Source organism: Streptomyces sp. NPDC002867, assembly GCF_053591895.1.
Window position 1 is genome coordinate 1 of sequence record NZ_JBSFUR010000031.1, and the last position, 57,355, is coordinate 57,355.

Genomic DNA, 57,355 nt, shown 5'->3' on the forward strand with positions numbered 1-57,355 from the left:
TTCCGCCGCGACGACCGGGACCGGGATCGTGACAGGGACCGCCAGGGCGGGGGGTTCCGTCGTGACGACCGGCGTGATGACCGTCGCGACGACCGTGGTGGTCGTCCCGGTGGCGGCGGCGGTTACGGCCGTCGTGACGACCGTCCCAGCGGTGGCTTCCGTCGCGACGACCGCGACCGCGATCGCCAGGGCGGCGGCTTCCGCGGTCCCCGCCGTGACGACCGCCGCGATGACCGGCGCGACGACCGTGGTGGCTACCGTGGCCGCGACGACCGCGGTGGCTACGGCCGGCGGGACGACCGGGACCGTTCGGACCGCGAGCCCATCAAGCGGCTGCCCATCCCCGAGGACGTCACGGGCGACGAGATCGACAAGGACGTGCGGCAGGAGCTGCAGAGCCTTCCGAAGGGTCTCGCCGAGGACGTCGCCAAGAACCTCGTCATGGTCGCGAACCTGATCGACGAGGACCCCGAGCGGGCTTATGCCTACTCCCGTGTGGCTCTGCGGCTCGCGTCCCGTGTCGCCGCCGTGCGCGAGGCCGCCGGCTTCGCCGCGTACGCGACGCAGAAGTACTCCGAGGCGCTGGCCGAGTTCCGGGCGGCGCGGCGGATGACCGGCACCGTGGAGCTGTGGCCCGTCATGGCCGACTGCGAGCGCGGTCTGGGCCGTCCGGAGCGGGCGCTGGCGATGGCCGGTGAGCCCGAGGTGCAGAAGCTGGACAAGGCCGGACAGGTCGAGATGCGGCTCGTCGCCGCCGGAGCCCGCAGGGACATGGGGCAGCTGGACGCCGCCATCGTGACCCTGCAGAGCCCCGAGCTGGCCTCGAACTCCGTGCAGCCCTGGACCGCGCGGCTGCGGTACGCGTACGCCGACGCGCTCCTGGCCGCCGGACGCGAGGGCGAGGCGCGCGAGTGGTTCGCCAAGGCGCTCGAGGCGGACAAGGACGGCGCCACCGACGCCTCCGACCGGCTCGCCGAGATCGACGGCGTCGAGTTCGTCGATGTGATGGACGACCTCGACGAGACCCCGGAGGACCTGGACCTCGACGACGAGGGCGGTGCCCCGGTGTCGGAGCGGGGGGCGGAGCCGGACGGCACCGGTGACGCCGCGCAGGCCGAGGCCGAGGGTGAGGACAAGTCCGCCGACTAGCGGACAGACGGTAGCGGCGAACAGGTGAGGGCGGTACCCCGGCCGGGTACCGCCCTCACCCGCGTGTGCGACCTCAGTCGAGTGCGAGGCTCCGCAGCACCAGGCCCGTCGCCGGCTTCGGGCCGAACGACGTCGACTTGCGCGGCATCGTGACGCCTTCGCGCGCGAGCTCGCGGACGACCTCTTCGGGTACCGGGTGCATCAACACGGCGGTGCCGCCGTCCCGTTCGGCCTGGGTGACCGCCGCCTGGGTGTCGTGGATATAGGTGATGTGGTCCGGGGTGTCGGGGATGCGCCAGATACGGTCCAGCATCGTCGCGTGGAGCACGGTCGCGTCCAGCGTGCGCCAGGCCTCCGGGCGGCCGCCGGGGACCGTGCCGGCGAGCAGCTCCGGATCGGGACGGTCGACGAGGTGGAAGCGGCCGTCACCGGCGAGCAGGAAGGCGTTGCCCTCGGCGGCCGCCTCGGCGAGCGTGCCGAGTGCCTGCTCCAGGGAGACGTCGAGGCCGCGGACGCGGAACGATCCGTCGAGTGCGGAAAGGGCGTCGGCGACCGGCAGCCGGCGCAGCAGCCGGTGGATCGCGCGGACCTGGAGCGGATAGCGGGCCGTGTCGATCAGCAGGACCAGGCCGTAGTTCCAGGGACCGGGCGAACCCGCGTGTTCGGCGCGCAGGCGCAGATACGTGGCCCAGCGGTGGTGTCCGTCGGCGATGAGGGCCTGATGGCGGCTCAGGTCGTTCCCGACCCGGGTGAGTTCCGCCGGGTCCGTGACCGACCACAGCCGGTGGCTGAAGCCGTCCTCGGTGGTGGTGGAGATGACCGGCGGGCCCAGTACGGTGCGCTCGATGACGGCACTGGTCCCGGAGCGTTCGCCGCCGCTGCGGTAGGCGAGGAGCAGGGGTTCCAGATTGGCCGCGGTGGTGCGCATCAGCGCGGCGCGGTCGGCGACGACCTCCGGCATCACGTCCTCGTGCGGCAGGACGACGCCGTCGGACGGTTCGGACAGGGCGAGCGCCCCGATGACGCCGCGCTGGAGGAGATCGCCCTTGCGCTGCTCGTACACGTACAGGGCGGGCTCCGGGTCGGCGGCCAGCACGCCCTCGGAGAGCCAGCGGGAAAGTGTCTCGGCGGCCTGCCGGTGACGGTCCTCGGGAGAGGCGGCCTGCGGCAGGATGAGGCGCACGATGTTGTGCGGATCCGCCGATTCGAGGTGGTGCAGGCCGTCGGGCCTGACGACCACGTCGTACGGCGGCGAGGTCACGGCGGCGAGGCTGCCCACCCGCTCGGGGACGTAGCGCAGTCCGCGGAACGGGATCAGGTGCAGGCCGCCATTGGCCGCAGGACCTTCGTTGTTCATCAGGGCATCGTATGCGTGCACGGGGGATGAGCGATGATCGGGGGAGCGGACCCGAGCGAGGAGCGAAACGGATGAGTCAGCAGGGCACGAACCGGCCGGACGGAAGCGCGGTCGCGCTGAGCGAGGCGTACGACACGGCCCTGCTCGACCTCGACGGGGTGGTGTACGCGGGCGGGGAGGCGATCGCCCACGCCGTCGAGTCGCTGGCGACGGCCCGCGCCGGCGGAATGCATCTCGCGTATGTGACGAACAATGCGCTGCGCACCCCGGACGCGGTGGCCGGGCATCTCACGGAGCTGGGCATCCCGACCGCCGCCGGGGACGTGATCACGTCCGCGCAGGCGGTGGCGCGGCTGATCTCCGAGCAGGTCCCCTCGGGTTCCCGGGTGCTGGTCGTCGGCGGCGAGGGGCTGCGGGTGGCGCTGCGTGAGCGCGGGCTCGAGCCGGTGGAGTCGGCGGAGGACGGGCCGGTGGCCGTTGTGCAGGGGTACGGCGGGCCGGATCTGGCGTGGGGGCGGTTCGCGGAGGCCTGTTACGCGATCGCGCGGAGCGTGCCGTGGTTCGCGTCCAACACCGACCTGACGATCCCCAGTGCCCGAGGCATCGCGCCGGGCAACGGTGCGGCGGTCGAGGTCGTGCGGATCGCGACGGGCGCCGAGCCGCAGATCGCGGGCAAGCCGCTGCCGCCGATGCACCGGGAGACGATTCTGCGGACCGGCGCCGAGCGGCCGCTGGTGGTCGGGGACCGTCTGGACACGGACATCGAGGGCGCGTTCAACGGCGGCGTGGACTCGCTGCTCGTCCTGACGGGGGTGACGGACGCGGCGCAGTTGCTGGCGGCCGTTCCGCAGCACCGGCCGACGTACGTGGACGCCGATCTGCGCGGGATGCTGACGCCGCAGCCCGAAGTGACCGAGGCGGACGGGGAGTTCCGCTGCGGGGGCTGGAGCGCGGCGGTGCGTGGCGACGAACTGGTGCTGGACGGCGAGGGGGCGCCGCTGGACGGCCTGCGGGCGCTGTGCGGGGCCGCGTGGACGTACGCGGGGGACGGCTCGTGCGCGCTGGACGCTGGGAAGGTGCTGGCCCGGCTGGAGTTGTAGCCCGGCGCCGGGCCGATCGAGGCGGGGCGACCGGCCTGGGGGCTCGGCGAGGAAGCCGCACGAACCGGTCGGAGTCCGCTATGCGAGGGTAGGCTAACCTAACCTGGTGTTGGTCGAGAGCCCCCCGAAACAGAGCGCGGAGCCGATACCCGCAGCCGAGAGCCCCAAGCGCCACGCCCTGCGTGCCGCCGGGCTGCTGGTGTCGGTCGTCATCCTGCTGCTGGTCTGCGTCGCGAGCATCGCCGTGGGCGCCAAGGCGATCCCGGTCGCCGACGTGTGGGACGGCCTGTTCCACAACACGGGCACCGGGAACGACGTCATCATCCGGGACGTACGCGTACCCCGGACGCTGCTCGGTCTGGCCGTCGGGGCCGCGCTCGGCCTGTCCGGCGCGGTCATGCAGGCCCTGACCCGCAACCCGCTGGCGGAACCGGGCCTGTTGGGCGTCAACGCGGGGGCGGCCGCCGCGGTCGTGTCGGCCATCAGCTTCCTCGGCGTCACTTCGCTCACGGGCTATGTCTGGTTCGCCTTCGCCGGGGCCGCGGTCGTCTCCGCCGCCGTGTACGTCCTCGGCGGCAGCCGCAGCGCCACCCCCGTACGGCTCGCGCTCGCCGGCACCGCGGCGACGGCCGCCCTGTACGGGTACATCAACGCCGTGCAACTGCTCGACTCGGCGGCGCTGGACCGGCTGCGGTTCTGGACCGTCGGCTCGCTGGCGTCGGCCGAGACGGGCACGGTCACGAAGGTCGTGCCGTTCGTCGCCGTGGGCGCGGTGCTGTCGCTGCTGATCGCCCGCCCGCTGAACGCCATGGAGATGGGCGACGACACCGCCCGGTCCCTGGGCGTCCGTCTGAACCGCACCCGCGTCCTCGCGATGCTCGCGGTCACCCTGCTGTGCGGGGCCGCGACGGCCGCGTGCGGGCCGATCATCTTCGTCGGGCTGATGATCCCGCACGTCGTACGGGCCGTCACCGGCCCCGACATGCGCTGGATCCTGCCGTACGCCGCGGTCCTCGCGCCCGTCCTGCTGCTGGGCGCGGACGTCGTCGGCCGGATCGCCGCGCGCCCCTCCGAGCTCCAGGTCGGCATCGTCACCGCGCTGATCGGCGGGCCCGTCTTCGTCCACCTGGTACGCCGCAAGAGGATGGCCCAGCTGTGAACAGCCCGGTGAAAGCGATACGCACACCTTCCGGAGGGTTCTCCGTCAGGGTGGATCCGCGGGCATCGGCCGTCGTCCTCGTGCTCGGGGCGGCCGCGGTGGCCTCGGCCGTCGTCCTCATCGGCAGCGGGGACTTCCCCATGTCGTTCCGCGACGTCGTCGACACCCTGCTCGGGAACGGCACCGCCGCGCAGGAGTTCATCGTCCGGGAGCTGCGGCTGCCGCGGGTGCTCGTCGCCGTCCTCGTCGGGGCGTCCCTCGCCCTCAGCGGCGCGATCTTCCAGTCGCTGTCCCGCAATCCGCTCGGCAGCCCCGATGTGATCGGTTTCGGCCAGGGGTCGACCGTCGGCGCGCTCGCCGTCATCGTGCTCTTCGGCGGGGAGTCGCTCGCCGTGTCCGGCGGAGCGGTCGCCGGCGGCCTCCTCACCGGCGTCCTCGTCTACCTCCTCGCGTGGAAGCGCGGCGTCCAGGGCTTCCGGCTGGTGCTCGTCGGCATCGGCGTCGCGGCCATGCTCACCGCGGTCATCCACTATCTGATCACCAAGGCCGACCTGGTCGACGCGACCCGCGCCACGCTCTGGATGACGGGCTCGCTCGACGGACGCGACTGGGCGCAGGTCCGGCCGCTGCTGATCATGTGCGCCGTGCTGCTGCCCGTGGTCCTGGCGTACGGGAGGCCGCTGCGGATGCTGGAGATGGGCGACGACGCGGCGTACGGGCTGGGCGTGCCCGTCGAGCGCACCCGGATCGTGCTGATGGGCTGCGGTGTGCTGTTCATCGCCGTGGCCACCGCTGCGGCGGGGCCGATCTCCTTCGTGGCGCTCAGCGCTCCCCAGCTGGCCCGCCGCCTGACCCGCTCGCCCGGCCCGAACCTCGCCGCGGCGGCCGTGACGGGCGCGGCGCTGCTGCTCGTGGCGGACTGGGCGGCCACGAACACCTTCACCGACCGCCAGTTGCCCGTGGGCGTGGTGACCGGTGTACTCGGCGGCTGCTACCTGCTCTGGCTGCTCGTCACCGAGCGCAGGGCCGACCGGATATGACGCCTGCTCTCGCCGCGCCGACCCCCATGTCCTCTCAGAAGTCCCCTCAGAACGCCGGGAGTACGACCACCATGCAGCGTCTCACCGCGGAATCGGTCACCCTCGCCTACGACCAGCGGGTCATCGCCGAGAACCTCTCGGTGGAGATTCCCGACCGGTCCTTCACGGTGATCGTCGGCCCGAACGCCTGCGGCAAGTCGACGCTGCTGCGTGCCCTGTCCCGGATGCTCAAGCCGTCCCAGGGCCGGGTGCTGCTGGACGGGCAGGCCATCCACTCCATGCCCGCCAAGAAGGTCGCCAAGACGCTCGGCCTGCTGCCACAGTCGTCGATCGCGCCCGACGGGATCACGGTCGCCGACCTCGTGGGCCGCGGGCGCTACCCGCACCAGGGCCTGCTGCGGCAGTGGTCGGCGGAGGACGAGCGGATCGTCCAGGAGTCGATGGCGGCGACGGGGGTCGGGGGGCTGGGCGACCGGTACGTCGACGAGCTGTCAGGCGGCCAGCGCCAGCGGGTGTGGATCGCGATGGCGCTGGCGCAGCAGACGCCGCTGCTGCTGCTCGACGAGCCGACGACGTACCTGGACATCCAGCACCAGCTGGAGGTGCTGGACCTGTGCGCGGAACTGCACGAGTCGCAGGGCCGCACGCTGGTCGCCGTGCTCCACGACCTGAACCAGGCGGCGCGCTACGCCACGCACCTGATCGCGCTGCGGGACGGGAAGGTGGTCGCGGAGGGGGCGCCGACGGAGGTGGTCACGGCGGAGCTGGTGGAGGAGGTCTTCCAGGTCAGGAGCCAGGTCATCGAGGACCCGGAGTCGGGGACGCCGCTGGTGGTACCGGTGGCGCGCAGGCGCGCGGCGACGGTGGCGTGAGGCGTCCGGGGTGGACCGCCGTGCGGGACGTCCCCCACCCCGCCTTCCCCCTACGGCCTGGCGGCCTGGGGAGGTTTCCCATCCCGAACCGGGGCTTCGCCCCGGGCCCCGGGCGCGCTCGGGCGGTTGCCCGACCCTGCGGCCTGCGGCCGTGGTTGCCGCCAGTTGCGGGGCTTCGCTCCGGACCCGTGCCGCTCTCGGGTGTGGCCCGAACCCACTGGGGCTTGGCGGCTGGGGGGCTTCGCCCCTACCCGTGCCGCTTTCGGCCGGTTGCCCGACCCTGCGGCCTGGCGGCCGTGGGGCTTCCCCAGACCCGTGCCGCCTCGGTCGGTGGTCTGTGAGTGCCCTGTGGCGGTGGGAGCCACTGACGGAGCCGGGCTGCGCCCCAGACCCCGTACCGCCTTCGGGTGGCGGCCCGAACCCGTCGTGGCTTGGCGCGCCGTGAGGCTTCGCCCCGGACCCGTGCCGCGCTTGGGCGGTGGCCTGACCCCCCGGCGGCCGTGGGAGACCCTGGTTCTGGAGCGGGGAACTTCCCGGCTCCCCTCGCACTCCGGGCGGTGGTCCGCACGCGTCTACGGCCTGGCGGCCTTGCGCCTGCCCCGCGTCCCCGCGGCCGGGGCGCAGCCCCTGGAGCGTGTCGCCCGGCGGAGCCCCCGGCCGTGGAGCAGTCCGGCTACAGCAGGGCGCGCAGGCGGAGGATGTCGCGGAAGCCCGCTTCCAGACGGACCCGGCCCGACGCCCATGCCCTCGCGAAGTTCAGGTCGCCGTCGACCATCGCCACCAGGTCGTCGCCCGCCATCGCCAGGCGGATCTGCGCCTTGTCCCGGGGCGGGCCCGTCAGCGTGTCCGTCACCTCGATCCGGCCGTCCCGCAGGCGGCCGGTGAACGTCGTGTCCAGGTCCGTGACGTGGCAGCTGAGGGAGCGGTCCAGCGCCGCCGCGCTGCGCACGTCGCCGTCCGCCGTCGCCAGGTTGTCCGAAAGCTTCTTGAGCGCGCCGAGGCACTCCTGCGTCGTGGCCATCGTGATCGACGGTACCGCAGGGCTTCGCGGTAGCGTCTGGGCATGAGCGACTCCATGCCCGCCCGGGAGGGGCCCGTACCCGGGCCGGAGCCGGCGCCCGACCCCGCCGCGCCCGCGCCGCTCGGCGTGCCGCGCGTGCCCACCGGCCACGCCGAGGTGGACGCCCTGCTGGAGAGACTGGCCGACGCCGACCACCTCGCTGCCGACGGACACCTGGAGGTGTACGAGGATGTACACCGGGGTCTGCGGGACGCGCTGACCGCGCTCGACACGCGCCCCCATGAACCGTCGCACAACCACAGGAGCTGAACCCACCGTGGCAGGAGTCGCCCGCCGCCGTCTCGACGCCGAGCTGGTACGCCGCAAGCTCGCGCGCTCGCGCGAGCACGCCGCCCAGCTGATCGCCGCCGGGCGGGTCAGCGTCGGCGGCAACACCGCGACCAAATCCGCCACCCAGGTCGAGACGAGCGCGGCGATCGTCGTCGCCGCCGACGACGACGACCCGGACTACGTGTCCCGTGGCGGCCACAAGCTGGCGGGAGCGCTGGCCGCCTTCGTACCGCTCGGCCTGAAGGTCGAGGGGCGGCGGGCGCTGGACGCGGGCGCGTCGACCGGCGGCTTCACCGACGTGCTGCTGCGCGCCGGCGCCGCGCACGTGGTCGCCGTGGACGTCGGCTACGGACAGCTCGCCTGGTCCCTGCAGAGCGATGAACGCGTGACCGTCAAGGACCGTACCAACGTCCGTGAAATGACGTTGGAGACGATCGACGGAGTGCCGGTGGACCTGGTGGTGGGCGATCTGTCCTTCATCCCGCTCGGGCTCGTGCTGCCGGCCATGGTCCGCTGCAGCGCGCCCGACGCGGATCTGGTCCTCATGGTCAAGCCCCAGTTCGAGGTGGGCAAGGAACGCCTCGGCAGCGGCGGCGTCGTGCGCAGCCCGGAACTGCGCGCCGAGGCCGTACGTTCTGTGGCCGAGCGGGCGGGGAAACTCGGCCTCGGCGTACGGGGGGTCACCGCCAGCCCGCTGCCCGGCCCGTCCGGGAACGTCGAATACTTTCTGTGGCTCCGGGCCGGAGCGCCCGAGCTCGATCCGGCGGACGTCGACCGAGCAGTGGCGGAGGGACCTCGTTGACCACGACAGCAGCGACCACGACATCAGCCAGAACCCGCGTACGCACCGTTTTCCTGCTCGCCCACACCGGCCGGCCCGCGGCGATCCGCAGCGCCGAACTCGTCGTCCAGGGCCTGCTGCGCAACGGCATCGACGTCCGGGTGCTGGAGGCCGAGGCGGCGGACCTGCCGCTGCCCGCGTCCGTCGAGACCGTGCCCGACGCGACGCCCGAAGTGCTCGACGGCTGCGAGCTGCTCATCGTGCTCGGCGGCGACGGGACGCTGCTGCGCGGCGCCGAGTTCGCCCGCGCCTCCGGCGTGCCGATGCTCGGCGTCAACCTGGGCCGCGTGGGCTTCCTCGCCGAGGCCGAGCGCGACGACCTCGACAAGGTGGTCGACCGCGTCGTCACCCGCGCCTACGAGGTCGAGGAGCGCATGACCCTCGACGTCGTCGTGCACAGCAATGGCGACATCGTGCACCGGGACTGGGCGCTGAACGAGGCCGCCGTCCAGAAGGTCTCGCCCGAGCGCATGCTCGAGGTCGTCCTGGAGATCGACGGACGTCCGGTGACCGGCTTCGGCTGCGACGGCATCGTCTGCGCGACCCCGACGGGCTCGACCGCGTACGCCTTCTCGGCCGGAGGACCGGTGGTCTGGCCCGAGGTCGAGGCGCTGCTGATGGTGCCGATCAGTGCGCACGCCCTGTTCGCGAAGCCGCTGGTGACCTCGCCGGACTCGACGCTCGCCGTCGAGGTCCAGCCGCACACCCCGCACGGGGTGCTCTGGTGCGACGGCCGCCGGACCGTGGAGCTGCCCTCGGGCGCTCGTGTCGTGGTCAGGCGAGGGGCCGTTCCGGTGCGGCTTGCCCGGCTGCACCACGCGTCGTTCACGGACCGGCTGGTGGCCAAGTTCGCGCTGCCGGTGTCGGGTTGGCGAGGCGCACCGCACTGAGCGCGCTCCGGCGTTGCCCGGGAGAGTGAATGCGTGGCCGGGGTCCGTCGCGCGGCGGCCACCGGACCTCGTAAGGTCGTGTCCGTGTTGGAGGAGATGCGGATACGGTCGCTCGGAGTCATCGACGACGCGGTTGTCGAGCTGTCGCCCGGTTTCACCGCGGTGACCGGCGAGACGGGCGCGGGCAAGACGATGGTCGTCACGAGCCTCGGGCTGCTGCTCGGCGGACGGGCCGACCCCGCCCTGGTGCGGATCGGCGCCAAGTCGGCGGTGGTGGAGGGGCGGATCAGGGTGTCCGCCGACGCCCCCGCCGCGCTGCGCGCCGAGGAGGCCGGGGCCGAGCTCGACGAGGGCACGCTGCTGATCAGCCGGACCGTTTCGGCGGAGGGGCGCTCGCGCGCCCACCTGGGCGGGCGTTCCGTGCCCGTCGGCATGCTCTCCGAGCTCGCCGACGAACTCGTCGCCGTCCACGGTCAGACCGACCAGCAGGGCCTGCTGCGCCCCGCGCGCCAGCGCGAGGCGCTCGACCGGTACGCGGGCGACGCCGTCACCGGCCCGCACGCCAAGTACGCGGCCGCCTATCGCCGGCTGCGCGCCGTCGCCGGCGAGCTGGACGAGCTGACCACACGTGCCCGCGAACGCGCCCAGGAAGCGGATCTGCTGCGGTTCGGACTCGACGAGATCGCGGCCGTGGAGCCGCGGCCCGGCGAGGACGTCGAGCTGGCGGCCGAGGCCGAGCGGCTCGGGCACGCCGAGGCCCTCGCCTCCGCCGCCTCCGTCGCGCACGCCGCCCTCGCGGGCAATCCCGAGGACCCAGAGGCTGTGGACGCGACCACCCTGGTCGCGGGTGCGGGACGGGCGCTGGACGCCGTACGGGCCCACGACCCGGCCCTGGCCGCGCTCGCGGACCGGATGGGAGAGATCTCCATCCTGCTCGGCGACGTGGCCGGCGAGCTCGCGGGGTACGCGGACAACCTCGACGCCGACCCGCTGCGACTGGCGGCGGTCGAGGAGCGGCGGGCGGCCCTGACCCAGCTGACACGCAAGTACGGCGAGGACATCGCGGCCGTGCTGACCTGGGCCGAGCAGGGCGCGGCCCGGCTCACCGAGCTCGACGGCGACGACGACAGGATCGGCGAGCTGGTCGCGGAGCGGGACGCGCTGCGCCGTGAACTCTCCGAGCTGGCGCAGACCTTGACGGACGCCCGTACGGAGGCCGCGGCCCGGTTCGCGGAGGCCGTCACCGAGGAGCTCGCCTCGCTCGCCATGCCGCACGCCCGGGTCTCGTTCGCCATCCGGCAGACGGACGATCCGGACGGCGTCGAGGTCGGCGGCCGGACGGTCGCGTACGGGCCGTACGGCGTGGACGAGGTCGAGCTGCTGCTCGCGCCGCACCCGGGGGCGCCGCCGCGGCCCATCGCCAAGGGCGCGTCCGGCGGTGAGCTCTCGCGGGTGATGCTCGCCGTCGAGGTCGTCTTCGCCGGCACCGACCCGGTGCCGACGTACCTCTTCGACGAGGTCGATGCGGGTGTGGGCGGCAAGGCGGCGGTCGAGATCGGGCGGCGCCTCGCGAAGCTGGCCAGGTCGGCCCAGGTGGTCGTGGTCACACACCTGCCGCAGGTGGCGGCGTTCGCGGACCGGCAGCTGCTGGTCGAGAAGACCAACGACGGCTCCGTGACCCGCTCCGGAGTCACCGTCCTGGAGGGCGAGGACCGCGTGCGCGAGCTGTCCCGGATGCTCGCGGGCCAGGAGGACTCGCAGACGGCGAGGGCGCACGCGGAGGAGCTGCTGGCGGCGGCCCGCGCCGACGGCTGACCCGGGATGCGTCCGCGTGCCCCCCGGTGCCCTGGGCACCGGGGCGGCGCGGCGGCGAACGCGCGTGATCATAGGGTGGGGCCCATGCGAGCAGGCCAGGACACCAGGAGCCCCGCCCGGACCACCGCCCTCCTCACCGCTTTCGGCGCCACGCGGTCGGTCACCGCGGCGCTGCGGCGGCGCGTGGCCCCCGGCTCCGCACGCTGGGAGCGCACGAACCACGCCGGACGCACCGTCGACCTGTTCGCCGGACCGGCCGTCGCCGTCGGGTCCGTGATCGGCGCCCTGCCCGCCCGCACGCAGGGCGCCGCGGCGATCGCCGTCGGCACGGCCGGGCTGTGCGGGGCCTACGACGACATCGCCGGCGCCGGCGACCCGCGGCGCGGCTTCCGGGCCCACCTGGGCGCCCTGCGCCAGGGCGAAGTGACCAGCGGGGCGGTCAAACTGTTCGGGATCGGCGCCGCCGGGCTCGTCGCCGGGGCGATGCTCAAGGAACGCCCGCTCGACAAGCTCCTCGCCGGGGTGGTGATCGCCGGCTCCGCGCACTTCGTCAACCTCGTCGACGTGGCACCGGGGCGTGCCGCCCCCGCCGTCATGGGGCTCGGCGCCCCCGGCCTGCTGCGCCGGGGAGCCGCCGGCGCGCTCGCCGCCGCGCCGGTCGGCGCCGCGGCCGCCGTCGTCACCGACGACCTCGGCGAGCGCACCATGCTCGGCGACACCGGCGCCCATGCGCTGGGCGCGGCGCTGGGTACGGCCGTCGTCGCGGGCAACGGCCGCGCAGGACTCCTCCTGCACGCGGCGGCCCTCGTCACGGCAGCGGTAAGGGGAGCCGACGTCAGCAGGATCGCGGCCGACTCACCTATGTGAGTGATCCCGTCACCGAGGACCCCATTCCGACACAGGCACGACATCAGGACGGTGCCGGAACGTCCGTACGGGCTGGCATCCTTGGCGCGTGACTGAGCTGCGTACGGTCCAGGTGCTGGGCGGCGGCAGTGCGGGCAGCAGCGCGCACGTCAGGTCGCTGGCCGCGGGGCTGGTGGCGCGGGGCGTGCGGGTGACGGTGTGCGCCCCCGCCGAACTCGATGACAAGTACGACTACTTGGGCGCCGGCGCGCACTTCGTGCCCGTGCCGCGCCGGAGCGATCCGCTGTCCGTCGGCGCGCTGCGCACGGCGTGCGCCGACGCGGACGTGGTGCATGCGCACGGGCTGCACGCCGCCGTGCGCTCCGCGCTCGCGCTGAGCGGGCAGCGCGTGCCGCTCGTCGTCACATGGCACACCCGCGGGCACGGTGAGGGCGCGCGGCGCCAGGTCCTGCGGCTCATCGAACGAAGGGCCGTAAGGGCGGCGGCCGTTGTGTTCGCCACCTGCTCCGAGCTCGTCGACCGGGCGCGCGAGCGCGGCGCCCGCGACGCCAGGCTCGCGCCGCTCGCGACGCCCCGCGCCTGCGTGCCGCTGGGCCGTCCGGACAAGAAGCGCGCGGAACTGGGCGTCGTGGAGCGGCCGTTGCTGGTCGCCGTCGGAAGCCTCGACGAACACCGCGGCTACGGGATGCTGCTGGACGCCGCCCGCCGGTGGCGTGCCCTGGACCCCGCGCCGCTGCTCCTGATCGCGGGGGAGGGGCCTCAGCGGGCCGCGCTCCAGCGGCGCATCGAGGACGAGGACCTGCCGGTGCGGCTGCTCGGCCGGTGCGACGACGCGGCCGAGATCCTCGCGGCCGCGGACGTCGCGGTCCTGTCCAGCCGCTGGGAGGCGCGCTCGGTGCTGGCGCAGGAGGCGCTGCGGCTGGGCGTCCCCCTGGTCGCGACGGCGGTCGGCGGCGTGCCCGAACTGGTCGGCGAGGCGGCGGTGCTGGTCCCGTACGGGGACGCGGACGCGCTGGCGTCGGCGGTGTCCGGACTGCTGACGGATCCGGCGCGCCGGGAGGAGCTGGCGCGGGCGGGGCGGGTGCAGGCGGGGGCGTGGCCGTCGGAGGACGACACGGTCGCGCAGATGCTGAGCGTGTACGACGAGGTGGCGGGCGGGGGATGAGGCGCGTGGGCGTTTTCCCGGGGCTTCGCCCCAGGCCCGTGTCGCGCTCCGCGCGGTGTCCCCGAGGCCGGCGCCGGGTGGGGGGTGCCGCTGCCCCGTTCTCCCCCTACGGCCTGGCGGCCGTGGGAGGTGCCCGCATCCCGTAACTGGGGCTCCGCCCCAGACCCGTGCCCTGCGCCCCGGCGGGCGCGGGCGTCGGGGCTGCGCCCTGCGGCCCCGTACCGCGCTCCGCGCGGTGTCCTCATCGCCGGACGGGCTGCCTATGCCGCTCGCGACCACAATTGGGCCTCCGCCCCAGACCCGTTGCCTTGCGCCCTGGCGGCGCGGGCGTCGGGCTGCGCCCCGCACCCGTACCGCGCTCCGCGCGGTGTCCTCAATCGCCGGACGGGCTGCATTAATCGTCGGACGGCTGCATTCAGCCCCGCCGGCGTTTGAGGCGCGGGGTTCGGGGCGCAGCTCCGACAGGCGCGTCGCACGCGGGGTGCCCCTGCCGAGGGGGCAAGGGGGCGGCGGCCCCCGGGTCAGGGGGCGTGGCGGCGGGCGCGGAGGGCCAGGCTCAGGGAGAGCACCGTCTCCGGGTCGTCCAGGTCCGTGCCCAGCAGCTCCCCGATCCGCGCCAGCCTGTTGTACAGCGTCTGCCGGTTGAGATGCAGTTCGCGCGCCGTCTCCGCCTTGCGGCCCGCGTGGGCCAGATACGTCTCCAGCGTCGGCAGCAGCGGCGGGCGCGACGTCGCGTCGTGCGCCCGCAGCGGGCCGATCGCGCGGTCCACGAACGCCGCCAGGTCCGGATGCTCGCGCAGTCGCCACAGCAGCAGGTCGATGTCCAGACGACGGGCGTCGTACCAGAGGCGGTCGCTCAGACCTCGGGCCGCCGTCGCGGTCTCCGCCGCGTGCCGCAGCCCCGCGCCCGCCGTGGCCCAGCCGCCCGCCACGCCCACCACGACAACCGGCGGATGCGCCGCCCTCCCGAGTCCCGCTCGTTCGACGCCCGTGCGCAGGGCGTCGGCGACCCGGCCCGCGACCGCCGTCCGGTCGGCTTCCGTCCGGAGGCCGACGAGGAGCGGGACGCGGCCCTCCACGGGGCGTACGCCGAGCAGGACCGGCACTCCGAGAGAGGCGAGCGCATCGGAGACGGCCCGGGCGAGCACGGCCCAGTTGCCCGTCGGCGTCAGCTCGGCGGCGAGCCGCATCACCACCGGCAGCAGCGGCCCCGAGCCCGGCTTGAAACCGAGCACGCGGGCCTGTGCCGGGGCGTCCTCGGGGGCGATGCGGCCCTCGGCGAGGTCGGTCAGGAAGTCGCCGCGGCCACGGGCCGCGAGCTCCTCCTCCTGGCGGGCCTGCATGAGGACGACCGCGAGCGATGCCGCCGCGCGCTCCGCGGCGATGCGGTGCACGGGCAGCAGCGGGGACGACACCGCCAGCAGCACCAGCCGGGCGCGCACCGCGGCCGTGCCCCGGCCGCCGCCCGGCACGTCCACCAGGACGGCGTTCGTCGGCGGCCCGTCCTGGCGCCCGCCGCGGAGCCCTTCCCACACCTGGAGCGGATCGGCGACGGCCGCCTCGTCGCCGGGGGTGTCCGCCGCGTACAGCAGTTGCCCGTCGGGTGTCTCCAGGAAGACCGGGTCGCCCGTGAACGAGGCGAGGATGCCGAGCACCTGGGGGACTCCGCCGCCGGCCAGCAGCGCCTCGGTGCACCGCCGGTTCACCTCTTCGGCCTGCCGCAGCAGCGCGTAGTGGCCGTTGACGATCTCGGTGTGGATCTCCTCCGTCACCGCCACGAACGGCACCTCGCGGTGCAGCTGCACCAGCGGCAGCCCCGCCGCGCGGGCCGTCTCGACGATCGTGGCGGGCAGGCGCGTGAACCGCGGCCCCAGCTCGACGACGAGCGCGGCGATCCCGCGTTCCGCGAGCCGGTTCACGAAGGCGCGCTGCTCGGCCGGTCTGGTGCCGAGTCCCAGGCCGGTCGTCAGCAGCAGCTCGCCGCCCTTGAGGAGCGAGGCGATGTTGGGCACCTCACCGGCGTGCACCCAGCGGACCGTGCGATCGAGCCGGTCGGCACCGGCCAGGACCTCCGGCAGCCCGCTGCGGAGGCCGGGCAGCTCCAGTGCCCGCTGCACGGTGATGCCGCCCTGCGTGTCCATGGCTGCGGACGCTACAGGGGCGGCACGACCAGGAACAACACGGATCAGCCTCCGTACGCGCCCGAGGCCGTCAGCCGCAGGGCGGTGTCGATCAGCGGAACGTGACTGAACGCCTGGGGGAAGTTGCCCACCTGCCGCTGCAGCCGCGGGTCCCACTCCTCGGCGAGCAGCCCGAGGTCGTTGCGCAGGGCCAGCAGCTTCTCGAACAGCTTGCGGGCCTCGTCGACCCGGCCGATCATCGCCAGGTCGTCGGCCATCCAGAACGAGCACGCGAGGAACGCGCCCTCGTCACCCGGCAGGCCGTCCACGCCCTCCTCCGCGCCCTCGGTCGGGTAGCGCAGGATGAAGCCGTCGGACGTCGACAGCTCGCGCTGGATCGCCTCGATCGTGCCGATGACCCGCTTGTCGTCGGGCGGCAGGAAGCCCATCTGCGGGATCAGCAGCAGGGAGGCGTCGAGTTCCTGCGAGCCGTACGACTGCGTGAAGGTGTTGCGTTCCTTGTCGTAGCCCTTCTCGCAGACGTCCCGGTGGATCTCGTCGCGCAGCTCGCGCCAGCGGTCCAGCGGTCCGTCGGCGTCGCCGGACTCGATGAGCTTGATGGTGCGGTCGACGGCGACCCAGGCCATCACCTTGGAGTGCACGAAGTGCCGGCGCGGGCCGCGGACCTCCCAGATGCCCTCGTCGGGCTGGTCCCAGTGCTTCTCCAGGTACTGGATCAGCTTGAGCTGGAGCAGCGAGGCGTAGTCGTTGCGCGCCAGGCCGGTCATGTGGGCGAGGTGCAGGGCCTCGGTGACCTCGCCGTAGACGTCGAGCTGGAGCTGGTGCGCGGCGCCGTTGCCGACCCGGACCGGGCTGCTGTTCTCGTAGCCCGGCAGCCAGTCCAACTCGGCCTCGCCAAGCTCCCGTTCGCCCGCGATTCCGTACATGATCTGCAGGTTCTCGGGGTCGCCGGCGACCGCGCGCAGCAGCCACTCGCGCCAGGCGCGGGCCTCCTCGCGGTATCCGGTGCGCAGCAGCGACGACAGGGTGATCGCCGCGTCGCGCAGCCAGGTGTAGCGGTAGTCCCAGTTCCGTACGCCGCCGATGTCCTCGGGGAGCGACGTCGTCGGCGCGGCGACGATCCCGCCGGTCGGCGCGTACGTCAGGGCCTTCAGCGTGATCAGGGAGCGGACGACGGCCTCGCGGTAGGGGCCGTGGTAGGTGCAGTGATCGACCCATTCGCGCCAGAAGTCGACGGTGGCGTCCAGAGAGCCCTCGGGGTCCGGCAGGGCCGGCTGCTCCCTGTGCGAGGGCTGCCAGCTGATCGTGAACGTGATCCGCTCGCCGGGGGAGACCGTGAAGTCCGAGTAGGTGGTCAGGTCCTTGCCGTACGTCTCCGCGTCGGTGTCCAGCCAGACGGAGTCGGGCCCGGCGACGGCGACCGTACGGTTGTCGATCTTGTGCACCCACGGCACCACGCGCCCGTAGCTGAACCGCATGCGCAGCTCGGAGCGCATCGGCACCCGGCCGCTGACGCCCTCCACGATCCGGATCAGCTGGGGCGCACCGTCACGAGGCGGCATGAAATCGGTCACGCGGACCGTGCCGCGGGGCGTGTCGTACTCCGACTCGAGGATCAGCGAGTCGCCGCGGTAGCGGCGGCGGTCGGCGGCCGGCGGCGCGTCGTTCACGCTGTACGCCGGCCCGAGCCGCCAGAATCCGTGTTCCTCGGTGCCGAGGATCCCGGCGAAGATGGCATGCGAGTCGAAGCGGGGCAGGCACAGCCAGTCGACCGTGCCGTCCCGGCAGACCAGAGCTGCGGTCTGCATGTCTCCGATGAGTGCGTAATCCTCGATGCGCCCGGCCACGTGCATCTCCAGTCGAACGGCCACGTCCGCCCCGCGGGGCGCTTACTGCAGTCAAGGGTCGTTGACGAGCCGCGGCGACCCCAAACACCACAGTGGCACCGTCGCCACCCGCATGGTGTGGGGGTGCCGGATTTTCCGGGTGACGGGGCTCCGTGGTGCCGGTCGACCGGCCCGGCTCGGCAGCGAGTGTCCGAGCAGGATACGACGCACGCACGTGATGCGCGCAGGTGTCCGGACAACATGACTGCGCCGAACGGGCGAGCGGCGGGCGGGCGGCGGTGAACGGTCCGTACGCGTCCCGGGCGCGTCGGCGGGTGTGGCCGGAAGCGGCCGTGGCCCGTCGCTGATACCCTGGTACCCCGTGGACCGGTGGCCGTCCCGATACGAGAAGGCCCCGAAACCGCAGCGACGGCACCCCCGAATCCGGGTCGGACGCCGGCACGCACCCCACCTCGCGACCACGGGAGCCCCCTCTTGGCGATGCCGCCCAAATCCATGACGACCAAGCACATCTTCGTCACCGGGGGTGTCGCCTCCTCCCTCGGCAAGGGCCTCACGGCCTCCAGCCTGGGCGCGCTGCTCAAGGCACGGGGCCTGCGGGTCACCATGCAGAAGCTCGACCCGTACCTGAACGTCGACCCGGGCACCATGAACCCGTTCCAGCACGGTGAGGTGTTCGTCACCAACGACGGCGCCGAGACCGACCTGGACATCGGCCACTACGAGCGCTTCCTCGACGTCGACCTCGACGGCTCGGCCAACGTCACCACCGGCCAGGTCTACTCGCAGGTCATCGCCAAGGAGCGGCGCGGCGAGTACCTCGGCGACACCGTGCAGGTCATCCCGCACATCACCAACGAGATCAAGTCGCGCATCCGCCGCATGGCCACCGACGACGTCGACGTGGTGATCACCGAGGTCGGCGGCACCGTCGGCGACATCGAGTCGCTGCCGTTCCTGGAGACCGTCCGCCAGGTCCGCCACGAGGTCGGCCGGGACAACGTCTTCGTGGTGCACATCTCGCTGCTGCCCTACATCGGCCCGTCCGGCGAGCTGAAGACCAAGCCGACGCAGCACTCGGTCGCCGCCCTGCGCAACATCGGTATCCAGCCGGACGCGATCGTGCTGCGCGCGGACCGTGACGTGCCGACCGCGATCAAGCGCAAGATCTCGCTCATGTGCGACGTCGACGAGGCCGCGGTCGTCGCCGCCATCGACGCCAAGTCGATCTACGACATTCCGAAGGTGCTGCACACCGAGGGCCTGGACGCGTACGTCGTGCGCAAGCTGGACCTGCCGTTCCGCGACGTCGACTGGACCACGTGGGACGACCTGCTGGACCGTGTCCACAACCCCGACCACGAGGTCACCGTCGCGCTGGTGGGCAAGTACATCGACCTGCCCGACGCCTATCTGTCGGTCACCGAGGCGATGCGCGCCGGCGGCTTCGCGAACAAGGCCCGCGTCAAGGTCAAGTGGGTCACCTCCGACGACTGCAAGACGCAGGCGGGTGCGCAGAAGCAGCTCGGCGACGTCGACGCGATCGTCATTCCCGGCGGCTTCGGCGAGCGCGGTGTCGACGGCAAGGTCGGCGCCATCCGCTGGGCCCGCGAGAACAAGGTCCCGCTGCTCGGTCTGTGCCTGGGCCTGCAGTGCATCGTGATCGACGCCGCGCGCAACCTGGCCGAGATCCCCGACGCGAACTCCACCGAGTTCGACGCGGCCACCGCGCACCCGGTGATCTCCACCATGGAGGAGCAGCTGGCGTACGTGGAGGGCGCGGGCGACCTGGGCGGCACCATGCGGCTCGGCCTCTACCCGGCCAAGCTCGCCGAGGGCTCGATCGTGCGCGAGGTCTACGCGGACCAGCCGTACGTCGAGGAGCGCCACCGCCACCGCTACGAGGTGAACAACGCCTACCGCGCGGAGCTGGAGAAGAAGGCGGGCATCCTCTTCTCGGGCACGTCCCCCGACAACAAGCTCGTCGAGTACGTCGAGTACCCGCGCGAGGTGCACCCCTACCTGGTCGCCACCCAGGCGCACCCCGAGCTGCGCTCGCGCCCCACCCGTCCGCACCCGCTGTTCGCCGGTCTGGTGAAGGCGGCCGTGGAGCGGCAGCAGGCCGCGCGCACGTCGGGCGCGTAACCGCAGGCGATACGGTTGACCGGGGTACGGACCTTGCGGGTCCGTGCCCCGGTTTCCGTTTGTGCGTGGTGGAAGGACGCTTTTGATGACGATCAAGGACACGCCCGAGGTGTGGCGGATCACCGCGACCGAGACGCCGTTCCGGGGCAACAAGACGAGCGTCCGCACCGACGACGTGGTCATGCCCGACGGATCGGTCGTCAAGCGGGACTACCAGGTCCACCCGGGATCGGTCGCCGTCCTCGCCCTCGACGACGAGGGGCGGGTGCTGGTGCTGCGCCAGTACCGGCACCCCGTGCGCCACAAGCTGTGGGAGATCCCGGCCGGCCTGCTGGACGTGCCCGGCGAGAACCCGCTGCACGCGGCCCAGCGGGAGCTGTACGAGGAGGCCCATGTCAAGGCCGAGGACTGGCGCGTGCTGACCGACGTCTACACCACCCCGGGCGGTTGCGACGAGGCCGTGCGGATCTTCCTGGCGCGCGACCTGTCGGCGGCGGACGGTGAACGCTTCGAGGTCGCCGAGGAGGAGGCGGACATGGAGCTGGCACGGGTGCCGCTGGAGGAACTGGTCCGCGGGGTGCTCGCCGGGGACCTGCACAACACGTGCCTGGTCGTCGGTGTCCTGTCGGTGGTGGCGGCGCGCGCGGGCGAGGGCTTCGACGCGCTGCGCGAGGCACAGGCCCCGTGGCCGGCCCGCCCGTTCGAGGCGTGACGCGGTCTCCGTACCGGCCGGGCCGGGGCTGACGGGTACTCAACCCCACCAATATGAAGATCCGTTGATCCGATCGAGCGATCGCGGCGTCGTCCCCGGCCGCTCCGCACGGTTCGTCGCAGAGCGTGAACTACGCTCGAACCGCCCGTGCGGAGCCCCGGCGGGCTCGGCTCGTGCGCGGACGGACTGGAGCGTGACCCGTGACGGACCAGGCGCTGGACTTGGGCGGCCCCGACCGGGCGGATGCCGTTCGCTCCGGCCGCGGTGACCGGTTCTTCGGCCGCCAGCGGGAACTGAAGTCACTGCACGCCGACATCGAACACGCCGGACTCGACACCCTCGCGGGCCGCAAGGCCGCCCGTGCCCGCGTCCTCCTCATCGCCGGGCGGCCCGGTTCCGGGCGCACCGCGCTCGCCGAGGAGCTCGCCCGGCAGCTCGCGGACCGGTACCCGGACGGCGTTCTGCGGGTCCGGCTGGCCGAGCCCGGCGGCCGGCCCGTACCCCTCGAGGAAGCCGCCCGGCACCTGCTCGGGGACCTCGGCATCGCCTCGCCGCCCGGCGCCGGTGACGACGAACTGACCGAGCTGGTCCGCGACGCCCTCGCCGTACGCCGTGCGCTGCTCCTCGTCGACGAGGCCCACGACGCCGAGCACGTCGACCTGCTGCTGCCCGACAACCCCGACTGCCTGGTCGTCGCCGTCTCCGACGGGCCGCTCACCGGCATCCCCGGCGTGCGCCCCTGCACCGTCGGCGGCATGGACGCCAAGGCCGCCATCGAGCTGCTCACCGCCTTCACCGGCGAGGTCCGCATCACGGTGGACCCGCAGGCCGCCGAGGCGGTCGCCGAGGAGTGCGGCGGGCAGCCCGCCGCACTGGTCCTGGTCGGCGGCTGGCTGGCCGCCCGGCCCAGGGCGTCGGTCGCCGACGCCGCCAAGCGGCTGCGGGCCCTGCCGGACGACGGCGAGCAGCCGCGCGGCGTACGGCCGCTGGCCCGCGCGTTCCGCCTGGTCTACGAGTCCCTGCCGCAGCCCGCCGCGCGGATACTGCGCCTGCTCGCCCTGGCCCCCGCCGGTTTCGCCGACGCCCACACCGCCTCCGCCCTGGCCGGCTGCTCGGTGGCCGCCGCCCGGACCACCCTCGACGCTCTCGCCGAACTCGGTCTGCTGCGCACCGCCGGGGACGGCTTCGAGGTGCCCGGCTGCCTCGCCCCCCTGCTGCGCGCGCTGTACGAGGTCAGCGACCGGCCCGCCGAGGTGCAGCTCGCCAGGGCCCGCATGCTGGAGCGGACCGTACGCCGTCTCCAGGCGTGCCGCGCGGTCACCGAGCCCGAGGGGTCACCGGCCCGCAAGAAGCTGGCAGGCCTTCCCCGCGCGCTGCGTTTCACCTCCGTCGGCGAGGCCGACGCGTGGCTGCGGACGCACCGGCCCGCGCTGCTGGCCTCCGCGCGGCTCGCCGTCGACGACGGCGAGCTGGACACGCTGGCCCGCAGGCTGGTCGCGGCCCTGGTCAGAGCCCTTGCCGCGCACCAGGGCACGGAGGCCGCCGCGCCCGACCTGTACGGACTGCACCGGCTGGTGCTCGACGTCGCCGAGCGCCGCGGTCTGCACCGGGAGCAGGCCGCGGCGCTGCTGAACCTCGCCGACCTGGACGCCAGGACCGGCCGCACCGAGGACGCACTCGCCCGCTACCGGGCCGCGCTGGACGCGGGCCGGGTCGCGAATGACCCCTATGCGACCGGCCGCGCGATGGAATCCGTCGGCGGTGCCTACCAGGAGCTGGGGGACTGGCAGAGGGCGGCCGACTGGTACGGACGCGCGCTCGCGCAACGCCAGGCGCGCGGAGAGGAGGCCGACGCGGCACGGCTGTACGGACGCCTCGGCACGGCCCACACCTACGCGGGCCGCTACGGAGAGGCGCTGCGCAGCTGGCGGGCGGCGGTCGCCGGATATCGCAGGCTCGGCGACGTCCCGGCCCAGGCACGGGCGCTGAGCGAGGCGGCCCGGGTTCAGGAGTACGCGGGACGGCCGGAGGAGTCGCTGCACACCTGCCGCGAGGCCGTGGAATGGGCGCGGCGCGCCGGGGACGCACGCCTGCAGGCCGCGCTGCAGCTCAGGCTGGCCGACACGCTCGACCGTCTCGGTGATCCGGCCGCGGCGCGGCTGCACCGGCTCACTGCGGAAAGACTGCTTGGAACCGAGGCTTCCACCTACGAAATCCGTAGTGGTCTCGAAGAAGATTGATGCTTTGTAAGGCTAGACAGCGGGAAATCCTTCATTAGACTGGCTGCGCCACGTCTTCTCGTGGTGTGTCCCGGTGCGCGCTGTGTGCCTGGGTATCTATGGCATTGAACCGAAGCATCCCCTGAGCCAAGGACCGTGATCGACGTGAAGGTCGGTATCCCCCGCGAGGTCAAGAACAACGAGTTCCGGGTGGCCATCACCCCCGCCGGCGTGCACGAGCTCGTGCGCAACGGCCACCAGGTGTTCGTCGAGCAGAACGCCGGTGTCGGCTCCTCGATCACGGACGACGAGTACGTCGCCGCCGGTGCGCAGATCCTCCCCACCGCCGACGAGGTCTGGGCCACCGCCGACCTGCTGCTGAAGGTCAAGGAGCCCATCGCCGAGGAGTACCACCGCCTCCGCAAGGACCAGACCCTCTTCACCTACCTGCACCTCGCCGCGTCCCGTGAGTGCACGGACGCCCTTCTGGAGTCCGGCACCACCGCCATCGCGTACGAGACGGTGGAGACCGCGAACCGCGCGCTGCCGCTGCTCGCCCCGATGTCCGAGGTCGCGGGCCGTCTGGCCCCGCAGGTCGGCGCCTACCACCTGATGCGCTCGGCCGGCGGCCGCGGCGTGCTCCCCGGCGGCGTCCCCGGGACCCACGCCGGCAGGGCCGTGGTCATCGGCGGCGGCGTCTCCGGCTGGAACGCCACGCAGATCGCCGTCGGCATGGGCTTCCACGTCACCCTGCTCGACAGGGACATCAACAAGCTGCGCGAGGCCGACAGGATCTTCGGCACCAAGGTGCAGACGATCGTCTCCAACACCTACGAGCTGGAGAAGGCGGTCATCGAGGCCGACCTCGTCATCGGCGCCGTCCTCATCCCCGGCGCGAAGGCCCCGAAGCTGGTCACCAACGAGCTCGTCGCCAAGATGAAGCCCGGAAGTGTCCTTGTCGACATTGCAATCGACCAGGGCGGCTGCTTCGAGGACTCCCGTCCGACCACCCACGCCGAGCCGACCTTCCAGGTCCACAACTCGGTCTTCTACTGCGTCGCCAACATGCCCGGCGCGGTGCCCAACACCTCCACCTACGCGCTGACCAACGCCACGCTCCCGTACATCGTGTCGCTGGCCAACAACGGCTGGGTCGAGGCGCTCCGCCGCGACGCCGCGCTCGCCATGGGCCTCAACACCCATGACGGCAAGGTGGTTTACAAGGAGGTCGCCGAGGCGCACGGCCTCGAGAGCATCGAGCTGAGCGCGCTGCTCGGCTGACGAGTCAACCGACGTCGTCAACGTCACGCATCCGGCCGGACCTTGCCGCAAGGTCCGGCCGGACGCGTGTTCCGCCCCGGTTCGTCGCGCTCGCTCAACTCGCCTCGAACGTAACCCTTTAACCGTTTCGCCCGCCGACGAAACCTGTGCTCGGGAGCACGCGGAAAGGGCTCTGCGCTCTTGACAGCGGGGTGTTCGATTGCCGACACATCGGGCCGGGTCCGGCGGATTGTGTTGCTGCGGACCGGTGACACGCCATAGAGTCGCCAACCGTCGGCATGGTGCCACGCTGACCTATCGATATGTTTCCTGGTCACGTCCAAGGAGGTAAGACGACTTGTGAATGAGTCGATATTTACTCCCGGGGGTGGTCAACCAGGAACGGCTTCTGCGGGCCAGGACCCGTCGAACGGTTTCGAGGCTGTCGGCTCCGTCGCTGTCCGCCCCTTCGCGACGCACCAGCACACGACGCACATGACGACACCCCACACGATGAAGATGATGGACGGCCAACACGTGAACGCCATGGCCGGCAACGAGAGTGGCCGAGAGTCCACCCACTTCGCCGCCTACGAGGAAGTCCCCGAAGGGCACTTCTACGACCCCGACGCCGAGTACGAGCCCGATCCCGAGTACGCGGCCACCCTCGCGCCCGACGCTGCCCGTCAGCGCCGCGAGCGGATCGGCCCCACCGGGCGCCCCCTGCCGTACTTCCCGATCCCTGGCCCGCTGACCGATCACGGTCCCGCGAAGATCATCGCGATGTGCAACCAGAAGGGCGGCGTCGGCAAGACGACGTCGACCATCAACCTGGGCGCGGCACTCGCGGAGTACGGACGCCGGGTGCTGCTCGTCGACTTCGACCCGCAGGGCGCGCTGTCCGTGGGCCTCGGAGTCAATCCCATGGAGCTGGACCTGACGGTCTACAACCTCCTCATGGAACGCGGCATGTCCGCGGACGAGGTGCTGCTCAAGACCGCCGTGCCCAACATGGACCTGCTGCCGAGCAACATCGATCTCTCGGCCGCGGAAGTGCAGTTGGTGAGCGAGGTCGCGCGCGAGTCGACGCTGCAGCGTGCGCTGAAGCCGCTGATGTCCGACTACGACTACATCGTGATCGACTGTCAGCCCTCGCTGGGCCTGCTGACCGTCAACGCGCTCACGGCGGCTCACAAGGTGATCGTGCCGCTCGAGTGCGAGTTCTTCGCGCTGCGCGGTGTCGCGCTGCTGACCGAGACCATCGAGAAGGTCCAGGAGCGGCTCAATCCCGAGCTGGAGCTCGACGGCATCCTCGCCACGATGTACGACTCCCGGACCGTGCACAGCCGCGAGGTGCTGGCGCGTGTCGTCGAGGCCTTCGACGACCACGTCTACCACACGGTGATCGGCCGGACCGTGCGCTTCCCGGAGACCACGGTCGCCGGTGAGCCGATCACCACGTACGCGTCCAACTCCGTCGGTGCCGCCGCCTACCGCCAGCTCGCCAGGGAGGTGCTCGCCCGGTGTCACGCCGAGTGAGTCTGCCCGGGGCCGACGAGCTGTTCCGTACGACCGGGGGCACGGCGCTGCAGGCGTCGACCCCGCGCAGGCAGACGAACGGTGAGCCGCGGGTGCCGGCGCCGGCGGGGGAGAGCGACCCGGCGGCGGACGGCACACCGTCGTCCCGTTCGCAGGAGCACTCCGCGGCTGCCGAGGCGGAGGCTCCCGTCGAGGAACGCAGCCGGGGCACGGAGGCGGCGCCGGGCGCGGCCAAGGGCCGCCGGGCGCCGGCGGGCGAGGAGCCGACGGCCGGTGCGACGCGCCGACGTGGGCGCGGCGCCAACCGCCGGCCCAGTGGCCGTGAACGGCACGACGAGAAGATCACGGTCTACGTCTCGGCCGAGGAACTGATGGACCTGGAGCACGCGCGGCTCGTGCTGCGCGGCGAGCACGGCCTGGCCGTCGACCGCGGGCGCATCGTCCGCGAGGCGGTGGCGGTGGTGCTGGCCGACCTGGAGCAGCGCGGCGACGCGAGCATCCTCGTGCGGCGTCTGCGCGGACGCTGACGCGGTAGCCTGCGGGCCTGCCCGCCTGCGCCGCTCCCGTCCTGGACCACGATGCCCCCGACCGACGAAACGTCCCGCCCTTCGCGCCGCCGCGCGCTGGGCCGCGGCCCGGGCACGGGGACCGCGCCGCGTGACGCGGGCGAGCCCGAGGCTCCGGCCGGGGCTGATCCCGCGGGCGAGTCCCCGGCGTGTGCGCTGCGTGAGGTGGGGGAGCGTGCGGCGGGGGTTGTTTCCCCCACCCCGCCCCTTCCCGAAACCGGGGGCGAGCCCCCGGCCCCCCCGACGCGTGCGCCGCGCGCCGCGGGCGAGTTCGCGGATGAGGGCTCGGACCCGGAGGGCGTGGCTCCCAGCGGTGCCGGTGAGGCGGAGGGGCGCGACGGGGCGGTCAGGGAGGCGTCGGCCGAGGGGGGCGGTGACGGGCGGTTCACCGTGCGGTTGGCGAACTTCGAAGGGCCCTTCGACCTCCTCCTTCAGCTCATCGCCAAGCACAAGCTCGACGTCACCGAGGTCGCCCTCTCCAAGGTCACCGACGAGTTCATGGCGCACATCCGGGCCATGGGCGCCGACTGGGACCTCGATCAGACCACCGAGTTCCTCGTCGTCGCCGCGACGCTCCTCGACCTCAAGGCCGCCCGGCTGCTCCCCGCCGCCGAGGTGGAGGACGAGGCCGACCTCGCGCTGCTCGAAGCGCGCGACCTCCTGTTCGCGCGGCTGCTCCAGTACCGCGCGTACAAGCAGATCGCCGAGATCTTCGACCGCAGGCTCGACGACGAGGCCCGGCGTTTCCCACGGACCGTGGGGCTGGAGCCGCACCACGCGGAGCTGCTTCCCGACGTCGTCATCAGCATCGGGGCCGAGGGCTTCGCGAGGCTCGCCGTCAAAGCGATGCAGCCGAAGCCCAAGCCGCAGGTGTACGTCGACCACATCCACGCGCCCCTCGTCAGCGTCCGTGAGCAGGCCGAGGTGGTCGTCGCCCTGCTCAGGGAGCGCGGCAGAGCCACCTTCCGCGAGCTGACCGAGGGCGTCGACGACACCCTGACCGTCGTGGCGCGCTTCCTGGCGCTGCTGGAGCTGTACCGCGAGAAGGCCCTCGTCCTGGACCAGGAGGAGGCGCTCGGGGAGCTCATGGTCACGTGGGCGGCCGGGGACGGGGCCGCGGCGGTGACCGTCACCGACGAGTTCGACCAGGTTGTGGAGGAGAAGGAGTGAGCGACCTCAAGCCCGCGCTGGAGGCGGTCCTCATGGTCGTCGACGAGCCGGCCACCGAGGAGCACCTCGCGAAGGTGCTGGAGCAGCCCCGCAGGGCCGTCGCGGACGCCCTGAGGGAGCTCGCGGACGAGTACACGGTGCAGGGGCGCGGATTCGAGCTGCGGCTCGTCGCGGGCGGCTGGCGGTTCTACAGCCGCCCCGAGCACGCCGCGGCCGTCGAGCGCTTCGTCCTCGACGGCCAGCACGCCCGGCTCACGCAGGCCGCCCTGGAGACGCTCGCGGTCGTCGCGTACCGCCAGCCCGTCAGCCGTTCACGGGTCTCCGCGGTGCGCGGAGTGAACTGCGACGGCGTCATGCGCACCCTCCTCCAGCGGGGTCTGGTCGAGGAGGCGGGCACGGAACCCGAAACAGGTGCGATCCTGTACAGGACGACGAACTACTTTCTGGAGCGGATGGGCCTGCGCGGCCTGGACGAGCTCCCGGAGCTCGCGCCCTTCCTCCCCGAGGCGGACGCGATCGAGGCGGAGACGCAGGAAGGGCTCCCGTCGTTCGATCCGGATGCACCGGATCGTGAGGACGCAGACGACAAGACGGAACTTTGATGCGAAGCAGCAGCGGCAGGAACAGCAGCGGAAACAACGGCGGGAGCCGTGGTGGCAACAGCGGCAGCCGCGGCGGCAGCAGCGGCGGGCGCGGCAACCAGCGGGGTGCCGGCAACAACCGCGACGACAAGCAGGGCAGGCCCCGCAAGCCCCGTCCCGAGGAGCGCCGCTACGACGTGGGCACGCCTTCCGAGGGCCCGAAGAAGGGCCGCGGCGGCGCGGCCCGCGGCGGCGCCAAGGGCGGCCCGAAGCAGTCCCCCCAGCGCGGCGGCGGCCGCACCGCTCCCGCGCGCTCGCGCGAGTACGAGGCCCGCGCCGAGCAGCGCAACCGCGAGCGGTACGAGAACAAGCCGCAGATCAAGACCCCCAAGACCTTCGAGGACCAGGAGGGCGAGCGGCTGCAGAAGGTGCTCGCGCGCGCCGGCATGGGCTCCCGCCGTGCCTGCGAGGAGCTGATCGACGCGGGCCGTGTCGAGGTCAACGGCGAGATCGTGATCGAGCAGGGCGTCCGCGTCGACCCCGAGAAGGACGAGATCAAGGTCGACGGCCTGACCGTCGCGACCCAGTCGTACCTGTTCTTCGCGCTGAACAAGCCCGCCGGTGTCGTCTCCACGATGGAGGACCCGGACGGCCGGCAGTGCCTCGGCGACTACGTGACCAACCGTGAGACGCGGCTGTTCCACGTCGGCCGCCTCGACACGGAGACCGAGGGCATCATCCTGCTCACCAACCACGGCGAGCTGGCCCACCGTCTCACCCACCCCAAGTACGGCGTGAAGAAGACGTACCTCGCCGCCATTCAGGGCCCCCTGCCCCGCGAGGTCGGCAAGCGCCTCAAGGACGGCATCCAGCTCGAGGACGGCTACGCCCGGGCGGACCACTTCCGGGTCGTCGAGCAGACCGGCAAGAACTACCTGGTCGAGGTGGTCCTCCACGAGGGCCGCAAGCACATCGTGCGCCGCATGCTGGCCGAGGCGGGCTTCCCGGTGGAGAAGCTCGTGCGGACCGCCTTCGGCCCGATCACCCTCGGCGACCAGAAGTCGGGCTGGCTGCGCCGCCTGACCAACACCGAGGTCGGCATGCTGATGAAGGAAGTCGGTCTGTAACAGCGCAAACCGCCGCAAGAGCCCGCGACCGTTCTCGGTCGCGGGCTCTTGCCGTCTTGTGGCGCGTACCCGGAGCCGTTTATAGTCAACATGACTATTAAGGGGGGCGGGCATGAGTCTCGCGGACATCGTCGAACCGTTGCAGCAACCGCTGTTCACCGTGCTCGGCACGCCGGTGAGCTGGACCGAGTTCCTCGGGTTCGGCAGCGGCGCGCTCTGCGTCTGGCTCGTCGCCCGGCAGCACATCGCGAACTGGCCGATCGGCATCGCCAACAACGTCCTGTTCATCCTGCTGTTCTCCCAGGCGGGCCTGTACGCCGACGCCGGCCTGCAGGTCGTCTTCATCACCCTCGCCGTGTACGGCTGGTGGACCTGGACCCACGGGGGTGGACCAGGTTCCGGCACGCTGCCCGTGCGACGCACCACCCGCACCGAGTGGACGTGGCTGCTCGCGGCGGGGGTGGTGGGGACCCTCGCGCTGACACTCCTGCTCGACCGCGCCACCGACTCGACCGTCCCCTTCTGGGACGCGCTGACCACCGCCCTGTCCCTGATGGCGACCTACGGCCAGTGCCGCAAGCGCCTGGAGTCGTGGTGGCTGTGGATCGCGGCCGACGTCGTCTACATCCCGCTGTACGCCTACAAGGAGCTGTACCTGACCTCCCTGCTGTACGTCGGCTTCATGACGCTCTGCGTCATCGGCCTGCGCAACTGGTCGCGTGACGCGGTCATCGGGCAGCAGCGGGCCGCGGACGCCGCTCTCGGGACGCACTCAAGAAGGTAGGGCCGCATGAGCCGCTTCCGGCACGGACTCGTGCTCGGCAAGTTCTATCCGCCGCACGCCGGTCACCACCATCTCGTCCGCACCGCGGCCGGCCGCTGCGACCGGCTCACCGTGCTCGTGTGCGCCGCCTCCGTGGAGAGCGTCCCGCTGGCCGACCGCGTCGCCTGGATGCGCGAGGTGCACCCGGACGTGCGCGTCGTCGGGGCCGTGGACGACATCCCCGTGGACGTCACCGATCCCGCCGTCTGGGACGCCCACATGGCCGTCTTCCGCACCGCCGTCCCCGAGCCCGTGGACGCCGTCTTCACCTCGGAGGCGTACGGCGACGAACTCGGCCGCCGCTTCGGCGCCGCGTCCGTGTGCGTCGACCCCGACCGCCTCCGCCACCCCGTCTCCGGCACGGCCGTACGCAAGGACCCGGTCGGCTGCTGGGACTTCCTCGAGGCACCCGTGCGCGCCGCGTTCGCCCGCCGCGTGGTCGTCGTCGGCGCCGAGTCGACCGGCACCACGACCATGGCCGAGGCGCTCGCCGAGCACTACCGGGCGCGCGGCGGCGTATGGGCGCGGACCCGGTACGTACCCGAGTACGGGCGGGAGTTCAGTGAGCGCAAACTCGCCGCCCTGCGTGCCGTACGGCCCGGCGCCGACTGGCCGGACGTCGTGTTCGCCTCCGAGGAATTCCCGCTGATCGCCCGCCGCCAGGCGGAGCTGGAGGAGGAGGCCGCGCGCTCCGGCTCCCCGGTCCTCTTCTGCGACACCGACGCCTTCGCGACGACGATCTGGCACGAGCGGTACCTGGGCGAGCCCTACCCCGTCGCCCCGGAGCCGCGCACCCAGCACCTGTGGCTGCTCACCGACCACGAGAGCGTCGCCTTCGAGGACGACGGCCTGCGCGACGGGGAGCACCTGCGCCCCTGGATGACCGGCCGCTTCCGCGAGGAACTGGCCCGCACCGGCCGCCGTACCGTCGAGCTCACCGGACCGCACGAGCAGCGGCTCGCACGGGCCGTCGCCGCCGTGGACACGCTGATCGGCGAGGGCTGGCACCTCGCCGACCCTCTGCCGGAGCGGCGCTGATGCAGGGCTACGACCCGGGCGCCTTCCCGCCCTTCGCCGTCACCGTCGACCTCGCCGTCTTCACCGTCCGCGAGGGAGAGTTGCACGTCCTGCTCGTCGAACGGGGGCAGGAGCCCTACCGCGGCGCCTGGGCGCTGCCCGGGGGATTCCTCCTGCCCGACGAGTCCGCCGAGTCGGCCGCCCGCCGCGAACTGGCCGAGGAGACCGGCCTGTCCCGGCACACGGCGGCCGGACTGCACCTGGAACAGCTGCGCACCTACAGCGAACCGGACCGCGACCCGCGGATGCGCGTCGTCTCCGTCGCGTTCACCGCACTCGTACCGGGCCTGCCCGAACCGCGCGGCGGCGGCGACGCCGCCCGCGCCCGCTGGACACCCCTCGGCCGGGCCACACCGCTCGCCTTCGACCACGACCGCATCCTCGCCGACGCCCACGACCGGATCGGCGCCAAGCTCGAGTACACCTGCCTGGCCACGGCCTTCTGCCCCCCGCAGTTCACGCTCGGCGAACTGCAGCAGGTGTACGAGACGGTCTGGGGCGTCGAGCTCGACCGGCCCAACTTCCGGCGCAAGGTCCTCGCCACCCCCGGCTTCGTCGAGGCCGTCGAGGGCGGACCGCGCCGCACCGGCGGCCGGGGGAAGCCGGCCGCCCTCTACCGGGCGGGCACCGCCACCACGCTGCACCCACCACTCCTGCGACCGGAAGGACGGCAGCCATGACCACCGCCAAGCGGGCCGCCACGGGATCACTCGTCGGCCTGGCTCTCGGGGACGCGCTGGGCTTCCCCACCGAGTTCAATGACGTGCCCTCGATCCTGGCCAAGTGCGGCCCGTGGCGGGAGATGGCACTGCCGAAGCCCGCCGTCGTCACCGACGACACCCAGATGACGCTCGCGCTCGGCCGGGCCCTGCGCACCGCCACGGAGCGCGGGCCGCTGGTCGCCTCCCGTCTGCAGCGCCCCCTGCGCGAGGAGTTCGTCGACTGGTACCACTCGCCGGAGAACAACCGGGCCCCCGGCCGGACCTGCCTGGTGGCCTGCCGGAGACTGGACGGCGACGGCCCCTGGCAGGCGGCGAGCCAGATCGGCTCCAAGGGATGCGGCGCCAACATGCGCGTCGCGCCGATCGGCCTCGTACCCGGCCTTGACGAGGACCAGCGCGCGGGCGCCGCGCAACTGCAGTCCGGGCTCACGCACGGGCACCCCACGGCACTCGCGGCGAGCGACCTCACGGCGCGCGCGGTGCACCTGCTGGCGCAGGGCGCGGAGCCGACCGGCCTGGTCGGACAGCTGCGCTCGTACGCGTACGAGAACCGCGGCCGCTACCACGAGCGCTGGCTCGGCAACCTGTGGACGTACTCCCACGACCCGACACCCGAGGCCTTCATCGCCCGCGGCTGGGACGAGTGCCTGCAGATCCTGGAACGGCTGGCGGCCGCGCTGCGCTCCCCCGAGCCGGAGCTGGACCCGTGCCTGGCGACCGGCGACGGCTGGATCGCGGAGGAGGCGCTGGCGACATCGCTGCTGTGCTTCCTGATGTTCCCCGAGGATCCCCTGACGGCCCTGCGCCGCGCGGCCTGCACCAGGGGCGACTCGGACTCGCTCGCCTGCCTGGCGGGCGCCTTCGCGGGCGCGCAGCTGGGAGCGGACGCGTGGCCGGACGAGTGGGCGGAGCGGATCGAGTACGGGGAGGAGCTGCTGGCTCTGGGGGCGCTCTGGGACGCTTGATCCATGACCGATCAGCTCGACCTGACCGACCTCGCCACGGCCGTGCCGCCGCAGCGCGGCCACCTCGTCTTCGCCACGGTCTCCGGGGCGCACCTGTACGGATTCCCGTCCCGGTCACGCACGACCTGCGTCCTTCGGCGGGTGCGCCGCGGCACCGAGGGCGCACCGCTCGCGGGCGCCTTGGCCGCCCGACGGGCCGAAGAGACGCACTGACGCGCCGCCTCAGCCCGCCGATGCCTTCCGCACCCGCACCAGGAAGTCCTCCACCCGGGCGCGGTCCGGTTCCGGTGGGAGTGGGGTGGTGGGGGCCGCCGCGTCGGCCTCCTCGGACAGGCGGGTCATCCACGACTCGACCCGCTCCCACGGCACCTCGCCCCGCCTGACCTCCAGGAGCCGGTCGCGGTCGGCGCCGACGTCGATCACCAGCTCGCCGGTGCGCAGCAGGTCGCGGCAGCTGGTGAGCAGGCGGAGGAGGTGCATGGCGTGCTTCCAGCGGGGCGTGCCGTACTGCCGTACGTCCGCCTCCAGCTTTCTGCGCTGCCCGTCCGCGTATCGCACGAACGTCTCGTGCGCCCGGCGGGACAGGAACGCTCCGCGCAGGGAGAGCAGTTCGCGTCCCGTGTCGTCGGCGTGCTCGACGAGCGGGGAGTGCAGGCACTCCAGGATGTTCGGGTTGGCGCGCAGGGCCAGTTCGAGGAACCTCTCCAGCTCCCACGAGAACTGCTCCTCCGCCGGGCCCTCGACGTGCGTCGGCGGCTTGGCGAACCGCCAGTACAGCGCGGTCGGGGCCAGGAAGACCCCGCGGCGGTCCGTGTCGCTGGACTCCGTCGCCAGTCCGAACGCCCGCGACCCCATGACACAGGAGTAGATCGTGTGATCGCGGACGAGAGCCTCTGGAGTCATGCGCGCGAGGCTACGACACCGCGCCGGCGGTCACATGAGCAGGATGGAGTCCCCCTCGACGGTGATCTGCTTCGCCGGCAGCGGCCGCGTCGCCGGGCCCGCCGCGACCGAGGCGTCCTCGATGCGGAACTTGCTGTCGTGACAGGGGCAGTTGATGAGACCGTCGCTGACCGAGCCCACCGTGCACCGCTGATGCGTGCAGATCGCGGAGAACGCCTTGAACTGCCCGGCCGCCGGCTGCGTCACCACGACCTCCTGCTCCTTGAAGACGGTTCCGCCGCCGACCGGGATGTCCGCCGTCCTGGCCAGTTCCTCGCCGGACGGCGCCGAAGCCTGCGCGTTGTCCGTCGGTGTCGAGGCCCCCTCCGTGGGGGCCTCGGTCGTGGATGCGTCGCCCCCGTCCCCGCAGCCCGCCACGAGCGCGACGGCTCCCGCCGCTCCCGCCGCCAGGACCGACCTTCGGCGCGTGTCCATGCCACTCTCCCTCGGTTCGGGACATTCCTCGCCCCGACCACCGGGGCAACCAGCATCCTTGCGCTCCCGGCACCTCCGGTGAAGCAACCGCGCAGGCATGTCCGTCCCCCGGCCCACCGAAGGGCGCGGCGCGGTTCAGACCCAGGGCGTCAGCTCCCGGGCGTGGCCGTCCTCGTCCCGCCGAACGGCGAGCACCCCGGTCACGGCCGCCCGCGCGACCGGGCCGTAGACATGCGGGAAGAGCATGTCCCGGGAGCCCTCCCAGCGGACCTCGGCGGTGAGCAGCGACTCGTCGATGACCAGCACCAGCAGGTCCGCCACGTCGCGGTACGGGCCGTCCGCGACGGCGAGCGCGGCGGACTCGTCCGCGGAGCAGTGCACGAAGCCCTCGGACGTGAGAGAGGCCGGGGCGTACGGGCCGGCGACGTCGGCGGTCCACTCGTCCACCGGCACGACATGAAAGAGCATGCGCCAGTTGTAGCGCAGGCGCCGGGGCACGGGCGTCTCGGGGAACGGTCGTCCCGGCCCGGCCCGGACGCGCTGACTAGGCTGAACGCAGCAGCCGCCCGCAGACGCCGCACCCCGCACCGCGTCACCCAGGCAAGGACACCGCAAGGACATGGCCCAGTGAGAACCGCGCTCGTCATCGGAACAGGACTGATCGGCACCTCCGCCGCGCTCGCTCTCGCGGGGCGCGGCGTCGAGGTGCACCTCGTCGACCACGACGCGGCGCAGGCACGCACCGCCGCCGCGCTGGGCGCGGGCACGGACGAGCCGCCCGAGGGGCGTGTGGACCTCGCCGTCGTCGCGGTGCCGCCCGCGCACGTCGCCACCACGCTCGCCGAGGCGATGCGCGCGGGCGTCGCGCGCGGCTACCTCGACGTCGCCAGCGTCAAGGGCGGGCCCCGCCGCGAGCTGGAGGCGCTGGGCGCGGACCTGTCGGCGTACATCGGTACGCACCCGATGTCCGGCAAGGAGCGCTCCGGACCCCTGGCGGCCACCGCCGACCTCTTCGAGGGCCGCCCCTGGGTGCTCACGCCCACACGCGACACCCACACCGAGGTGCTGAACCTCGCACTGGAACTGGTCGCGCTGTGCCGGGCCGTCCCCGTCGTGATGGACGCGGACGCCCACGACCGCGCCGTCGCCCTCGTCTCGCACACCCCGCAGCTGATCTCCTCGATGGTCGCGGCCCGCCTGGAGGACGCCGACGACACCGCCGTACGGCTGTGCGGGCAGGGCATCCGGGACGTGACCCGGATCGCGGCCTCCGACCCCCGGATGTGGCTGGACATCCTGTCCGCGAACCCCGGACCGGTGGCCGACGTGCTGGCCGGCGTCGCCGCGGACCTGGACGAGACGGTCCAGTCGCTGCGGGCGCTGCAGGCCGCCGACGAGTCCAAGCGGCGCACCGGTGCGGAGGGCATCGAGGACGTGCTGCGCCGCGGCAACGCCGGCCGCGCCCGCGTCCCCGGCAAGCACGGCGCGGCACCGGCGGCGTACGAGACCGTCGCGGTCCTCATCAGCGACAAGCCCGGCGAGCTCGCCCGCATCTTCGCGGACGCGGGCCGGGTGGGCGTGAACATCGAGGACGTCCGCATCGAACACGCGACGGGCCAGCAGACGGGCGTCGTGCAACTGATGGTGCAACCGGCGGCGGCCCAGGTCCTGAGCGCCTCCCTCCGCGAGCGCGGCTGGGCGCTCCGCCAGTAGCGCGGTGCCGGACCGCGCGGACCGCACGGTCCGCCCCCCGTCCTGGTCCGCCCCCCGTCCCGGTCCGCCCCCCCCATGCCCGGGGCAGGTGGGCAAAGGCCCCGCCCGGTAAAGACGCCGCCCGGCACTCGGTAACCTTGTGGCGGGGCCTTCGGCACTCCCGCCGCCCTCTCCCGCGAACCCGAAAGGTGTCCGACACCGTGGAATCCGTGATCGTCGCCATCGATGGCCCCTCCGGCACGGGCAAGTCGAGCACCTCCAAGGCCGTCGCCTCCGCGCTGGGCCTGAGCTACCTGGACACCGGGGCCCAGTACCGGGCGATCACCTGGTGGATGATCAGCAACGGTGTCGACGTCGCCGACCCGGCCGCCGTCGCCGCCGCCGCCGACAAGCCCGTCATCGAGTCCGGCACCGATCCGGCCGCGCCGACCATCACCGTCGACGGCTTCGACGCCGCCGGCCCCATCCGTACGCAGGACGTCACCTCCAAGGTCAGCGCCGTGAGCGCCGTGCCCGAGGTGCGCACCCGGATCACCGAGCTGCAGCGGTCCATCGCCGCGGCCGCCGAGAAGGGCATCGTCGTCGAGGGCCGCGACATCGGCACCACCGTCCTCCCCGACGCCGACCTGAAGATCTTCCTGACCGCCTCGCCCGAGGCGCGGGCCGCCCGCCGCAGCGGCGAGATCAAGGGCTCCGACGTCGCCGCCACCCGCGAGGCCCTCATCAAGCGCGACACGGCCGACTCCAGCCGCAAGACCTCCCCCCTCGCCAAGGCGGACGACGCGGTCGAGGTCGACACCACCGACCTCACCCTCCAGCAGGTCATCGAGTGCGTCGTGACCCTCGTTGAGGAGAAGCGGGCCGCCAAGTGACCGTCCCCTCGGAGAAGGGCGCGGCCGTCGGGCGGGGCATCGGCATCGGCCTGATGTACGGACTGTGGAGGCCGCGCGTCCTGGGCGCCTGGCGGGTCCCCGCCGCCGGTCCGGTCATCCTCGCGGTGAACCACGCGCACAACATCGACGGGCCGATGCTCATGGGCACCGCTCCCCGGCCCGTGCACTTCCTGATCAAGAAAGAGGCGTTCGTCGGCCCCCTGGACCCGTTCCTGACCGGGATCGGGCAGCTCAAGGTGGACCGTACGGCCGCCGACCGCACCGCCATCGCGGGCGCCCTGGGCGTCCTGGGGAACGGCGGCGTCCTCGGCATCTTCCCCGAGGGCACCAGGGGCGAGGGAAACTTCGCCTCGCTGCGCGCGGGCCTCGCGTACTTCGCCGTCCGCAGCGGCGCGCCCATCGTGCCCGTCGCCGTACTGGGAAGCACGGAGCGCCGCGGACGGTTGATACGGGCACTCCCGCCGCTGCGCAGCAAGGTCGACGTCGTCTTCGGCGACGCCTTCGAGGCCGGGGACAGCGGTGGACGGCGTACGCGCAAGGCGCTGGACGAGGCCACCGTACGCATCCAGGAGCGGCTGACCGCCCACCTGGAAAACGCAAAGCGCCTGACCGGGCGCTAGGCCAGACTTGAGTAATGGGCCGCAGAACACGCGGCCCAGTGACGAACGAGGAACGGACTTCATGAACGACCAGCACGACCACGGAGCGCTCGGCGACGCCGAGTACGCGGAGTTCATGGAGCTCGCCGCGGAAGAGGGCTTCGACGTCGAGGACGTCGAGGGCGCGATCGAGGAGGCGGGCCACGGCCCGCTGCCCGTCCTCGCCGTCGTCGGCCGCCCCAATGTCGGCAAGTCGACCCTGGTGAACCGCATCATCGGCCGCCGTGAGGCCGTCGTCGAGGACAAGCCCGGCGTCACCCGCGACCGCGTCACCTACGAGGCCGAGTGGGCGGGCCACCGTTTCAAGGTCGTCGACACCGGCGGCTGGGAGCAGGACGTCCTCGGCATCGACGCGTCCGTCGCCGCCCAGGCCGAGTACGCCATCGAGGCCGCCGACGCGGTCGTCTTCGTCGTCGACGCCACGGTCGGCGCGACGGACACCGACGAGGCCGTCGTCAAGCTTCTGCGCCGCGCGGGCAAGCCCGTCGTGCTGTGCGCCAACAAGGTCGACGGACCGAGCGCTGAAGCCGACGCCACCGCCCTGTGGTCGCTGGGTCTCGGCGAGCCGCACCCCGTCTCCGCGCTGCACGGCCGCGGCACGGGCGACATGCTCGACGCCGTCCTGGAGGCCCTGCCGGACGCCCCGGCGCAGACCTTCGGCAACGTGGTCGGCGGCCCGCGCCGCATCGCCCTCATCGGCCGCCCGAACGTGGGCAAGTCCTCCCTGCTGAACAAGGTCGCGCGCGAGGAGCGCGTCGTCGTCAACGAACTGGCGGGCACCACCCGTGACCCGGTCGACGAGCTGATCGAACTCGGCGGTGTCACCTGGAAGTTCGTCGACACGGCCGGCATCCGCCGCCGCGTCCACCTCCAGGAGGGCGCGGACTACTACGCCTCCCTGCGCACCGCGGCCGCCGTGGAGAAGGCGGAGGTCGCGGTCGTCCTGATCGACGCGAGCGAGTCGATCAGCGTCCAGGACCAGCGCATCATCACCATGGCCGTCGAGGCGGGCCGGGCCATGGTCATCGCGTACAACAAGTGGGACACCCTCGACGAGGAGCGCCGCTACTACCTGGAGCGGGAGATCGAGACCGAGCTCGGCCAGGTCGCCTGGGCGCCGCGGGTCAACGTCTCGGCTCTCACCGGCCGCCACATGGAGAAGCTGGTCCCGGCGATCGAGACCGCGCTCGCCGGCTGGGAGACCCGTGTCCCCACGGGCCGGCTGAACGCCTTCCTCGGCGAGCTCGTCGCCGCCCACCCGCACCCGATCCGCGGCGGCAAGCAGCCCCGCATCCTGTTCGGTACGCAGGCGGGCACCAAGCCGCCCCGGTTCGTCCTCTTCGCCTCGGGCTTCCTGGAGCACGGCTACCGGCGCTTCGTCGAGCGCCGCCTGCGCGAGGAGTTCGGCTTCGAGGGCACGCCGATCCACATCTCGGTGCGGGTGCGCGAGAAGCGCGGCCGCAAGAAGTGACCTGACACGTCGAAGGGTGCCGTCGCCGAGGCGACGGCACCCTTCGACGTGTCGCGGGCCGGGTCACATCCCCCGGCGCGGTCCCGGCGGCAGAGCGGCGGGCTGGGCGCTGTGCCGGCCGACCTGGTAGTACGGCTGCCAATTGCCCTGCTGCGTGGACGTGTTGGGATGCTCCGTGTGGTCGCCGTCTCCGCTGAAGCCGCCCCGGCTGCTGTGCAGTCCCATCGCCCCGAAGGCCCGGAATCGGAGGTCCTCCTCGCCGCTGCGGTCACCCGGCAGCGCCTTGAACGCCCTCAGGTACTCGGAGTACAGCGCGTCGTAGATCGGGGTGGCCGAGTGGCCCGCCGATCCGTCACGCGCCGGGCGCATCGCGGGAATCTGGCTCTGGTACGGCTGGCGGGAGGGGTCGTATGAGTGCACGTACCCTGCAACGACGCGGGAGTCCTGCGGATGCGGGCTGGGAGCAGCTGCATTCTTCCGGGGGACGAAGGCCCTTGCGGCCATGCCCGGGCACACGGACGCGCGCCCGGGCGGAATCTTCTCCGGGCGTACGTCCGCGTGGCCGGACACGGCTCCCGGCTCGGCCGAGTCGCGGCCTCTCGGCGGGCGGCGTGCCGACCGGGGGATCGGCGCCGAACGGTCAGGTGCCCGCGAGCGGCATCGCGGCGGCCACCAGGCGACCGTTGGCCGCGGCCTTCTCCAGGGCGTCGCGCAGCAGGTCCTCGCGCGGCTGCTGACCGATGGAGCCGACCGGCGCGGCGAACACCAGCACCGTGTGCGTCTTGTTGGCCGCCGTACGCCAGCCGTCCGTGACCTGGAGCGGCTGATGGGCCTGCCACCAGGCGACCTGGCCGCCGCCTCCCGTACCGGGCTGGAGCACGGCGTGCAGCTGGCCCATGGCGACCAGCACCGACCAGCCGGGCAGCTGCCCCGGCACCTGGTTCAGGTCGGAGACCGGCTGGAATCCCTGCTCGAGGAGGAGCGGGAGGAACTCGTCTCCGGCCGCGCCCGAGGTGCCGGGACGGGCGATGGGCGCGGTCGGCTCGACCACGAGCGCGGGGTGCAGCTCCCCGTTGATCAGGATCAGACCGCTGGTGACACCGAGCACCGCCTGCTCGGGGGCTGTGCCCGGAATCCGGGGCTCCTCGCCGGTGATGGACCGGACGGCGCCCTGGAGCTGGTCCTCGGCGACCTGGACGACCTGAGAGGGGATGCAGGTGGCATGGGCGAAGGCGAGAACGGCGGTCTCCTCCCCGACGAACAGCACCGTGCTGGTGCGTTCCTGCTCGGAGTCGCCCGGGGTGCGGCAGGAGGTGCAGTCGTAGCTGCCCGGGGCGTTGTGGCCGGCGAGCAGCCGGTCGGCTTCTTCGTCGCCGATCTCGGCGCGTACGTCCTCGCTGACGTCGAGCATGCGCGGCACGGGAGGCTCCTCGGACTTGATCACGTGTGCCGGGCGGGTCCCGGCTCATAACGGGTCAACGGGTGATATGCGGCAGGGGTCACGCGTGAAGCGGCACCGAATCGCCACCGGACGGGCTCGGCTCAGGCCACCGCTTCACGGCGCCCCGGATCCCGTACCGGCCCTGACCGGCCAGTACAGTTCAGCCGGGGCCCCCACCGACCGGGGGAGCGAAGAACATCAGGGGGACGTGGCGCCGTATGCGTTTGTCATTTCTGCTTCACAATGCCTACGGCATCGGGGGAACGATCCGCACGACGTTCAACCTCGCGGAGGCCCTGGCCGAACGGCACGACGTCGAGATCGTCTCCGTCTTCCGCCACCGCGACGAGCCGACGATGGGCGCGCCGGCGGGCGTGACCATGAAGTACCTCGTCGACCTGCGCAGAAAGAGCCCCGGCTACGACGGCGACGACCCGCTCGCGAAGCGGCCCGCGAAGGTCTTCCCGCGCGGCGACGGCCGGCACAAGCAGTACAGCCGCCTCACCGACCTGCGCATCGGGGCGCACCTCGAGTCGCTGGACGCCGACGTCGTGATCGGCACCAGACCCGGCCTCAACGTGCACATCGCCCGGCAGGCGCCGCGCGGTGTCGTGCGGATCGCCCAGGAGCACCTGACACTGGACAGCCACGGTTACCGGCTGCGCCGGGAGATCGGCCACCGCTACGCGGTCCTGGACGCGATCACCACCGTCACCGAGGCCGACGCCCGCGCCTACCGCGAGCGGCTCGACCTGCCGGGCGTCCGTGTCGAGGCGGTGCCCAACAGCGTGCCCGCACCGAAGGTCGCGCCCGCGGACTCCCGCGCCAAGTGGGTCGTGGCGGCCGGCCGGCTCACCCGCGTCAAGCGCTACGACGTGCTCGTCGAGGCCTTCGCCAAGGTGGTCGCCGTCCGCCCGGACTGGCGGCTGCGGATCTACGGCAGCGGGGACGCGACCGGCAACGAGAAGAACGCGCTGCGCGCCCTGATCGAGGAGCGCGGGCTGCACAACCACGTCCTCCTCATGGGCACGGCGAACCCGCTGGAGCCCGAGTGGGTCAAGGGCTCCGTCGCGGCTGTGACGTCCACCCTGGAGTCCTTCGGCATGACCATCGTGGAGGCCATGCGCTGCGGGCTCCCGGTCGTGTCGACCGACTGCCCGCACGGGCCGGGCGAGATCATCGACGACCGTGCCGACGGCCTGCTCGTGCCGGTCGGCGACGTCGACGCCTTCGCCGCCGCGCTGCTCGAACTCATCCAGGACGACGAGTTCCGGCGGCGTACCGGACAGGCGGCGCTCGCCGCCTCCGCGCGGTTCGACCCGGTGCGGATCGCCGAGCGGCACGAGGCGCTGTTCGCCGAGCTCGTCGCCCGCGGCGCGCAGCGCAAGGGGAGCGGCGCGGTGCGCGAGGCGCTGCACCGCGGCAGAAGCGCGCTCTATGACGGGGCCTACTCCCTGCGTTATGTTGCCGCGGACGTGATCCGCCGAGGGAAGAAGAGCACATGAGCACGTCCAGCACGGCCGGCGGACGGCGGACCCCGCGGGCGGACTGCGTCGCCGACGCATCGGGCGACATCGTCTTCGAGGCGGTGGCAGCGGGCGCCGCGCTCGTCCTGCGGCGCATCGGCGGGGGCGGGTCCGGAGACGAGGTGCGGCTGCCGCTGACCGACGCGGGCGACGGCACGGCGCGGGCGGTGCTGGCGGCCGCGACCGAGCTGGCCGAGGGCCGGTGGGAGGTTCTCACCGCCTCCGGGGAGCCCGTCGAGTCCGGTGTCCGCGACCTGCGGGCCCTCGTCGACCTGGTCCCCGAGGCGGACCGGATCGATGTGCGGGTCCCGTATCCGACGGCGCAGGGCGGGCTCGCGGTCCGCTGCTGGGTCCGCGCACCGCACGCGGAGGCCGGCGACATCGGCCTCACTCCCGGACAGGGCGCGGTCTCCGTGGAGGGACTGCTGTACGGGGCCTCGCTCGGTGAGGGTGCGGTGGCCGAGGCCCGCCTGAGCTCGGGCGGGCGGGTGCACGAGGTGCCCGTGACCGGCGAGGGCCGCGCGTTCGGCTTCACGCTGCCGTATGCGCCGATCGCCGGATCCCCGGGCGGCAAGGAGCAGCTGTGGGAGCTGTGGCTGCGGCCCGCGGCGGACGCCGAGGGCATCAGGATCTCCCGCATACTCGACGACGTCTGGGACAAGAAGGGCATCTTCGTCTATCCGAAGCAGCGGACGGAGAGCGGTCTGGCCGCGCCCTGCTACACGGGCGACAACGACCTCTGCGTACGCGTCACCGCAGCGGGCTGACGCCCTCGCGCGCCGGGCGCGCACGCGGAGCGACCGCGGACAGAACCTGTCCGCAAGGACTGGCAGACTCGGCCGCATGTTGGAGACCTCGGCACGACTCCTGCGCCTGCTCTCTCTGCTGCAGGCCCATCGAGAATGGTCGGGTGCCGACCTCGCCGAACGGCTCGGCGTCACGCCGCGCACCGTGCGCCGTGACGTGGACCGGCTGCGCGAGCTCGGCTATCCCGTCAACGCCAGCCCCGGCACGGGCGGCGGCTACCAGCTCGGCGCGGGCGCCGAACTGCCGCCGCTGCTGCTCGACGACGACGAGGCGGTGGCCGTCGCCGTGGGACTGCGCACGGCGGCCGGCCAGGGCATCGAGGGCATCGGCGAGTCGTCCGTGCGCGCCCTCGCCAAACTGGAGCAGGTGCTGCCGGGCCGGCTGCGCCGCCGGGTGAGCGCGCTCAACGCCTTCACGGTGCCGATGCTGCGGACGCCGCAGGCCCGGCTCGACCCGTCCGTCCTGACGGAGCTCGCGAACGCCTGCCGCGACAGCGAACGGCTGCGGTTCGAGTACCTCGACCACGCCGGCTCCGCGACCCGCCGCACGGTCGAGCCGCACCGGCTGGTGTGCACCGAACGGCGCTGGTACCTGGTGGCCTGGGACGTCGACCGGGAGGACTGGCGCACGTTCCGCGCGGACCGGATCACGCCGAAGCCACCGCACGGCCCGCGCTTCGCCCCGCGCACGCCGCCCGCCGACGACCTGGCCGCCTATGTCTCCCAGGGCGTCTCCACCAAGGCGTACGCGGCCCGCGCGGTCATCAGACTCCACACCTCCGCCGAACGTGCGGCGCAGACGATCGGGCCGTCCGACGGGGTGCTGGAGCCCGTCGACGCGTCGCACTGCCTGCTGCGCACCGGTGCCGCCGGCCTCGACGTGCTGGTGATCCACGTGATGCTGATGGGCGTGGACTTCGAGGTGGTGGAGCCTCCGGAGCTGACCGACCGCGTCCGGGACGTACGCGACCGCCTCTCGCGCGCTCTGGCGTACGAGGCGGATCGCGGCGCGGGAACAGATGATGGGGATTCTGTGAGGGAGTGGTGAATTCTCCTTGCCGTGTCAATTCGGCCCGCCGATGGCTCCGGTAATTCCGCGAGGGAATTCCGCTCGATCGTCAATGGCCCGGTGAATTATCAGGAGAACGCGCGAGGAGCGCCCGTTCGGGTGAACGGGCTCACACGGAAGCCCTTCCGGACGGGTGTCGAGATCCTGTGACAGAAGCGTGACCGGTGAGGTACCCGGGGCTGCTGGGGTGATCGACTTCCCGCCTTCCGTCACCGTCCGCTGCCGCCTACGGTGGAGTGCATGGCACCCATACCGACACCTCCCGAGCAGCCCGACGACGCCCCCGATTCCTATGTCGGCCTCGGCGCGCGGGCGGCCGAGCAGCAGGCCCGCGAGCGCGGCTGGACGACCGTCAGAGCGCTGCCCCCCGGCTCGATCATCACGATGGAGTACGTGGCGGGCCGGCTCAACTTCGAGGTGCGCGACGACGTGGTCATCCGCTGCTGGAAGGGCTGACCGACGCCCGAGGGCAGACGCGCGAAAGGCCCCGGCACCGATGTGCCGGGGCCTTCCCCGTGGCCGTCCCGCCCGCTCAGCCGCCCGTGACGGACCGCGAGTGCGGGCGTCTGCTGCCCGACGGGGTAACCGGTGAGCGCTCGGAGCGCACCGTGTGCGGGCGCTGCGGATGCGTCGCCGTCGGATGCGCCGTGGCCGGGTGTGCCGTCGTCCTCGTGCCGGCCGGTGAACCGGGCCGGCTCCCGCCGACGAGGGCCACCGGCTCCCGTGACGGATCGTCCGCCGCAGGCGTGGGCACCCGGAGCGGGAACACCGTCTGCCGCGGGCCGCCCGCCGCGACGGGCCGGGAGGGCGACAGCGTCCGGCGCGAGCGCCACTGGTCCCGCAGGCCCAGGATGAACCTCTCGGCGCGGACGATGACCGGCTCGCACCAGGGCAGCCCCAGCAGGATCAGCAGTCCCGCGGCCCAGCCGAGCAGGACGTCGCTCAGCCAGTGCGTACCGAGGTAGACGGTGGTCAGACCCACGCCGAGGGAGACCACGGCCGACAGGGCCGACAGGTACCGGCGAGCTCTGGGCGTGGTGGCGAGATAGGCCAGGATGCCCCAGGTCACCACGGCATTGGCGGTATGCCCGGAAGGAAATATATCGCCGCCGGCGAAGAGCTCGGCGGAGCCGATCTGCGTCGCGTAGTGGGGGCCGAGCCGGCCGAGTCCGATCTTGACCGCGCCCACGGTGACGTTCAGCAGCAGCAGGGCCGCGCCGAGCGCCAGCAGGGGCCGGAGGGTGTGCTGACGCCAGGAGCGCCAGCCCAGCCAGGCCGCGACCATGACGGCCGTCGGGCCGCGCTGGCCGAGTACGACGAAGTAGTCGAGAAACGCGTGCTGTTCGGGCCACTGCTCGTAGGGACGGAAGAGCATGAGCTTCCAGTCCAGGGCGACGAGCCACGTCGACGCCAGTACGGCGACCACGATGGCCACGTAGAACGCGGACGTCCCGCCGAAGAGCGCGAGACGTGTGCGGCTCATCCGCGGGATCTCAATCTTCGGCGGTTCCGGCTCCCGGTCCAGCCGGGCAAAGATGTCGGTACGCACCCAATCGACGTTACAGGGAGTGAGTGGCCGGATAGGCCGATCCACTCCTTTCGTGATGCCTATGTGATGTGGAGTTTGTCTCAGATCCCGTTCAATTCACGGCTCGCCAGGAAAGACCGGTGACCTTGTTCCCTATTTATCGGACGGTCCTCCCGGAGGCATTCACAGCGCACGCCGAAAATGGTTCACCGGGTCAGTGCGTGGAATTTCCGTGCCGTTCAGGACGGCTCCGTGTCCGCCCCGGGCGCCGGAGGGAGTGGCGTACGCCACACCCGGCCCTGAGCGGAGGTGAGAGATCGGCCACGCGCACCGCGCGCGAACTCGCGTACGCTGGCGCCACTCGCCCGTCGATGCCGGGCCGCCCTGCGGGACCAGCCACCAGCACCGTCCCCCGGCCGGTCCACCGAGCGCGAGGCTTCACTGGGAGGTTCGTACATGTCCGTGACGACCACGGCCGGGGCACGCCTGCGCGCTGCCGGCGGCGGTGCCAACCGCTGGGTCGTCCTGATAGTCCTCTGCGTCAGCCTGCTGCTGGTCGCCCTGGACGCGACCGTCCTGCACGTCGCCGTCCCCGCGGTCACCGAGGACCTGCGTCCGAGCGGCGTCGAGCTGTTGTGGATCGTGGACGCCTATCCCCTCGTCTGCGCCTCACTGCTGATCATGTTCGGCACGCTGGGCGACCGGGTCGGACGCAGACGGCTGCTGCTCATCGGCTACGGCCTCTTCGGCCTGGCCTCCGCCGTCGCCGCCTTCGCACCCAGCCCCGAGGTGCTGATCGGCGCCCGCGCGCTGCTGGGTGTCGGCGGCGCGATGATCATGCCGGCGACGCTCTCGATCCTGCGGGCCGTCTTCCCCGACCGGCGCGAGCGGGCCACGGCCATCGGCATCTGGACCGCGGTCGCCGCCGTGGGCGCCGCCACCGGACCGGTGCTCGGCGGCTTCCTCGTCGAGAACTTCTGGTGGGGCTCGGTCTTCCTCGTCAACATTCCGCTGATGGCCCTGATCCTTCCCGTCGGCCGCTGGCTCCTGCCCGAGTCCCGCGGCGGGCACGACGGTCCCTGGGACGTGCTCGGCGCGCTGATGGCCGCGGCCGGTGTGCTGGGAATGGTCCTCGGGGTCAAGCGGCTGGGCGCCGGCGAGGGACTGCTCGACATCGGGACCGTGGGGCCGCTGCTCGTCGGCGCAGTCCTGCTCGTGGTCTTCGTGCGGCGCCAGAGGCGGCGCGAGCACCCGCTCATCGACATGCGCATGTTCGCCCGGCCCGCCTTCTCGACCTCCGTCGGCTGCATCGTCCTCGCGATGCTGGCGCTCGTCGGCCTGGAGCTGATAGCGGTCCAGTACCTCCAGCTGGTCCTCGGGCTCAGCCCCCTGGAGACCGGGCTGCGCCTGCTGCCGCTGACCTTCGCGGCGATGGCCGCGGGCGCCACGGGCTCGTACACCCTGCGCCGCGTCGGGCCGCGCCGGATGGTCGGCTGGGGCTTCGTCCTCACGGCCGCCGCCGTGCTGCTGCTCGTCCTGATGGGGCAGCACGACCGGCCGCTGCTGCTCACCGGGGGCTTCGTCCTGCTCGGCTTCGGCCTGCAGACCACGCTCTTCGCCGCGTACGAGTCGATGCTCAGCGAGGCGCCGCCGGAGCAGGCCGGGGGAGCGGCCGCCATCGGCGAGACCTCCTACCAGCTCGGCGCCGGTATGGGCATCGCGCTGCTCGGCAGCGTGATGAACGCGGCGTACGGACCGTCCGTGGCCTCCCTCGCCGGGGTGCCCGCGTCCGCGAGCTCCGCCGCCGCGCACTCGCTCGGCGAGGCCTACCAGGAGGCCGAGCGCATCGGCGGCCCCGTCGGTGACCTGCTGCGCACCACCGCGCGGCACTCCTTCGTGAACGGTCTGCACGTCACGCTCCTGGTGAGCGCGGGTCTCCTGCTCATCGGCGCGTTCGCCGCACTGCGGCTGCCGCGGGTGATGGAGTGCGCGGCGGAGGGGCGCCGCGAAGCGGACGTCCCGGCGGCCCGCCGCCCGGAGGTGCCCGCCGCGCGCCGCACGACCGCCCCCGCAGAGCCCGTCCCGGTCGGCCGCAGGCCCGAGAGCCCGGCCTGACCCGGCCCCTTCCCGAGTGCGTCGGTGCTGCGGATCTCGTCGGCTTCGGACAGGGGCACGCGGTGGGGGCCGGTGGCTCTGGACGCGCGGGAGACTGGGCCGTAACGTCGCTCCCGTCGTAACTAGCGTTGCTAGTTTTCGAGAGTCCGTCACCAGTGTTCCGCAGCGCCGAGCTGCGGGAGAGCCGCCGGAGGCCACCTCATGTCCGCACCCTCGAAGCTTCCGCCCTTCGACCCGGCCGACCCGCTCGGCATCGACGATCTGCTCGACGCCGAGGACCTCGCCGTCCGCGACACCGTCCGCTCCTGGGCGGCCGACCGCGTTCTGCCGCACATCGCCGACTGGTACGAGCGCGGCGAGCTCCCCGGTATCCGCGAACTGGCCCGGGAGCTCGGCTCCATCGGCGCGCTCGGCATGTCCCTCGACGGATACGGGTGCGCGGGCGCGACGGCCGTCCAGTACGGACTGGCCTGCCTGGAGCTGGAGGCCGCCGACTCCGGCATCCGCTCCCTCGTGTCCGTCCAGGGGTCCCTGGCCATGTACGCGATCCACCGCTACGGCTCCGAGGAGCAGAAGCAGCGCTGGCTGCCGGGCATGGCCGTGGGCGAGACCATCGGCTGTTTCGGCCTGACCGAGCCCGACCACGGCTCCGACCCGGCCGGTATGCGCACGTACGCCAAGCGCGACGGCTCCGACTGGGTGCTCACCGGCCGCAAGATGTGGATCACCAACGGCTCCGTCGCCGGCGTCGCGGTCGTGTGGGCACAGACCGACGAGGGCATCCGCGGCTTCGCCGTGCCCACCGACAGCCCCGGCTTCTCCGCGCCCGAGATCAAGCACAAGTGGTCGCTGCGCGCGAGCGTGACCAGCGAACTCGTCATGGACGACGTGCGCCTGCCCGCCGACGCGGTGCTGCCGGAGGTCACCGGCCTGCGCGGACCGCTCAGCTGCCTGAGCCACGCCCGCTACGGGATCGTGTGGGGTGCGATGGGCGCCGCGCGCTCCAGCTTCGAGGCGGCGGTGGAGTACGCGAAGACGCGCGAACAGTTCGGCCGGCCGATCGGCGGCTTCCAGCTCACCCAGGCGAAGCTCGCCGACATGGCCGTCGAGCTGCACAAGGGCATCCTGCTCGCCCACCACCTGGGCAGGCGGATGGACGCCGGGAAGCTCCGGCCGGAGCAGGTCAGTTTCGGAAAGCTCAACAACGTGCGCGAGGCGATCGAGATCTGCCGCACCTCACGCACCATCCTCGGCGCGAACGGGATCTCCCTGGAGTATCCGGTCATGCGGCACGCGACCAACCTCGAGTCGGTGCTCACCTACGAGGGCACCGTCGAAATGCATCAGCTCGTGCTGGGCAAGGCGCTCACCGGCCTCGACGCCTTCCGGTAGACCGGACACCGGAGACGGCCGACAGGCGAGTCCCCCAGCCGCCGCTGGGTGGGTGCCCCTGGACGAAGTCCGGGGGAGTGCCCCCACGCTCAGCTCTGGTTGAAGAAACCGTCCTGCGAACGACCCGAGGGATCCCCGCTGACGATCTGCGTGTCGGCGGGGGTCAGCAGGAAGACCCGCGTCGCCACGCGCTCGATCGAGCCGCGCAGGCCGAAGGCGAGGCCCGCGGCGAAGTCCACGACACGCTTGGCGTCGGCGGACTCCATCGCCGTGAGGTTCACGATGACGGGAACGCCGTCGCGGAAGAGCTCACCGATGCCCCGGGCGTCCCGGAAGCCGTCCGGGGAGACCGTGGCGATCCGACGGCCCTCCTGCTGGGCGGATTCGGAGGCCACGCGCACCCGCGGGTCGGTGACCCATGCGTCACCCGTCTCCGCGCCCTCGGTGTACTCGTCGTCGTAGTAACGCCCGTCGTTGTCCTCGACGAGTCCCAGCCAGGCGCTCGCCTTGCGTACCGAACCCATGGACGCCTCCTTCCGCTGCTGCAGTGGTCTCACTGCGGTCTCTGTCGTTTCCGCACCCCTATGGTCGTCCATCATGCGGATCGCGCGCCAAGTCGATAGCCGCCGCGCAGAGGTTTCGTGACGGTACTGGTGCAGAAGATGTGGCGATTCGTCAAGGTTCCTGCTGCACAGGGGCCATGAGGGGATCAAAATATAAAAGTCGGACCAGACGGGTGACGTTGGGGACGTTCGGGTGAACGGCCCGTCGGTACGATGCCCCCGATCTGTCGAACGACTCCCGGGGGACCGTCTTGTTCGGAATAGTCAGGCCATGCTCGCACCGGCTCGGTGACGCGCTGAGGACCGAGTGGATGGCGCACCTGTGCGGGCTGTGCCTGGCGCTTCGCGCCGACCACGGCCAGTTCGCCCGCATCGTGACGAACTACGACGGCCTGATCGTCTCGGTCCTGACGGAGGCTCAGACCGAACGCACCCCCGCACAGCGCCGCACCGCCGGGCCCTGCCCGCTGCGCGCCATGCGCACCGCGCCCGTCGCCCGGGGCGAGGGCGCGAGGCTCGCCGCGGCCGTCTCCCTCGTGCTCGCCTCGGCGAAGGTCCGCGACCACGTCGCCGACAGGGACGGCGTGTTGGCCCGCAGGCCGGTGGCCGCTGCGGCACGGCGCGTCGCCGCGGGCTGGGACAGGGCGGGCGCACGCTCGGGCGCCGCACTCGGCTTCGACACGGCCGTCCTCGTCGACGCCGTCGACCGGCAGACCGGGATCGAGGCGCTGGCCGGCCCGGGCACCTCGCTGCTCACCGTCACCGAGCCGACCGAGACGGCGACTGCGGCGGCGTTCGCGCACACCGCGGTGCTCGCGGGCCGGCCGCAGAACAAGGAGCCGCTCGCCGAGGCCGGCCGGCTCTTCGGACGGCTCGCGCATCTGCTGGACGCCGTGGAGGACAAGGAGGCTGACGACGCGTCGGGCGCCTGGAACCCGCTGACGGCCACGGGTACCTCGCACGCCGAGGCCCGCCGCCTCGCCGACGACGCCGTGCACGGCATCCGGCTCGCCCTGCGCGACGCCGACTTCGTCGACGACAAGCTCGTGCATGTGCTGCTCGCGCACGAACTGCGCAACTCCGTCGACCGGTCCTTCGGCACCACGACCTGCTCGCACCAGCCCGGTCCGTACGCGCCGGGCACCGGCAGTCCGTACGGGCCCGGCAATCCGTACGCCCCCGGTCCCGGCGGTCCGGGCGGCCCCGGCGGACCGCTGCCGCCCGAGCCGCCGCGGCGCGACCGCCGGGGGCTCATAGCCGGCTGCCTGGTGTGGGCCGGCCTGGCCTGCACCTGCCAGATGTGCTGCGGCACCTTCGAGGACCCGTGGAGCCGGGAGCGGCGCGAGGGGCTGTGCAATCAGTGCGACTGCAGCAACTGCGGTGACTGCTGCAGCTGCTGTGACTGCTGCAGCAACTGCGGAGACAGCTGCTGCTGCGACGGGTGCGGATGCGACTGCTGAACGCACCCGTCGGCCGGCCGGTAGTCGGAAGCCGGCCGACGCATGCCCGGCGGGCGGGGGCCGGAGGCTCCGCCCCCGCCCGGAGCGGGTCACCTGATCTCGGGCGGCGAGATCCGCGACCGCTCGATCGCCGACTCGGCCGTGCCCCACTTCTCCAGGATCCGGTCGTACGTGCCGTCCTTCTTCAGCTGGCGCACCTGGCACGAGCAGCGCGTCGCCCTGGTCTCCGGGCCGTACGGTCCGCTGTCCCTCACGGGCACCCTCCCCCTGCCTTCGGCGGAGGCGCCCCCCAGGCTCTCCGACCACCCGGAGGGTCGAATTCCGGCCGTGCCGGGGACATGGCCGGAGGACGGGGACGAGGTGGCGCTCACCGCCACCGCCGAGGACGCCCTCACCGTCGACGGACAGCCGTTCACCGGCAGCGTCCGGCTCGCCGCCGACCACGCGCCCATCCCCGGGTCCCGGGTGGCGCACGACCGGCGTCTGGTCGTCATGCGCCGCGAAGGGCTATGAGCCGTACGGGACTTCGACCCGGACGCGCCCGCCCGCACGGCGTTCCGGGGCATCGAGGCCACCGCGTACGACCCGCGCTGGGTGCTGCCCGGGCGCTGCCGTCCGTACGAGGAGCACACCGGCGTCCGGGTGAACGGAACCTCGTGGGCGGGTGACCCGTCCTAGGGGGCGACCCGAGCACAGCCGAGCAGGACCAGCCCCGGCGGCAGACCGCCGCCGGGGCCGGCCGCCGTGCATGTGCACGGCGGCCGAAAGCCGCCCTTGTGCCGTTGGTTGACGCCGCGAATACTCCCGAGCAGCGCTTGTCAGGAGCACGGCATGTTCGGCTTTCGAACGGGCCCGCCGCGCTTCATGGCTGCGCCTCACCGGGCCCCGACCCCACGAAAGGGCCCCCTTTCCCCTCGGGAGGAACGACAAGTGAGGATCAAGCGCACCATCCCCCGCACCGCCACCGGCAGACGCACCCGCCTGCTCGCCGTGTCGACCGGCCTGATCGCGGCCGCAGCACTGGCCGTACCCACCGCCACCGCCAGCGCCGACCAGGCGCAGACCTACAGCGCGAGCCAGCTCTCCGCCGCGAGTGACGCCGTACTCGAAGCGGACGTGGCCGGCACCGCCTGGCACGTCGACAAGGCGACGAACACCCTTGTCGTCACGGCCGACAGCACGGTCTCCCAGGCCGAGATCGCCCGGATCAAGCGCGAGGTCGGAAACAACGCCGGCGCCCTGCGCATCGAACGCACCCCGGGCACCTTCTCCAAGCTCATCTCGGGCGGCGACGCCATCTACGCCTCCAGCTGGCGCTGCTCCCTCGGCTTCAACGTCCGCAGCGGCAGCGGCACCTACTACCTCCTGACCGCCGGTCACTGCACCGACGGCGCGGGCACCTGGTACACCAACTCCTCGCGGACGACCACCATCGGCCCGACGGCCGGATCCAGCTTCCCCGGCAACGACTACGGCATCGTCCGCTACTCCAACACCTCGCTGTCCCACCCGGGCACCGTCGGCAGCGTCGACATCACCAGCGCGGCCAACGCCACGGTCGGGATGTCCGTCACCCGTCGCGGCTCCACCACGGGCACCCACAGCGGCAGCGTGACCGGGCTCAACGCCACCGTCAACTACGGCGGCGGAGACATCGTCTACGGCATGATCCGCACCAACGTCTGCGCCGAACCGGGCGACAGCGGCGGACCGCTCTACTCCGGCAGCCGGGCCATCGGCCTGACCTCCGGCGGCAGCGGCAACTGCACCACCGGCGGCACGACGTTCTTCCAGCCGGTCACCGAGGCGCTCAGCGCCTATGGAGTCAGCGTCTACTGACTCGGGTGATCCTGCCCAGGGGCAGACGCCTGAGCCCCCGCTCGCAGTTCGCGGCGGGGGCTCGTCCCGCTGCCCGGCCGCCTGCGGTCATGTCAACACGCGGGCGGCGCCGCGTCCAGGATGCGGCGGGGTACCGCCGCCCCTGTGAAGGGGCTGTGAAATCACGCTAGTTGTCGTGTGCCCGTCCAAGGGTCTGCCTTGTGTGCGAGTGCGACGCCTCGGAATAGTGGGCGCCCCATCCTCCGTGTCCGGGCACCCCACTTGTCCGGGCGCGGCCCCCACAGGAGGTCATGTCGTGAAGCACCGGCGTATACCCAGGAGAAAAGCGGCAGTTGCGGGCGGCGCGGTCGTCGCCCTGGTCGCCGCGGCCGTCACGTTCCAGAGTGCGAACGCCAGTGACAGTACCGAGCAGCACGCCCTCAAGTCCCTGACAGCGCCGGCGGCGGGGACGCTCGCCCTCTCCCTGACGGAGGACCTCGGTGCCGACGGTGCCGGGGCCTACTACGACGCCGAGGCCAAGGCCCTCGTGGTGAACGTGGTCTCCGAGGACGCCGCGCAGACCGTGCGCGAGGCGGGCGGAAAGGCCCGGATCGTCGAGAACACGCTCGCCGAACTGACGGGCGCCCGGCAGACGCTGGCCGACAAGGCGCGCATCCCGGGCACCTCCTGGGCGACCGACCCGGTCACGAACAAGCTGGTGGTCACGGCGGACCGTACGGTCGAGGGCGCGGAGCTGACCAAGCTGCAGGAGGTCGTCGAGGGCCTTGGCGCGAGGGCCGAACTCAAGCGGACGGCAGGCGAGTTCAAGCCGTTCGTCGCCGGTGGCGACGCGATCCACTCGGGCGGCGGACGCTGCTCCCTCGGCTTCAACGTCGTCAAGGACGGCGAGCCGCACTTCATCACCGCCGGCCACTGCGGCCAGTCCGGCAGCGAGTGGTCGGACGCGGCGGGCGGCGCGGCCATCGGCACGATGGTCGACTCGCAGTTCCCGGGCAACGACTTCGCGCTGGTGAAGTACAACGGGGACACCGCGCACCCGAGCGAGGTCAACCTCTACAACGGCAGCGCACAGGCCATCGCCAAGGCGGGTGACGCGACCGTCGGCATGCAGGTGCAGCGCAGCGGCTCCACGACGCAGGTCCACGACGGTGAGGTCACCGCACTCGATGCGACCGTGAACTACGGCAACGGCGACATCGTCGAGGGTCTCATCCAGACCACGGTCTGCGCCGAGCCGGGCGACAGCGGCGGTTCGCTCTTCGCGGGCGACACGGCGATCGGTCTGACGTCGGGCGGCAGCGGTGACTGCTCGTCGGGCGGCGAGACGTTCTTCCAGCCGCTGACGGAGGCGCTGTCGACGTTCGGCGCGGAGATCGGCTGACCCGGTGTGACCAGGGGCCCGGGGGCGCTGCCCCCGGGCCCCTTGCGCGTGAGCCCACGCCGGCTTCTCTCTTGTCGGGGCTCTGCCCCGGGCCCCGCGCCTCAAGCGCCGGCGGGGCTGGAGGTGCCCGTCGACGGGGGCCGCCTGTGTGGTGGCCCCCCGGGCCGTTCTGCCCCGGGCCCCGCGTCGCTCTTGTCGGGGCTCTGCCCCCGGGCCCCGCGCCTCAAGCGCCGGCGGGGCTGGAAGTGCCCGTCGACGGGGGCCGCCCGTGCGCCTCCGCCCCGAGCCCGCGTTTCATCGCGCGGCGGGGCTGGGAGCGTCGCCCCTCGGCGGGGCCGCACCGACCGTGGGGCCGGCAAGTCGGCTGGCCCGCGGGAAGCGCGGTGCCGGGCCGCGCCGTCCGGGCGCAGGGGCCGTGGGGTCCGGGGCGGAGCCCCGGGTTCGGGAAGGGTGCGGGGTGGGGTGGGGGAGAGCTCCCGTACCCCGTCGGACCCGCCGCGCCGTTCTCCCGTAAGTGGCCCGACGCCCGGCGGGACCCGGTGTTCCCGCAGGTGGGGCCGGGTCGAACGGCTGAGGGACGGCCCGGGGCGGACACGGTCGACACGTGTCGTACGACTGTCGTACGGGTGTTCGAAATTTGGTCTATGGTGGAAAGGACAGGGGAGGTGAGACGGGCTGATCCAGGAGGTGCGGATGCCGGGCTTCACGCATCTGCACACCGTTTCCGGGTTCTCCGTGCGATACGGGGCCTCCCACCCGGAGCGGCTTGCCGAGTGCGCTGCCGAGCGGGGCATGGACGCCCTCGCGCTGACGGATCGCGACACCCTCGCGGGGACGGTCCGTTTCGCCGAGGCGTGCTCCGGCGCGGGCGTACGGCCGCTGTTCGGTGCGGACCTCGCGGTGGGGGAGCGCGAACACCGGGAGGGGCCCGCCGAACGCCGCCGCACACCGGTCCGCGGAGGCGCGTTCATCGACGAATCCGCGCCCCGGACCGTCTTCCTCGCCCGCTCCCGCCAGGGCTGGGCCGACCTGTGCCGGATGATCACCGCCGCCCATGCGGCCGACCGGGAGAGCCCGCTGCTGCCGTGGCAGGACAACCACGGCGACGGACTGACCGTGCTCCTCGGCCCCTCGTCCGAGGTCGGACGCGCGCTCGCCGCCGGCCGCCCCGACCGCGCCGCCGGGCTGCTCGGCCCCTGGCGCGAGCGGTACGGCGACCGGCTGTGCCTCGAGGTCGTCCACCACGGCCGCACCGGCACCGGCCCCGGCTCGCTGCGGCACGCCGCCCGTACCCTCGGCCTCGCCGCCGACCAGGGCGTACGGGCCGTCCTGACCAACGCCGTCCGGTACGCGGACCCCGGCCAGGGCCCGGTCGCCGACGTCCTCGACTCGGCCCGCCGGCTCGTGCCCGTGGACCCGCGCACAGAACTCGACAGCGGCGAACGCTGGCTCAAGGACCCGGCCGCCATGGCCCGTGCCGCCGAGCGGGTCGCCGAGGCGGCCGGCTTCCGGCGTGACACCGCGTACCGGCTGCTCGCCATGACCGAGGAGACGGCCGCGGCCTGCCTGGTCGACCCCGAGGACGACCTGGGGATCGGCAGCGTGCACTTCCCGGAGCCCCGCCTCGTCGGCGCGGAGCACCGCACCGCGCAGCGGGTGCTCGCCTCCCGTGCCGCGGCCGGCATGGTGCTGCGCGGCTACGAGGGCCGGCGCGCCTACTGGGAGCGGATGCACCACGAGCTGGACATCATCGCCCACCACGGATTCGCCTCCTACTTCCTGACCGTCGCCCAGGTGGTCGACGACGTGAAGCGGATGGGCGTCCGGGTCGCCGCTCGCGGCTCCGGAGCCGGGGCCCTCGTCAACCACCTCATCGGCATCGCGCACGCCGACCCGGTCGAGCACGGGCTGCTGATGGAGCGCTTCCTGTCCAAGCGCCGGCGGGTGCTGCCGGACATCGACATCGACGTCGAGTCCGCCCGCCGCCTCGACGTCTACCGCGCGATCATCGGCCGCTTCGGCGAGGAGCGGGTCGCGACCGTCTCCATGCCCGAGACCTACCGGGTGCGCCATGCCGTACGGGACGTGGGCGCGGCCCTGTCGATGGACCCGGCCGAGATCGACCGGATCGCCAAGTCCTTCCCGCACATCCGCGCCCGCGACGCGCGCGCCGCGCTCGACGAGCTGCCCGAACTCCAGCCGGTCGCGAAGGAGCTGAAGCAGCGCGGACGGCTGTGGGAACTGGTCGAGGCGTTGGACGCGCTGCCGCGCGGTGTCGCCATGCACCCGTGCGGTGTGCTGCTCTCCGACTCCTCGCTGCTCGCCCGTACCCCCGTGGTGCCCACGAGCGGCGAGGGCTTCCCCATGTCGCAGTTCGACAAGGACGACGTGGAGAGGCTCGGGCTGCTCAAGCTCGACGTCCTCGGCGTGCGGATGCAGTCGGCGATGGCGCACGCGGTCGCCGAGGTGCGCCGGGTCTCCGGGGAGGAGGTCGATCTCGACTCCCTGCCGCCCGGGGACCCGGACACCTACCGGCTCATCAGGTCCACCGAGACGCTGGGCTGCTTCCAGATCGAGTCCCCGGGCCAGCGCGACCTGGTCGGACGGCTGCAGCCGGAGAACTTCCACGACCTGGTCGTGGACATCTCGCTGTTCCGTCCGGGGCCGGTCGCGGCCGACATGGTCCGGCCGTTCATCGAGGCCCGGCACGGCCGCGCGCCCGTCCGCTACCCGCATCCCGATCTGGAGGGGCCGCTGAAGGAGACGTACGGGGTGGTCGTCTTCCACGAGCAGATCATCGAGATCGTGAACATCATGACCGGCTGCGGCCGGGACGAGGCCGACCGGGTGCGGCGCGGGCTCTCCGATCCCGAGTCGCAGGGCAGGATCAAGGCCTGGTTCGCGCAGCGCGCCGGGGCCAGGGGGTACGGGCCCGAAGTGGTCGCCCGCACCTGGGAGATCGTCGAGGCGTTCGGCTCGTACGGCTTCTGCAAGGCGCACGCCGTCGCCTTCGCGGTGCCCACGTACCAGTCGGCCTGGCTCAAGGCGCACCACCCGGCGGCCTTCTTCGCCGGGCTGCTCACGCACGACCCCGGGATGTACCCGAAGCGGCTGCTGCTGGCGGACGCGCGGCGGCGCGGGGTGCCCGTGCTGCCGTTGGACGTCAACCGGTCGGGCGCCGCCCATCGAATCGAACTGGTGTCTGATGGTGAGGGTGGTACGGCGTCCGGGAGGTGGGGCCTGCGGCTCGCCCTCGCGGACGTCCACGGCATCAGCGAGGCCGAGAAGGCCCGCATCGAGTCCGGGCAGCCCTACTCCTCGCTCCTGGACTTCTGGCAGCGCGCCCGCCCCGGCCGGCCCGTCGCCGAACGGCTCGCCCAGGTCGGCGCCCTCGACGCCTTCGGCGCCAACCGCCGCGACCTGCTGCTGCACCTCGCCGAACTCCACCGCGGCGGACGCGGAACGGCGTCGTACGGCAGCCAGCTCCCGCTCGCCCAGGGGCGGGAGACCGCTTACGTCGGCCTGCCCGATCTCGGTGACGCGGAACGCCTCAGCGCCGAGCTGGGCGTCCTCGGCATGGACGCCTCCCGCCACCTGATGGAGGATCACCACGCCTTCCTGG

The 57,355-nt window shown here is 72.7% G+C and carries 50 protein-coding genes and 2 pseudogenes (1 of these 52 cut by a window edge); 40 read left to right on the forward strand and 12 right to left on the reverse strand.

The features are described from left to right. The first annotated feature begins 378 nt into the window (after nt 1–378). On the forward strand, nt 379–1,149 hold the full coding sequence (locus ACWD0A_RS24845; protein WP_451301602.1) for a hypothetical protein: 771 nt from the start codon (nt 379–381) through the stop codon (nt 1,147–1,149). Between the two features lie 73 nt (nt 1,150–1,222). On the opposite strand, the gene ACWD0A_RS24850 is transcribed toward ACWD0A_RS24845, so the two are convergent. Then, on the reverse strand, nt 1,223–2,506 hold the full coding sequence (locus ACWD0A_RS24850) for a DUF1015 domain-containing protein (protein ID WP_451301502.1): 1,284 nt from the start codon (nt 2,504–2,506) through the stop codon (nt 1,223–1,225). A 71-nt stretch (nt 2,507–2,577) separates the two neighbouring features. Here ACWD0A_RS24850 and ACWD0A_RS24855 point away from each other — a divergent pair, with 71 nt between their 5' ends. The 4 genes from ACWD0A_RS24855 (at nt 2,578) to ACWD0A_RS24870 (ending at nt 6,677) form a co-directional block, all read left to right on the forward strand. Beyond that, nucleotides 2,578–3,606, forward strand: a complete 1,029-nt coding sequence (locus ACWD0A_RS24855) for an HAD hydrolase-like protein (protein WP_451301504.1) — start codon at nt 2,578–2,580, stop codon at nt 3,604–3,606. A gap of 106 nt (nt 3,607–3,712) precedes the next feature. Continuing rightward, entirely contained in the window at nt 3,713–4,765 is a 1,053-nt protein-coding gene (locus tag ACWD0A_RS24860) for a FecCD family ABC transporter permease (protein WP_451301506.1), read from the forward strand. Beyond that, nucleotides 4,762–5,805, forward strand: a complete 1,044-nt coding sequence (locus tag ACWD0A_RS24865) for a FecCD family ABC transporter permease (RefSeq protein ID WP_451301508.1) — start codon at nt 4,762–4,764, stop codon at nt 5,803–5,805. The genes ACWD0A_RS24860 and ACWD0A_RS24865 overlap by 4 nt, the downstream gene beginning before the upstream one ends. A 71-nt stretch (nt 5,806–5,876) precedes the next feature. After that, a complete protein-coding gene (locus ACWD0A_RS24870; protein ID WP_307716183.1) occupies nt 5,877–6,677 on the forward strand; it encodes an ABC transporter ATP-binding protein in 801 nt (266 codons plus the stop codon). Between the two features lie 673 nt (nt 6,678–7,350). On the opposite strand, the gene ACWD0A_RS24875 is transcribed toward ACWD0A_RS24870, so the two are convergent. Next, nucleotides 7,351–7,698, reverse strand: a complete 348-nt coding sequence (locus ACWD0A_RS24875) for an SCP2 sterol-binding domain-containing protein (protein WP_451301510.1) — start codon at nt 7,696–7,698, stop codon at nt 7,351–7,353. A gap of 42 nt (nt 7,699–7,740) precedes the next feature. Between ACWD0A_RS24875 and ACWD0A_RS24880 the strand changes: the two genes are divergently transcribed. From ACWD0A_RS24880 to ACWD0A_RS24905, 6 genes are all read left to right on the forward strand, one after another. Continuing rightward, nucleotides 7,741–8,007 (forward strand): hypothetical protein, encoded by a 267-nt coding sequence (locus ACWD0A_RS24880; protein WP_451301512.1) that lies wholly within the window; start codon nt 7,741–7,743, stop codon nt 8,005–8,007. 7 nt (nt 8,008–8,014) lie between these two features. Then, entirely contained in the window at nt 8,015–8,830 is an 816-nt protein-coding gene (locus ACWD0A_RS24885; RefSeq protein ID WP_451301514.1) for a TlyA family RNA methyltransferase, read from the forward strand. Beyond that, entirely contained in the window at nt 8,827–9,759 is a 933-nt protein-coding gene (locus ACWD0A_RS24890; protein WP_307716187.1) for an NAD kinase, read from the forward strand. Before ACWD0A_RS24885 ends, ACWD0A_RS24890 begins: the two co-directional genes overlap by 4 nt. Before the next feature lie 96 nt (nt 9,760–9,855). Further along, the gene (recN, locus tag ACWD0A_RS24895; RefSeq protein WP_451301604.1) at nt 9,856–11,574 is read left to right on the forward strand and encodes a DNA repair protein RecN; all 1,719 of its coding nucleotides are present in this window, start codon (nt 9,856–9,858) and stop codon (nt 11,572–11,574) included. Between the two features lie 84 nt (nt 11,575–11,658). Then, a complete protein-coding gene (locus tag ACWD0A_RS24900) occupies nt 11,659–12,441 on the forward strand; it encodes a hypothetical protein (protein WP_451301516.1) in 783 nt (260 codons plus the stop codon). 88 nt (nt 12,442–12,529) lie between these two features. Then, nucleotides 12,530–13,606 (forward strand): glycosyltransferase family 4 protein, encoded by a 1,077-nt coding sequence (locus ACWD0A_RS24905; RefSeq protein ID WP_451301518.1) that lies wholly within the window; start codon nt 12,530–12,532, stop codon nt 13,604–13,606. Nucleotides 13,607–14,127: 521 nt separating this feature from the next. Here the strand turns inward: ACWD0A_RS24905 and ACWD0A_RS24910 are convergent. Both ACWD0A_RS24910 and ACWD0A_RS24915 read right to left on the reverse strand, forming a co-directional pair. Beyond that, nucleotides 14,128–15,747 carry a PucR family transcriptional regulator gene (locus ACWD0A_RS24910; protein ID WP_451301520.1) on the reverse strand — a complete coding sequence of 540 codons (1,620 nt, stop codon included), beginning with the start codon at nt 15,745–15,747 and terminating at the stop codon, nt 14,128–14,130. A 44-nt stretch (nt 15,748–15,791) separates the two neighbouring features. Next, the gene (locus tag ACWD0A_RS24915; protein ID WP_307717893.1) at nt 15,792–17,594 is read right to left on the reverse strand and encodes a glycoside hydrolase family 15 protein; all 1,803 of its coding nucleotides are present in this window, start codon (nt 17,592–17,594) and stop codon (nt 15,792–15,794) included. A 480-nt stretch (nt 17,595–18,074) separates the two neighbouring features. On the opposite strand from ACWD0A_RS24915, the gene ACWD0A_RS24920 reads away from it, so the two are divergent. From ACWD0A_RS24920 to ACWD0A_RS24985, 14 genes are all read left to right on the forward strand, one after another. Then, nucleotides 18,075–19,739 carry a CTP synthase gene (locus ACWD0A_RS24920; RefSeq protein ID WP_451301522.1) on the forward strand — a complete coding sequence of 555 codons (1,665 nt, stop codon included), beginning with the start codon at nt 18,075–18,077 and terminating at the stop codon, nt 19,737–19,739. Between the two features lie 85 nt (nt 19,740–19,824). Beyond that, nucleotides 19,825–20,451 (forward strand): NUDIX domain-containing protein, encoded by a 627-nt coding sequence (locus ACWD0A_RS24925; RefSeq protein ID WP_451301524.1) that lies wholly within the window; start codon nt 19,825–19,827, stop codon nt 20,449–20,451. A 200-nt stretch (nt 20,452–20,651) separates the two neighbouring features. Further along, entirely contained in the window at nt 20,652–22,691 is a 2,040-nt protein-coding gene (locus tag ACWD0A_RS24930) for a tetratricopeptide repeat protein (RefSeq protein ID WP_451301526.1), read from the forward strand. A gap of 144 nt (nt 22,692–22,835) precedes the next feature. Beyond that, nucleotides 22,836–23,951 carry an alanine dehydrogenase gene (gene ald / locus ACWD0A_RS24935; protein WP_451301606.1) on the forward strand — a complete coding sequence of 372 codons (1,116 nt, stop codon included), beginning with the start codon at nt 22,836–22,838 and terminating at the stop codon, nt 23,949–23,951. Between the two features lie 351 nt (nt 23,952–24,302). Beyond that, entirely contained in the window at nt 24,303–25,469 is a 1,167-nt protein-coding gene (locus ACWD0A_RS24940) for a ParA family protein (RefSeq protein ID WP_177151154.1), read from the forward strand. Beyond that, nucleotides 25,454–25,996, forward strand: coding sequence for a hypothetical protein (locus tag ACWD0A_RS24945; RefSeq protein WP_451301528.1), 543 nt, complete (start codon nt 25,454–25,456; stop codon nt 25,994–25,996). Before ACWD0A_RS24940 ends, ACWD0A_RS24945 begins: the two co-directional genes overlap by 16 nt. Nucleotides 25,997–26,047: 51 nt before the next feature. Then, entirely contained in the window at nt 26,048–27,205 is a 1,158-nt protein-coding gene (locus tag ACWD0A_RS24950; RefSeq protein ID WP_451301530.1) for a segregation/condensation protein A, read from the forward strand. A gap of 32 nt (nt 27,206–27,237) precedes the next feature. After that, on the forward strand, nt 27,238–27,807 hold the full coding sequence (scpB, locus tag ACWD0A_RS24955; RefSeq protein WP_256356215.1) for an SMC-Scp complex subunit ScpB: 570 nt from the start codon (nt 27,238–27,240) through the stop codon (nt 27,805–27,807). Next, a complete protein-coding gene (locus ACWD0A_RS24960) occupies nt 27,807–28,913 on the forward strand; it encodes a pseudouridine synthase (RefSeq protein WP_451301532.1) in 1,107 nt (368 codons plus the stop codon). The genes scpB and ACWD0A_RS24960 overlap by 1 nt, the downstream gene beginning before the upstream one ends. Nucleotides 28,914–29,025: 112 nt before the next feature. After that, entirely contained in the window at nt 29,026–29,697 is a 672-nt protein-coding gene (gene pnuC, locus ACWD0A_RS24965) for a nicotinamide riboside transporter PnuC (protein ID WP_451301534.1), read from the forward strand. A gap of 6 nt (nt 29,698–29,703) precedes the next feature. Continuing rightward, a complete protein-coding gene (locus tag ACWD0A_RS24970) occupies nt 29,704–30,774 on the forward strand; it encodes an AAA family ATPase (RefSeq protein ID WP_451301536.1) in 1,071 nt (356 codons plus the stop codon). Next, nucleotides 30,774–31,493, forward strand: coding sequence for an NUDIX hydrolase (locus ACWD0A_RS24975; RefSeq protein WP_451301538.1), 720 nt, complete (start codon nt 30,774–30,776; stop codon nt 31,491–31,493). The genes ACWD0A_RS24970 and ACWD0A_RS24975 overlap by 1 nt, the downstream gene beginning before the upstream one ends. Next, nucleotides 31,490–32,500, forward strand: a complete 1,011-nt coding sequence (locus ACWD0A_RS24980) for an ADP-ribosylglycohydrolase family protein (RefSeq protein WP_451301540.1) — start codon at nt 31,490–31,492, stop codon at nt 32,498–32,500. Before ACWD0A_RS24975 ends, ACWD0A_RS24980 begins: the two co-directional genes overlap by 4 nt. A 3-nt stretch (nt 32,501–32,503) precedes the next feature. Then, nucleotides 32,504–32,713 (forward strand): hypothetical protein, encoded by a 210-nt coding sequence (locus ACWD0A_RS24985; protein ID WP_451301542.1) that lies wholly within the window; start codon nt 32,504–32,506, stop codon nt 32,711–32,713. A gap of 9 nt (nt 32,714–32,722) precedes the next feature. Here the strand turns inward: ACWD0A_RS24985 and ACWD0A_RS24990 are convergent, their stop codons facing one another. The 3 genes from ACWD0A_RS24990 to ACWD0A_RS25000 form a co-directional block, all read right to left on the reverse strand. After that, nucleotides 32,723–33,403 carry a nucleotidyltransferase domain-containing protein gene (locus tag ACWD0A_RS24990; RefSeq protein WP_451301544.1) on the reverse strand — a complete coding sequence of 227 codons (681 nt, stop codon included), beginning with the start codon at nt 33,401–33,403 and terminating at the stop codon, nt 32,723–32,725. 30 nt (nt 33,404–33,433) lie between these two features. Beyond that, nucleotides 33,434–33,877 carry a Rieske (2Fe-2S) protein gene (locus ACWD0A_RS24995; RefSeq protein ID WP_451301546.1) on the reverse strand — a complete coding sequence of 148 codons (444 nt, stop codon included), beginning with the start codon at nt 33,875–33,877 and terminating at the stop codon, nt 33,434–33,436. A 135-nt stretch (nt 33,878–34,012) separates the two neighbouring features. Next, complete coding sequence (locus ACWD0A_RS25000; RefSeq protein ID WP_307716203.1) at nt 34,013–34,345, reverse strand: DUF952 domain-containing protein; 333 nt, start codon at nt 34,343–34,345, stop codon at nt 34,013–34,015. 159 nt (nt 34,346–34,504) lie between these two features. On the opposite strand from ACWD0A_RS25000, the gene ACWD0A_RS25005 reads away from it, so the two are divergent. The 4 genes from ACWD0A_RS25005 (at nt 34,505) to der (ending at nt 38,613) form a co-directional block, all read left to right on the forward strand. Then, entirely contained in the window at nt 34,505–35,590 is a 1,086-nt protein-coding gene (locus ACWD0A_RS25005; RefSeq protein ID WP_451301548.1) for a prephenate dehydrogenase, read from the forward strand. 188 nt (nt 35,591–35,778) lie between these two features. After that, nucleotides 35,779–36,462, forward strand: coding sequence for a (d)CMP kinase (gene cmk / locus ACWD0A_RS25010; RefSeq protein WP_451301550.1), 684 nt, complete (start codon nt 35,779–35,781; stop codon nt 36,460–36,462). A 53-nt stretch (nt 36,463–36,515) separates the two neighbouring features. Further along, entirely contained in the window at nt 36,516–37,103 is a 588-nt protein-coding gene (locus ACWD0A_RS25015; protein ID WP_451301609.1) for a lysophospholipid acyltransferase family protein, read from the forward strand. A 61-nt stretch (nt 37,104–37,164) separates the two neighbouring features. Further along, nucleotides 37,165–38,613: a ribosome biogenesis GTPase Der gene (gene der, locus ACWD0A_RS25020; protein ID WP_451301552.1), complete on the forward strand. Its 1,449-nt coding sequence runs from the start codon at nt 37,165–37,167 to the stop codon at nt 38,611–38,613. Between the two features lie 63 nt (nt 38,614–38,676). Here der and ACWD0A_RS25025 read toward each other — a convergent pair whose 3' ends face one another. Both ACWD0A_RS25025 and ACWD0A_RS25030 read right to left on the reverse strand, forming a co-directional pair. After that, complete coding sequence (locus tag ACWD0A_RS25025; RefSeq protein WP_451301554.1) at nt 38,677–38,982, reverse strand: hypothetical protein; 306 nt, start codon at nt 38,980–38,982, stop codon at nt 38,677–38,679. Nucleotides 38,983–39,253: 271 nt separating this feature from the next. Beyond that, nucleotides 39,254–40,033, reverse strand: coding sequence for a hypothetical protein (locus tag ACWD0A_RS25030; protein ID WP_451301556.1), 780 nt, complete (start codon nt 40,031–40,033; stop codon nt 39,254–39,256). 239 nt (nt 40,034–40,272) lie between these two features. On the opposite strand from ACWD0A_RS25030, the gene ACWD0A_RS25035 reads away from it, so the two are divergent. The 4 genes from ACWD0A_RS25035 (at nt 40,273) to ACWD0A_RS25050 (ending at nt 43,911) form a co-directional block, all read left to right on the forward strand. Beyond that, nucleotides 40,273–41,559: a glycosyltransferase family 4 protein gene (locus tag ACWD0A_RS25035; RefSeq protein ID WP_451301558.1), complete on the forward strand. Its 1,287-nt coding sequence runs from the start codon at nt 40,273–40,275 to the stop codon at nt 41,557–41,559. Continuing rightward, a complete protein-coding gene (locus ACWD0A_RS25040; protein ID WP_451301560.1) occupies nt 41,556–42,347 on the forward strand; it encodes a hypothetical protein in 792 nt (263 codons plus the stop codon). The genes ACWD0A_RS25035 and ACWD0A_RS25040 overlap by 4 nt, the downstream gene beginning before the upstream one ends. A 76-nt stretch (nt 42,348–42,423) precedes the next feature. Further along, nucleotides 42,424–43,434, forward strand: a complete 1,011-nt coding sequence (locus ACWD0A_RS25045; RefSeq protein ID WP_451301562.1) for a helix-turn-helix transcriptional regulator — start codon at nt 42,424–42,426, stop codon at nt 43,432–43,434. A gap of 261 nt (nt 43,435–43,695) precedes the next feature. After that, a complete protein-coding gene (locus tag ACWD0A_RS25050) occupies nt 43,696–43,911 on the forward strand; it encodes an I78 family peptidase inhibitor (RefSeq protein WP_177151111.1) in 216 nt (71 codons plus the stop codon). Between the two features lie 76 nt (nt 43,912–43,987). On the opposite strand, the gene ACWD0A_RS25055 is transcribed toward ACWD0A_RS25050, so the two are convergent. Continuing rightward, nucleotides 43,988–45,004 (reverse strand): phosphatase PAP2 family protein, encoded by a 1,017-nt coding sequence (locus tag ACWD0A_RS25055; RefSeq protein WP_451301564.1) that lies wholly within the window; start codon nt 45,002–45,004, stop codon nt 43,988–43,990. Between the two features lie 435 nt (nt 45,005–45,439). Here ACWD0A_RS25055 and ACWD0A_RS25060 point away from each other — a divergent pair, with 435 nt between their 5' ends. Beyond that, nucleotides 45,440–47,098 carry an MFS transporter gene (locus tag ACWD0A_RS25060; protein ID WP_451301566.1) on the forward strand — a complete coding sequence of 553 codons (1,659 nt, stop codon included), beginning with the start codon at nt 45,440–45,442 and terminating at the stop codon, nt 47,096–47,098. Between the two features lie 201 nt (nt 47,099–47,299). After that, nucleotides 47,300–48,490 carry an acyl-CoA dehydrogenase family protein gene (locus ACWD0A_RS25065; RefSeq protein ID WP_451301568.1) on the forward strand — a complete coding sequence of 397 codons (1,191 nt, stop codon included), beginning with the start codon at nt 47,300–47,302 and terminating at the stop codon, nt 48,488–48,490. An 89-nt stretch (nt 48,491–48,579) separates the two neighbouring features. On the opposite strand, the gene ACWD0A_RS25070 is transcribed toward ACWD0A_RS25065, so the two are convergent. Further along, nucleotides 48,580–49,014 (reverse strand): cell division protein SepF, encoded by a 435-nt coding sequence (locus ACWD0A_RS25070; protein WP_451301570.1) that lies wholly within the window; start codon nt 49,012–49,014, stop codon nt 48,580–48,582. Nucleotides 49,015–49,304: 290 nt separating this feature from the next. Between ACWD0A_RS25070 and ACWD0A_RS25075 the strand changes: the two genes are divergently transcribed. Beyond that, the gene (locus tag ACWD0A_RS25075; RefSeq protein ID WP_451301572.1) at nt 49,305–50,513 is read left to right on the forward strand and encodes a DUF5685 family protein; all 1,209 of its coding nucleotides are present in this window, start codon (nt 49,305–49,307) and stop codon (nt 50,511–50,513) included. Nucleotides 50,514–50,602: 89 nt separating this feature from the next. On the opposite strand, the pseudogene ACWD0A_RS25080 reads toward ACWD0A_RS25075, so the two are convergent. Further along, nucleotides 50,603–50,710, reverse strand: a pseudogene (locus ACWD0A_RS25080) (ABC transporter substrate-binding protein); the annotation flags it as partial. Between ACWD0A_RS25080 and ACWD0A_RS25085 the strand changes: the two are divergent. The 4 genes and pseudogenes from ACWD0A_RS25085 to ACWD0A_RS25100 all read left to right on the forward strand — a co-directional run. Then, nucleotides 50,673–51,158 (forward strand): annotated as a pseudogene (locus ACWD0A_RS25085) (DUF1684 domain-containing protein); the annotation flags it as partial. The pseudogenes ACWD0A_RS25080 and ACWD0A_RS25085 overlap by 38 nt on opposite strands. Before the next feature lie 285 nt (nt 51,159–51,443). Beyond that, nucleotides 51,444–52,352 (forward strand): S1 family peptidase, encoded by a 909-nt coding sequence (locus tag ACWD0A_RS25090; RefSeq protein ID WP_451301574.1) that lies wholly within the window; start codon nt 51,444–51,446, stop codon nt 52,350–52,352. A 295-nt stretch (nt 52,353–52,647) separates the two neighbouring features. Beyond that, complete coding sequence (locus tag ACWD0A_RS25095) at nt 52,648–53,733, forward strand: S1 family peptidase (protein ID WP_451301576.1); 1,086 nt, start codon at nt 52,648–52,650, stop codon at nt 53,731–53,733. 693 nt (nt 53,734–54,426) lie between these two features. Then, nucleotides 54,427–57,355, forward strand: partial view of a DNA polymerase III subunit alpha gene (locus tag ACWD0A_RS25100; protein ID WP_451301578.1) — the 5' portion only. The gene runs 512 nt beyond the window's last position; only the first 2,929 of its 3,441 coding nucleotides appear in the window; its start codon is at nt 54,427–54,429; the stop codon falls past the right edge of the window.

Bases quoted from the DNA above. Each gene is read 5' to 3' on its own strand.
- ACWD0A_RS24850 (WP_451301502.1), bottom strand. From the start codon at position 2,506: ATGAACAACGAAGGTCCTGCGGCCAATGGCGGCCTGCACCTGATCCCG.
- ACWD0A_RS24855 (WP_451301504.1), top strand. From the start codon at position 2,578: ATGAGTCAGCAGGGCACGAACCGGCCGGACGGAAGCGCGGTCGCGCTG.
- ACWD0A_RS24870 (WP_307716183.1), top strand. From the start codon at position 5,877: ATGCAGCGTCTCACCGCGGAATCGGTCACCCTCGCCTACGACCAGCGG.
- ACWD0A_RS24875 (WP_451301510.1), bottom strand. From the start codon at position 7,698: ATGGCCACGACGCAGGAGTGCCTCGGCGCGCTCAAGAAGCTTTCGGAC.
- ACWD0A_RS24880 (WP_451301512.1), top strand. From the start codon at position 7,741: ATGAGCGACTCCATGCCCGCCCGGGAGGGGCCCGTACCCGGGCCGGAG.
- recN (WP_451301604.1), top strand. From the start codon at position 9,856: ATGCGGATACGGTCGCTCGGAGTCATCGACGACGCGGTTGTCGAGCTG.
- ACWD0A_RS24900 (WP_451301516.1), top strand. From the start codon at position 11,659: ATGCGAGCAGGCCAGGACACCAGGAGCCCCGCCCGGACCACCGCCCTC.
- ACWD0A_RS24910 (WP_451301520.1), bottom strand. From the start codon at position 15,747: ATGGACACGCAGGGCGGCATCACCGTGCAGCGGGCACTGGAGCTGCCC.
- ACWD0A_RS24920 (WP_451301522.1), top strand. From the start codon at position 18,075: ATGCCGCCCAAATCCATGACGACCAAGCACATCTTCGTCACCGGGGGT.
- ACWD0A_RS24925 (WP_451301524.1), top strand. From the start codon at position 19,825: ATGACGATCAAGGACACGCCCGAGGTGTGGCGGATCACCGCGACCGAG.
- ACWD0A_RS24950 (WP_451301530.1), top strand. From the start codon at position 26,048: ATGCCCCCGACCGACGAAACGTCCCGCCCTTCGCGCCGCCGCGCGCTG.
- scpB (WP_256356215.1), top strand. From the start codon at position 27,238: ATGGTCGTCGACGAGCCGGCCACCGAGGAGCACCTCGCGAAGGTGCTG.
- ACWD0A_RS24960 (WP_451301532.1), top strand. From the start codon at position 27,807: ATGCGAAGCAGCAGCGGCAGGAACAGCAGCGGAAACAACGGCGGGAGC.
- pnuC (WP_451301534.1), top strand. From the start codon at position 29,026: ATGAGTCTCGCGGACATCGTCGAACCGTTGCAGCAACCGCTGTTCACC.
- ACWD0A_RS24970 (WP_451301536.1), top strand. From the start codon at position 29,704: ATGAGCCGCTTCCGGCACGGACTCGTGCTCGGCAAGTTCTATCCGCCG.
- ACWD0A_RS24975 (WP_451301538.1), top strand. From the start codon at position 30,774: ATGCAGGGCTACGACCCGGGCGCCTTCCCGCCCTTCGCCGTCACCGTC.
- ACWD0A_RS24980 (WP_451301540.1), top strand. From the start codon at position 31,490: ATGACCACCGCCAAGCGGGCCGCCACGGGATCACTCGTCGGCCTGGCT.
- ACWD0A_RS24985 (WP_451301542.1), top strand. From the start codon at position 32,504: ATGACCGATCAGCTCGACCTGACCGACCTCGCCACGGCCGTGCCGCCG.
- ACWD0A_RS24990 (WP_451301544.1), bottom strand. From the start codon at position 33,403: ATGACTCCAGAGGCTCTCGTCCGCGATCACACGATCTACTCCTGTGTC.
- ACWD0A_RS24995 (WP_451301546.1), bottom strand. From the start codon at position 33,877: ATGGACACGCGCCGAAGGTCGGTCCTGGCGGCGGGAGCGGCGGGAGCC.
- ACWD0A_RS25000 (WP_307716203.1), bottom strand. From the start codon at position 34,345: ATGCTCTTTCATGTCGTGCCGGTGGACGAGTGGACCGCCGACGTCGCC.
- ACWD0A_RS25015 (WP_451301609.1), top strand. From the start codon at position 36,516: ATGTACGGACTGTGGAGGCCGCGCGTCCTGGGCGCCTGGCGGGTCCCC.
- der (WP_451301552.1), top strand. From the start codon at position 37,165: ATGAACGACCAGCACGACCACGGAGCGCTCGGCGACGCCGAGTACGCG.
- ACWD0A_RS25025 (WP_451301554.1), bottom strand. From the start codon at position 38,982: ATGCGCCCGGCGCGTGACGGATCGGCGGGCCACTCGGCCACCCCGATC.
- ACWD0A_RS25035 (WP_451301558.1), top strand. From the start codon at position 40,273: ATGCGTTTGTCATTTCTGCTTCACAATGCCTACGGCATCGGGGGAACG.
- ACWD0A_RS25040 (WP_451301560.1), top strand. From the start codon at position 41,556: ATGAGCACGTCCAGCACGGCCGGCGGACGGCGGACCCCGCGGGCGGAC.
- ACWD0A_RS25045 (WP_451301562.1), top strand. From the start codon at position 42,424: ATGTTGGAGACCTCGGCACGACTCCTGCGCCTGCTCTCTCTGCTGCAG.
- ACWD0A_RS25050 (WP_177151111.1), top strand. From the start codon at position 43,696: ATGGCACCCATACCGACACCTCCCGAGCAGCCCGACGACGCCCCCGAT.
- ACWD0A_RS25060 (WP_451301566.1), top strand. From the start codon at position 45,440: ATGTCCGTGACGACCACGGCCGGGGCACGCCTGCGCGCTGCCGGCGGC.
- ACWD0A_RS25065 (WP_451301568.1), top strand. From the start codon at position 47,300: ATGTCCGCACCCTCGAAGCTTCCGCCCTTCGACCCGGCCGACCCGCTC.
- ACWD0A_RS25070 (WP_451301570.1), bottom strand. From the start codon at position 49,014: ATGGGTTCGGTACGCAAGGCGAGCGCCTGGCTGGGACTCGTCGAGGAC.